The organism is Pantoea sp. S18 (genome assembly GCF_045689705.1).
Lineage (GTDB): Bacteria > Pseudomonadota > Gammaproteobacteria > Enterobacterales > Enterobacteriaceae > Pantoea > Pantoea symbiotica.
Genome location: NZ_CP142688.1, coordinates 460,676 through 518,346, shown reverse-complemented (window position 1 = coordinate 518,346; position 57,671 = coordinate 460,676). Strand labels below are relative to the sequence as shown.

51 protein-coding genes, 1 tRNA gene and 1 pseudogene (2 of these 53 running past the window's edge) are annotated in these 57,671 nt (G+C 55.3%); 30 read left to right on the top strand and 23 right to left on the bottom strand.

The genetic code is table 11. The annotated features are described in order from the left end of the window. Positions 1-2,030, bottom strand: partial view of an aerobic respiration two-component sensor histidine kinase ArcB gene (gene arcB, locus VIJ98_RS02255; protein ID WP_154154520.1) — the 5' portion only. Its footprint begins 325 nt before the window's first position; 2,030 of the gene's 2,355 nt are visible here — the first part of the coding sequence; its start codon is at positions 2,028-2,030; the stop codon falls past the left edge of the window. Between the two features lie 902 nt (positions 2,031-2,932). Between arcB and VIJ98_RS02250 the strand changes: the two genes are divergently transcribed. After that, a complete protein-coding gene (locus VIJ98_RS02250; RefSeq protein ID WP_323272059.1) occupies positions 2,933-8,464 on the top strand; it encodes a glutamate synthase-related protein in 5,532 nt (1,843 codons plus the stop codon). 69 nt (positions 8,465-8,533) lie between these two features. Further along, positions 8,534-10,282, top strand: a complete 1,749-nt coding sequence (locus VIJ98_RS02245; protein ID WP_154154526.1) for a sulfite reductase subunit alpha — start codon at positions 8,534-8,536, stop codon at positions 10,280-10,282. Positions 10,283-10,335: 53 nt separating this feature from the next. On the opposite strand, the gene sspB is transcribed toward VIJ98_RS02245, so the two are convergent. The 5 genes from sspB to zapE all read right to left on the bottom strand — a co-directional run bounded on the left by sspB (position 10,336) and on the right by zapE (position 14,001). After that, entirely contained in the window at positions 10,336-10,824 is a 489-nt protein-coding gene (sspB, locus tag VIJ98_RS02240; RefSeq protein ID WP_008104391.1) for a ClpXP protease specificity-enhancing factor, read from the bottom strand. A 3-nt stretch (positions 10,825-10,827) separates the two neighbouring features. Then, the gene (gene sspA, locus VIJ98_RS02235; RefSeq protein ID WP_154154529.1) at positions 10,828-11,469 is read right to left on the bottom strand and encodes a stringent starvation protein SspA; all 642 of its coding nucleotides are present in this window, start codon (positions 11,467-11,469) and stop codon (positions 10,828-10,830) included. A gap of 329 nt (positions 11,470-11,798) precedes the next feature. Next, positions 11,799-12,191, bottom strand: coding sequence for a 30S ribosomal protein S9 (gene rpsI / locus VIJ98_RS02230; protein WP_007886600.1), 393 nt, complete (start codon positions 12,189-12,191; stop codon positions 11,799-11,801). Positions 12,192-12,206: 15 nt separating this feature from the next. Further along, complete coding sequence (rplM, locus tag VIJ98_RS02225; RefSeq protein ID WP_007886599.1) at positions 12,207-12,635, bottom strand: 50S ribosomal protein L13; 429 nt, start codon at positions 12,633-12,635, stop codon at positions 12,207-12,209. 238 nt (positions 12,636-12,873) lie between these two features. Beyond that, positions 12,874-14,001: a cell division protein ZapE gene (zapE, locus tag VIJ98_RS02220; protein ID WP_154154532.1), complete on the bottom strand. Its 1,128-nt coding sequence runs from the start codon at positions 13,999-14,001 to the stop codon at positions 12,874-12,876. 190 nt (positions 14,002-14,191) lie between these two features. On the opposite strand from zapE, the gene zapG reads away from it, so the two are divergent. From zapG to degS, 3 genes are all read left to right on the top strand, one after another. After that, on the top strand, positions 14,192-14,596 hold the full coding sequence (gene zapG, locus VIJ98_RS02215) for a Z-ring associated protein ZapG (protein WP_008104398.1): 405 nt from the start codon (positions 14,192-14,194) through the stop codon (positions 14,594-14,596). 104 nt (positions 14,597-14,700) lie between these two features. Then, positions 14,701-16,071 carry a serine endoprotease DegQ gene (gene degQ, locus VIJ98_RS02210; RefSeq protein WP_008104400.1) on the top strand — a complete coding sequence of 457 codons (1,371 nt, stop codon included), beginning with the start codon at positions 14,701-14,703 and terminating at the stop codon, positions 16,069-16,071. A gap of 86 nt (positions 16,072-16,157) precedes the next feature. Then, positions 16,158-17,237: an outer membrane-stress sensor serine endopeptidase DegS gene (gene degS / locus VIJ98_RS02205; RefSeq protein WP_008104403.1), complete on the top strand. Its 1,080-nt coding sequence runs from the start codon at positions 16,158-16,160 to the stop codon at positions 17,235-17,237. A gap of 23 nt (positions 17,238-17,260) precedes the next feature. Here the strand turns inward: degS and epmA are convergent, their stop codons facing one another. Beyond that, positions 17,261-18,238: an elongation factor P--(R)-beta-lysine ligase gene (epmA, locus tag VIJ98_RS02200; protein ID WP_008104404.1), complete on the bottom strand. Its 978-nt coding sequence runs from the start codon at positions 18,236-18,238 to the stop codon at positions 17,261-17,263. Between the two features lie 136 nt (positions 18,239-18,374). Between epmA and VIJ98_RS02195 the strand changes: the two genes are divergently transcribed. Then, positions 18,375-18,899 (top strand): lipocalin family protein, encoded by a 525-nt coding sequence (locus VIJ98_RS02195; protein WP_154154535.1) that lies wholly within the window; start codon positions 18,375-18,377, stop codon positions 18,897-18,899. A 39-nt stretch (positions 18,900-18,938) separates the two neighbouring features. Here the strand turns inward: VIJ98_RS02195 and VIJ98_RS02190 are convergent, their stop codons facing one another. Together VIJ98_RS02190 and efp are read right to left on the bottom strand one after the other, a co-directional pair. Next, positions 18,939-19,073, bottom strand: coding sequence for an entericidin A/B family lipoprotein (locus VIJ98_RS02190; protein ID WP_008104408.1), 135 nt, complete (start codon positions 19,071-19,073; stop codon positions 18,939-18,941). A gap of 145 nt (positions 19,074-19,218) precedes the next feature. Next, entirely contained in the window at positions 19,219-19,785 is a 567-nt protein-coding gene (efp, locus tag VIJ98_RS02185) for an elongation factor P (RefSeq protein WP_008104410.1), read from the bottom strand. A gap of 42 nt (positions 19,786-19,827) precedes the next feature. Here efp and epmB point away from each other — a divergent pair, with 42 nt between their 5' ends. Then, positions 19,828-20,856, top strand: a complete 1,029-nt coding sequence (epmB, locus tag VIJ98_RS02180; protein WP_277966378.1) for an EF-P beta-lysylation protein EpmB — start codon at positions 19,828-19,830, stop codon at positions 20,854-20,856. A 96-nt stretch (positions 20,857-20,952) separates the two neighbouring features. Beyond that, positions 20,953-21,387: a DUF1090 family protein gene (locus VIJ98_RS02175; protein WP_008104414.1), complete on the top strand. Its 435-nt coding sequence runs from the start codon at positions 20,953-20,955 to the stop codon at positions 21,385-21,387. 63 nt (positions 21,388-21,450) lie between these two features. On the opposite strand, the gene VIJ98_RS02170 is transcribed toward VIJ98_RS02175, so the two are convergent. The 4 genes from VIJ98_RS02170 to VIJ98_RS02155 all read right to left on the bottom strand — a co-directional run bounded on the left by VIJ98_RS02170 (position 21,451) and on the right by VIJ98_RS02155 (position 24,634). Beyond that, positions 21,451-21,798, bottom strand: coding sequence for a DUF4156 domain-containing protein (locus tag VIJ98_RS02170; RefSeq protein WP_008104416.1), 348 nt, complete (start codon positions 21,796-21,798; stop codon positions 21,451-21,453). A 197-nt stretch (positions 21,799-21,995) separates the two neighbouring features. Continuing rightward, positions 21,996-23,648 (bottom strand): chaperonin GroEL, encoded by a 1,653-nt coding sequence (gene groL / locus VIJ98_RS02165; protein ID WP_008104418.1) that lies wholly within the window; start codon positions 23,646-23,648, stop codon positions 21,996-21,998. A 46-nt stretch (positions 23,649-23,694) separates the two neighbouring features. Then, the gene (locus tag VIJ98_RS02160; RefSeq protein ID WP_008104420.1) at positions 23,695-23,988 is read right to left on the bottom strand and encodes a co-chaperone GroES; all 294 of its coding nucleotides are present in this window, start codon (positions 23,986-23,988) and stop codon (positions 23,695-23,697) included. Between the two features lie 193 nt (positions 23,989-24,181). Further along, complete coding sequence (locus VIJ98_RS02155; RefSeq protein WP_036648355.1) at positions 24,182-24,634, bottom strand: FxsA family protein; 453 nt, start codon at positions 24,632-24,634, stop codon at positions 24,182-24,184. A gap of 375 nt (positions 24,635-25,009) precedes the next feature. Here VIJ98_RS02155 and aspA point away from each other — a divergent pair, with 375 nt between their 5' ends. From aspA to VIJ98_RS02125, 6 genes are all read left to right on the top strand, one after another. Further along, complete coding sequence (gene aspA, locus VIJ98_RS02150; protein ID WP_008104424.1) at positions 25,010-26,446, top strand: aspartate ammonia-lyase; 1,437 nt, start codon at positions 25,010-25,012, stop codon at positions 26,444-26,446. 117 nt (positions 26,447-26,563) lie between these two features. Beyond that, positions 26,564-27,865: an anaerobic C4-dicarboxylate transporter gene (locus VIJ98_RS02145; RefSeq protein ID WP_154154544.1), complete on the top strand. Its 1,302-nt coding sequence runs from the start codon at positions 26,564-26,566 to the stop codon at positions 27,863-27,865. 83 nt (positions 27,866-27,948) lie between these two features. Then, positions 27,949-29,649 carry a protein-disulfide reductase DsbD gene (locus VIJ98_RS02140; protein ID WP_323272054.1) on the top strand — a complete coding sequence of 567 codons (1,701 nt, stop codon included), beginning with the start codon at positions 27,949-27,951 and terminating at the stop codon, positions 29,647-29,649. Positions 29,650-29,715: 66 nt separating this feature from the next. Then, entirely contained in the window at positions 29,716-30,294 is a 579-nt protein-coding gene (locus tag VIJ98_RS02135) for a transcriptional regulator (protein ID WP_323272052.1), read from the top strand. Positions 30,295-30,402: 108 nt separating this feature from the next. Continuing rightward, positions 30,403-30,478: transfer RNA gene (locus VIJ98_RS02130), tRNA-Phe, on the top strand. A 441-nt stretch (positions 30,479-30,919) separates the two neighbouring features. Then, positions 30,920-31,615 carry an RraA family protein gene (locus VIJ98_RS02125; protein WP_154154552.1) on the top strand — a complete coding sequence of 232 codons (696 nt, stop codon included), beginning with the start codon at positions 30,920-30,922 and terminating at the stop codon, positions 31,613-31,615. 389 nt (positions 31,616-32,004) lie between these two features. On the opposite strand, the gene VIJ98_RS02120 is transcribed toward VIJ98_RS02125, so the two are convergent. Next, the gene (locus VIJ98_RS02120) at positions 32,005-32,925 is read right to left on the bottom strand and encodes a DMT family transporter (protein ID WP_154154555.1); all 921 of its coding nucleotides are present in this window, start codon (positions 32,923-32,925) and stop codon (positions 32,005-32,007) included. Positions 32,926-33,195: 270 nt separating this feature from the next. Here VIJ98_RS02120 and VIJ98_RS02115 point away from each other — a divergent pair, with 270 nt between their 5' ends. The 4 genes from VIJ98_RS02115 to VIJ98_RS02100 are packed head-to-tail and all read left to right on the top strand — an operon-like array spanning position 33,196 to position 36,522. Then, positions 33,196-34,035, top strand: a complete 840-nt coding sequence (locus tag VIJ98_RS02115) for a transporter substrate-binding domain-containing protein (RefSeq protein ID WP_154154558.1) — start codon at positions 33,196-33,198, stop codon at positions 34,033-34,035. 2 nt (positions 34,036-34,037) lie between these two features. After that, positions 34,038-34,748: a 5-oxoprolinase subunit PxpB gene (pxpB, locus tag VIJ98_RS02110; protein WP_323272049.1), complete on the top strand. Its 711-nt coding sequence runs from the start codon at positions 34,038-34,040 to the stop codon at positions 34,746-34,748. After that, on the top strand, positions 34,745-35,731 hold the full coding sequence (locus VIJ98_RS02105; protein ID WP_323272047.1) for a biotin-dependent carboxyltransferase family protein: 987 nt from the start codon (positions 34,745-34,747) through the stop codon (positions 35,729-35,731). Before pxpB ends, VIJ98_RS02105 begins: the two co-directional genes overlap by 4 nt. Before the next feature lie 20 nt (positions 35,732-35,751). Further along, complete coding sequence (locus VIJ98_RS02100) at positions 35,752-36,522, top strand: 5-oxoprolinase subunit PxpA (RefSeq protein ID WP_323272045.1); 771 nt, start codon at positions 35,752-35,754, stop codon at positions 36,520-36,522. Between the two features lie 36 nt (positions 36,523-36,558). Here the strand turns inward: VIJ98_RS02100 and VIJ98_RS02095 are convergent, their stop codons facing one another. Then, a complete protein-coding gene (locus tag VIJ98_RS02095; protein ID WP_008106959.1) occupies positions 36,559-37,761 on the bottom strand; it encodes a pyridoxal phosphate-dependent aminotransferase in 1,203 nt (400 codons plus the stop codon). 486 nt (positions 37,762-38,247) lie between these two features. On the opposite strand from VIJ98_RS02095, the gene nac reads away from it, so the two are divergent. From nac to VIJ98_RS02065, 6 genes are all read left to right on the top strand, one after another. Then, a complete protein-coding gene (nac, locus tag VIJ98_RS02090) occupies positions 38,248-39,171 on the top strand; it encodes a nitrogen assimilation transcriptional regulator NAC (protein WP_049851333.1) in 924 nt (307 codons plus the stop codon). 109 nt (positions 39,172-39,280) lie between these two features. After that, positions 39,281-39,697 (top strand): biotin/lipoyl-containing protein, encoded by a 417-nt coding sequence (locus VIJ98_RS02085; protein ID WP_323272043.1) that lies wholly within the window; start codon positions 39,281-39,283, stop codon positions 39,695-39,697. A gap of 112 nt (positions 39,698-39,809) precedes the next feature. Next, positions 39,810-40,562 carry an SDR family oxidoreductase gene (locus VIJ98_RS02080; protein WP_008106954.1) on the top strand — a complete coding sequence of 251 codons (753 nt, stop codon included), beginning with the start codon at positions 39,810-39,812 and terminating at the stop codon, positions 40,560-40,562. A 26-nt stretch (positions 40,563-40,588) separates the two neighbouring features. Beyond that, positions 40,589-41,284, top strand: a complete 696-nt coding sequence (locus tag VIJ98_RS02075; protein ID WP_154182578.1) for an amino acid ABC transporter permease — start codon at positions 40,589-40,591, stop codon at positions 41,282-41,284. A gap of 5 nt (positions 41,285-41,289) precedes the next feature. Next, a complete protein-coding gene (locus VIJ98_RS02070) occupies positions 41,290-42,045 on the top strand; it encodes an amino acid ABC transporter permease (RefSeq protein WP_154154573.1) in 756 nt (251 codons plus the stop codon). Positions 42,046-42,054: 9 nt separating this feature from the next. Then, positions 42,055-42,792 carry an amino acid ABC transporter ATP-binding protein gene (locus VIJ98_RS02065; protein WP_008106948.1) on the top strand — a complete coding sequence of 246 codons (738 nt, stop codon included), beginning with the start codon at positions 42,055-42,057 and terminating at the stop codon, positions 42,790-42,792. A 96-nt stretch (positions 42,793-42,888) separates the two neighbouring features. Here VIJ98_RS02065 and VIJ98_RS02060 read toward each other — a convergent pair whose 3' ends face one another. The 3 genes from VIJ98_RS02060 to VIJ98_RS02050 all read right to left on the bottom strand — a co-directional run bounded on the left by VIJ98_RS02060 (position 42,889) and on the right by VIJ98_RS02050 (position 46,249). Then, entirely contained in the window at positions 42,889-44,058 is a 1,170-nt protein-coding gene (locus VIJ98_RS02060) for a Gfo/Idh/MocA family oxidoreductase (protein WP_323272039.1), read from the bottom strand. A 10-nt stretch (positions 44,059-44,068) separates the two neighbouring features. After that, on the bottom strand, positions 44,069-44,992 hold the full coding sequence (locus VIJ98_RS02055) for a TIM barrel protein (RefSeq protein WP_323272037.1): 924 nt from the start codon (positions 44,990-44,992) through the stop codon (positions 44,069-44,071). A 228-nt stretch (positions 44,993-45,220) separates the two neighbouring features. Beyond that, positions 45,221-46,249, bottom strand: a complete 1,029-nt coding sequence (locus VIJ98_RS02050; protein ID WP_323272035.1) for a LacI family DNA-binding transcriptional regulator — start codon at positions 46,247-46,249, stop codon at positions 45,221-45,223. Positions 46,250-46,570: 321 nt separating this feature from the next. Between VIJ98_RS02050 and VIJ98_RS02045 the strand changes: the two genes are divergently transcribed. The 5 genes from VIJ98_RS02045 to VIJ98_RS02025 all read left to right on the top strand — a co-directional run bounded on the left by VIJ98_RS02045 (position 46,571) and on the right by VIJ98_RS02025 (position 50,878). Beyond that, positions 46,571-47,608: a Gfo/Idh/MocA family oxidoreductase gene (locus VIJ98_RS02045; protein WP_323272033.1), complete on the top strand. Its 1,038-nt coding sequence runs from the start codon at positions 46,571-46,573 to the stop codon at positions 47,606-47,608. A 16-nt stretch (positions 47,609-47,624) separates the two neighbouring features. Next, a complete protein-coding gene (locus tag VIJ98_RS02040) occupies positions 47,625-48,506 on the top strand; it encodes a sugar phosphate isomerase/epimerase family protein (RefSeq protein ID WP_007888450.1) in 882 nt (293 codons plus the stop codon). 79 nt (positions 48,507-48,585) lie between these two features. Beyond that, complete coding sequence (locus VIJ98_RS02035; protein WP_323272030.1) at positions 48,586-49,605, top strand: LacI family DNA-binding transcriptional regulator; 1,020 nt, start codon at positions 48,586-48,588, stop codon at positions 49,603-49,605. A 101-nt stretch (positions 49,606-49,706) separates the two neighbouring features. After that, positions 49,707-50,588: a glutathione-dependent disulfide-bond oxidoreductase gene (gene yghU, locus VIJ98_RS02030; RefSeq protein WP_323272028.1), complete on the top strand. Its 882-nt coding sequence runs from the start codon at positions 49,707-49,709 to the stop codon at positions 50,586-50,588. Next, on the top strand, positions 50,588-50,878 hold the full coding sequence (locus tag VIJ98_RS02025; protein ID WP_179451863.1) for a DUF1330 domain-containing protein: 291 nt from the start codon (positions 50,588-50,590) through the stop codon (positions 50,876-50,878). The genes yghU and VIJ98_RS02025 overlap by 1 nt, the downstream gene beginning before the upstream one ends. A gap of 98 nt (positions 50,879-50,976) precedes the next feature. Here VIJ98_RS02025 and VIJ98_RS02020 read toward each other — a convergent pair. After that, positions 50,977-52,428, bottom strand: a pseudogene (locus tag VIJ98_RS02020) (methyl-accepting chemotaxis protein). Positions 52,429-52,658: 230 nt separating this feature from the next. Between VIJ98_RS02020 and VIJ98_RS02015 the strand changes: the two are divergent. Further along, complete coding sequence (locus tag VIJ98_RS02015) at positions 52,659-53,588, top strand: glycosyltransferase family 2 protein (RefSeq protein ID WP_323272025.1); 930 nt, start codon at positions 52,659-52,661, stop codon at positions 53,586-53,588. Between the two features lie 44 nt (positions 53,589-53,632). On the opposite strand, the gene VIJ98_RS02010 is transcribed toward VIJ98_RS02015, so the two are convergent. The 4 genes from VIJ98_RS02010 to VIJ98_RS01995 all read right to left on the bottom strand — a co-directional run. Beyond that, complete coding sequence (locus VIJ98_RS02010) at positions 53,633-54,880, bottom strand: O-antigen ligase family protein (RefSeq protein ID WP_323272023.1); 1,248 nt, start codon at positions 54,878-54,880, stop codon at positions 53,633-53,635. Beyond that, on the bottom strand, positions 54,881-55,849 hold the full coding sequence (locus tag VIJ98_RS02005) for a glycosyltransferase (RefSeq protein WP_323272021.1): 969 nt from the start codon (positions 55,847-55,849) through the stop codon (positions 54,881-54,883). Between the two features lie 198 nt (positions 55,850-56,047). Continuing rightward, a complete protein-coding gene (locus VIJ98_RS02000; protein ID WP_008105550.1) occupies positions 56,048-56,962 on the bottom strand; it encodes a substrate-binding domain-containing protein in 915 nt (304 codons plus the stop codon). Between the two features lie 85 nt (positions 56,963-57,047). After that, positions 57,048-57,671, bottom strand: partial view of a TIM barrel protein gene (locus tag VIJ98_RS01995; RefSeq protein ID WP_154154599.1) — the 3' portion only. The gene runs 156 nt beyond the window's last position; only the last 624 of its 780 coding nucleotides appear in the window; its start codon lies beyond the right edge, outside the window; the stop codon is at positions 57,048-57,050.

Below are 57,671 nucleotides of genomic sequence, written 5' to 3'. Positions count from 1 at the left end.
ACCAGCTCAATGTATTGTTCCAGCATCGCCACATCTAACAGCGTGCGTGACTGCTCGTCTGATGATTCGACGGCTATCTCTTCCTGCTCAGGTTGATAATCCCAGAACTTCTTGATCACCGCCGTCAGCGCTGGCACGGCAAGCGGTTTGCTCAACACATCATCCATGCCAGCATCGAGATACTCTTTTTTGTCTTTCAGCACGTTGGCGGTCAATGCCACCAGCGGCGGCAGCGCCACATCGGCATAACGCTGGTGGATAGCACGCGACACGTCGAGGCCGGTCATATCCGGTAGCTGAATATCGAGCAGCACCAGATCGAACTCCTGCGGATCAAACATAGCCAGCGCGTCCGTTCCGGTCATCGCGACGTCAACGCTGCAGCCCAGCTTCTCCAGCACCGACCGCGCCACGATGACGTTGAGCTCGATATCTTCCACCAGCAACACGTGCAGCGCCGGCAACGGCATGCTGTCATCCAGATTATCGTCTTCAACTTCCTCAGCGACGCGTGGCGCGTTGATCTCGACGGTAAAGCAGGAACCCTGCCCCGCGACGCTACTGACACTGATATCGCCGCCCATCGCCTGTGCCAGACGACGCGAAACCGCTAAACCGATGCCGGTACCCGTCGCCGGTTTGCCGCCATGTTGATCTTTCACCTGGTAGTACATCGCGAAGATCTTATCCTGCTCTTCCTGCGGAATGCCCATGCCGGAATCCTGCACTTCAAAGTGCAGCGTTTCATCCTGACGATAGGCGACGCGCACCACAATCTCGCCCTGCTGGGTAAATTTCACGGCGTTGCCAATCAGGTTCCACAGAATCTGACGCAAGCGCGTACCATCCGCCGAGATTTTATGCGGTAGCGGCAACTCTGGCGCCATAACAAACTTCAGCCCTTTTGGCTGCGCCAGCAGGCCAGAGAGATTTTCCAGATCGGCGAGGAAACCGGTGAAATCAAGCGGTTGATTATCCAGCTGCACTTTACGGCGCTCGATTTTGTCCACTTCGATCACGTCATTGAAGATGTTGCCCAGCGTGATGGCTGAAACGTGGATGGTTTTGAGGTACTTGAGTTGCTCCTGATTGAGATCGGTATCCAACAGGATGCGGCTCAGCCCAACGATGCCATTCAGCGGCGTACGGAGCTCGTGGCTGATAGTAGAAATAAAGGTGGTCTTCTCACGGCTGGCGTTCTCCAGCGCGTCCTGATAGCGCTTACGCTCAGTAATATCGCGGCCAAAGCCCATCAGGCCACTGCGTTTACCCACGCGATCGTAATAGGGCACTTTACGGATTTCGAAACAGGCTTTGCGCCCGTCGGGATATTGCAGCCACTGTTCGTACGTCAGCGATACATTGTGGCGGAACACTTTCTCATCGGTTTCCAGCACTTTAGTGGCGGCTTCGTCATCGTAGATATCGCGCGGAGTCAGGCCAATCAACTGCTTTTCGCTCATGCCGGTTAGCAGTTCCATGGCGCGGTTACAACCGGAGAACTGCTTATCAATGTTGCGGTAGAACACCAAATCCGGTGATGCATCCAGGAAAGAGCGCAGGAAGGAGGATTGCTGTTCCAGCTCGATTTGCGCCTGCTCGCGTCGTGCCATCTCTTCGCGTAGCTTATCCATCACCTGCTCACGCGCCTGCTCAGCTTTAATACGATCATTAATTTCCTGATTAAGCTGGGTGATGGTCTCCTTCATCTGCTGATTAAGCTCGAGATCGCGCGTACGCATCTCTTCCAGCTTATCCACCAGTTTTGACAGGCGTTGGCGTGACTCTTCCAGCTGATCGACCACCACCGAGAGGAAATAGACTGCCCAGGGCGTAATTAACAGACCGAAGAAGATGGAGCGGACAACGTCGATGCTTTCCACATGTCCGCGCAACACCATGGTGACGGCCATCTGCACCACCATCGCCAGTACGACCAGCGCCGAGGCTAACAGTAGCGAAAAACGCACCAGGCCGAGTTTGACCATCAAATCAACGTAGTACTGCGCTAAAAGACGAATCTGTTTCATTACGAGCTCCCTGAACGAAATCTGGCTCATGATAGCGTAATTATCGCTGCGCTGCCCCGCTTCACCCTGCCATATCACGCGGGTTATGCCCTGTAATGGTGCATCGCAGCGCGATTTCGCCGACGTTCCCTTCTATATGCGCAAAGCGCTTGACTAATTCTGCCAACTGAATAATCTGGAGGGCCGCGCTTTTGCGGGCCTTATCTCAACATCCTGTGCTAATCAGCACCCTGGCAGCCATTTTTCCTGATGGTTGCACCTCTTTATTGCATACCCATTCAACTTAAGTGATTTTTTAAGCACGCCTCGCGTGATTAATTTTACTAATGGCAGCCCCATTTTGATTCAAATATGACGCCATAAGAAAAACAGATACATGCTGTGTATCAACTGCCCCCAACAGAATTAAATGCTGTTATAACCCTTTCTGCCAGCATTGTTTGGATATTAGAGGGCTGGGTCACAGTGAGACGGCTCACACTTCCTGGGGGAATGCTCAGCGGGAGATTGACATAAATTTACGCAATAAAACCTTAATAATCATTTAATTAAGTGACGAAAAAGCCAATTACCCGCAACAAAGCTGGCTATTTGACCTGAGTTCGCTTTCCCGATAAGTTGGAATTCCACTGGAAGCTTTCCTGGTGGGCCTGTGTCTCGGCATATCTATGCAGCAAGAAGCCTCCCTCTGGATGCAAGCTATCTCCCGAAAGAGACCGGAATAAAAAGAGCAGCTCATTAAGGACGTGACAACAGTGTCTTGAGAGCCCTTGCTCGGTGCTGCGACGCCCGCTCTTTACTGAGCGGCACAAGAATTGATACCGCCGCGTTGGTTCTAAATGCCACGCTGCGGTACGCGAAATAATGCAGGTAATGTCAAAAGAAGTTTAAGGAGACTCTCAATGTCCACGCAAAAACCGAATCCCTATGGTTTGTATGACCCATCAGCCGGAAGTGACAGCTGTGGTGTAGGTTTCATTACCCGTAAGGACGGCGAGCAGACTCATGAGATTCTGCGGATGGCCCATAGCGCGCTATGCACAGTCCCGCACCGTGGCGGCATGTCTGCCGAAGGCGTGGGCGATGGCGCGGGTGTAAACGTCGATCTCTCCCTGAACTTCTTCCGCAAGGTTACCGGTCTGGCGCTGGAAGCCGGCCGTTTCGGCGTCGGTAACTTTTTTGTGCCAAAAGATGCAGAGCTGCGTGCCAACGCTGAGCGTTTGGTTGAAGAAACGCTGGCGGCGCATAACTTCCCGGTATTAGTAAAACGCGATATGCCGCTGGACGGCAGCGTGACGCGCCCGGCCGCCTTGCAGTTCCAGCTGCCGATTGTGCAGTGGATTTTTGCTGCGCCGCAGGAAGTGACTGAACAACTCGAATTCGAGCGCCTGATTTATCGCGCGCTGCTGGATATCGAAGCACGTGCCTTTACCGAAAGCGAATTCGGCGGCCTCTATCCGCTCTCGCTCTCTTCGCGCACGCAGGTATTTAAAGCACGCCTGAACTCCAACGAAGTGATCCCGTACTTCAAAGATTTGACCGATGCGGACCATCAGGTGCGCGGGCTGTTCTTCCACACCCGCTTCTCGACTAACACCGATCCGCACACCACCATGGCGCAGCCGTTCCGCTTAATGGCGCACAACGGCGAGCTGAATACCGATCGTAAAAACCGCATCGCTGAAGCGGCACTGATGCTGGCGCGCGGTAAAAAAATCGTGCGTCCAAAAGGTCAGTCAGACAGCTCACGTCTCGACCAGAGCATCCACAGCCGCTTGATGGAAGATAATCTCGACCTGATCAACGCCGTGGTTTCGATGATGCCGCCGGCGTGGGAGAACGATACGTCACTCTCGAACGAAGTGCGCGCCATGCTCGAGTACTTCTCTTTATATGAAGAGAAGAACGATGGTCCAGCTGCGCTGATCTTCGGTAACGGTGAAGTGATCGGCGCGCGTCTTGATCGCCTCGGCCTCCGTCCACTGCGTTCCGTTGAAACTGCGGAATACATCGGTGCGATGTCTGAAGCAGGCCAGATCGCCTTCCCACCGGAAAGCGTACTGCGTCGTGGCCGTATCGAAGCGGGCGGCATGCTCTATTACGATCACAAAGAGAAACGCTCTTACACCACGGTTGAAGCGCTGGAAAAACTGGCGGCTGAAAAAGATTACCTGTCGCTGCTGGGCAAAGCGCGTATCGATCTCGCCGACTTGCCGGAAATTCAGGCAGAGCAGCTCGGCTCGCCGCTGCGTTATCGTGGAGACCTCAAAACCTATCAGCGTTTTGTCGCCTACTACTACAACCAGGAAAGCTTCAAATTCATGATGGACCCGATGCTGCAAACCGGCGCTGAGAAGATCTCAGCAATGGGTTACGGCAACGCCATCAACGGCCTGTCCGATCACGAAGGCGGCATGGCGCACTACTTCTCACAACGTTTTGCACAAGTCACCAACCCGCCGCTCGATTCGATTCGTGAAGCGGACGGCATGACGCTGCGTGTTGCTCTGGGTGCAAAACCGCATCTCGGCCGCAGCAAAGGTCAGCAAATCATTGTTCCAACGCCAATTCTGACGCACCTCGACATGCTGCGCCTGCGCGAGCAAACCGTCGCACCTTATGCGCGCTTCGAGATGCTGTACGAGCCGGTAGTTGGCAAAGATATCGTCAGCCGTGCGGCCAACGCCAACGCGCTGGAAAAAGCCATTGATGACTTAGCCCAGCAGGTGGTGGATTTCGCACGCCAGCAAGGCGGCATCGCGGTGATCACCGACCGTCATATCTCCTCAACGCATGCAGCGATTCCGATGCTGCTGATGGTGTCGGCGATCAACCAGCGCTTAGTGCAGGAAGGTCTGCGTCTGGATGTTTCGCTGGTGGTCGAAAGTGGTCAAAGCATCTCTTCACACCATATTGCGGCGACGCTGGGCTTTGGTGCTTCTGCCGTTTACCCACTCGGCGTGCAGATGCGTGCGGAAGAGAAATTCGGTGAAGGCGAAGAAGGCAACAAAGCCTTTAAACGCTATGCCAAAGCAGCCGAAAAAGCGCTGATGAAAACCATGGGTAAAGTCGGCCTGTGTACCGTTGAGAGCTACAGCTGCGGCGAATTCTTCGAGCCGAACTTCTTGAATACCGACGATCCGGTATTGAAGAAATATTTCCCGAATATCAAAACTCCTGTCGGCGGCGCGGGCTTCCCGGCGATCGCTCAGATGGCGGTAGATTGGCACCAGAGCTCATTGAAAATTCAGGGCGAAGCGGAAGTGCCATTGCTCGGCCTGTTCAAAGAGCGTGCTGAAGGCGCGGGACACTCGTACGGTACCATCGCGGTACGTACCTTTATCGACATGACGGAACAGCCGATTCGCTTTGCTAATAAAGAGCGCGAAGAGGACAACTTTATTCGTTTGATGACGTTGGCCAAACTGGATAACGCATTCAACATCAAAGCAGAAGCCTTTAAAGACAGCAGCTTTGAGCGCATCCCGAATGATGTGATCGACACCTTTGCCATCACGCCTGATTACCGTCAGTTCTCCGGCCTGATGCATGCCGAGCGTAAACGTCGTCCAGCGGCGCTGCGCGACATCCTTGCGCTGCCGTGCGATTTGACCCACGTTGATAGCGAAGCCGAATTCGGCCGCAAACTGGGCCGCTACTCGCTGGTGAACAACGGCTTCGCTACGCGAGGCCTGAAGTGTGAAGCGGTGAACGGCAGCCTGAACCAGTTTGAGCTGCGTCTGATCGATGCGATTGCTGGCCTGAAACCAGAGAACGAGCGCCTGGAAGCGCTGGCGCGTGCGCTGAAAACCCGTTTCACCGACGATATCGAAAGCAGCAGCGTGGCGGATGGCGTACTGCACATCACCGCTTACGGCAAAGCCGCTGATTATCTGTCGCTGATCTTCACCGCGCTGCCATCGCTGCCGCTGGAAGAGATTCAACCTGCACATGAAATTACGCGTACCTTTGCCTCCGGTGCGATGAGCCACGGTGCGCTGGTGGCGCCGGCGCACGAAGCTGTCGCGCACGGTACCAACATGGTTGGCGGCATGAGTAACTGCGGTGAAGGTGGCGAGCACTATTCACGTCACGGCACCATCCGCGCGTCACGTATCAAGCAGTTGGCATCTGGTCGTTTCGGCGTTTGGGCGGCTTATCTGGCCGACCCGATGCTGGAAGAGCTGGAGATCAAAATCGGCCAGGGCGCTAAGCCCGGTGAAGGCGGTCAGTTGCCGGCACCGAAAGTGACCGTTGAAATTGCCGCCGCGCGTGGCGGTACGCCGGGTGTTGAGCTGGTTTCACCGCCACCGCACCACGACACTTACTCCATCGAAGATTTGGCACAGCTGATCCACGACTGTAAAGCCGCGCGTGTGCGCGTCATCGTCAAGCTGGTTTCATCTGAAGGTATCGGCACCATCGCCGTCGGCGTGGCGAAAGCCGGCGCGGATGTGATTAACGTCGCGGGTAACACCGGCGGCACCGGCGCGGCTTCCGTTACCAGCCTGAAATATACCGGCCGCGTCGCGGAGATCGGTATCGCTGAAGTGCATCAGGCGCTGTGTGCTAACGGCCTGCGCGACAAAGTGCAGCTGCGCTGCTCCGGCGCGCAGCAGACCGGCAGCGATGTGATCAAATCTGCCCTGCTCGGTGGCGACAGCTTCGAGTTCGGCACCACCGCGCTGATGATGTTGAAATGCGTGATGGCGAAAAACTGTAACGTCAAATGCCCGGCCGGTTTAACCACCAACGCCGAAGCCTTTGATGGTGATCCGCGTCAGCTGGCGCAGTACTTCATCAACGTGGCGCAGGAAGTGCGTGAGTTCCTCGCCCGCCTCGGCTTGCGTTCATTACGTGAAGCGCGCGGCCGTTCGGATCTTCTGCACTTGATGGATCACCCGCTGGAAGTCGGCAAACTGGATCTGCGCGCGATGTTGACCGTGGTGCCAGAGCAGAAAATTGCTAAGCCGGTGTATCTGGAAAAAGACTTTGAACTGGATGATGGCTGGGTTAACGAGCTGAAAACGCAGCTGGTTGGTGAAGGAAGCCGTGAAATCGCGCTGGGCGCGGGCATCACCCTGAACAACCGTAACAAGAGCGTGGGCGGTCAACTGGCGATCGATATCGAGCGCATGCTGAACCATGAATTACCTAAAGATCAACTGGCAGCATTGCCAGCGGTAATGAAAGACGATCGCGGTCGTCATTATCTGGCACCGCGTAGCGTGCTGATTAATACCAGCGGTTCTGCAGGCCAGTCGTTCGGCGCATTCTGCAACGACGGCATGCAGATGAAGCATTACGGCACCTGCAACGACGGTGTCGGTAAAGGCCAATGCGGCGGCGAATTGGTGGTGATGTCACCAGGCGGCGGCGCACAGGACAGCGATGGCAACGTGTTGATCGGTAACTTCGCGCTGTTTGGCGCAACCGGTGGCCGTCTGTTCGTACAGGGCCAGGCGGGTGACCGCTTCGCCGTGCGTAACTCCGGCGCAACCGCAGTAGTTGAAGGCGTTGGTGACTTCTGCTGCGAATACATGACCAACGGCGCCATTCTTAACCTTGGCACCTTTGGTAAAGGCTTCGGCAACGGCATGAGCGGCGGTTTCGCTTACCAGTACGACCCGTATGGATCGCTGGCTGCGCACGCGGCAGGTGATTCGGTGCTGTTTGGCTCCATCGCCGATGAAGATGAAATGGCGCAGGTGCACAAACAAGCAGTGCTGACCATGCTGAACTGGCATCTGGAAGCGACCCAATCGCCGCGCGCGGCCTGGCTGCTGGATAACTGGGAAACCGAGTGCCATCACTTTGTATATGTGATGCCGCGTTCACTGCTGCTGTATCAGGATGGCACCGAAATCCTCAAAGCCAAATCACGTAAAGACTTGCTCGAAGAGCTCTCAACGTCGTTGGCTGCGCATCAGGTGACGAAGTTCAAATCGGCCTGGCGTGACGGTAAAACCATTGCTAACGGTGCTGTTCCGGCTTACGGCGCGACAGATACGCTGGAGATGTTTGTTCTGCTGAACAACTACACCGTACTCAGCCTCGCGCAGCAGCTGGCGCTGGGCAAACTGCCGAAAGGCACGGCGGTGGAAGATCCAGCGGTGGAAAAAGCGGTACGCAATCTGCTGATGACCGAAGATTTCACCTTAATAAGCCGACTGCAACGTCATGCACGCTCTGCGATTGAGAGCTACAGCGATGACGAGCTGGCAAGCCTGATCGCCGCTAAACGTATGGCAGATTACAAAGCGGCATTAACGCAGCGCAACATTCGCTCCATGGACAGCCTGGCGACATACGGCTGGATCATTTATCAGGATGCCTGCAACCGTGAAGTCCTGGGCCATCTGCCTGATTTTGAAGAGCTTTTTGCGCGTGCTGCACTGCCAGAAATCGCTGCTGCGGTCGGGAAACTTTCCTGATTACAGTGCTACTGAACATGTGTAATTTAGTTTTTATATTTTGATTGAACAGGATTGAGTGCCTTACCGATGAAAATTCCTTACATTCCTGAAGATGCACCGTTTAACGGTGAGCAGAAATACTGGCTGGCGGGTTTTCTCGCCGGTCTCCATTCGCGCCTGCTGGTATTAGAAGACAAGCAGAGCGCACCGGCTGCGGGTGCAAACACCCAGCTGCATATCCTGTTCGGTTCACAGACCGGTAACGCTGAAGCGTTGTCGCAAACGGCTGCTAAAGCCGCACGCGCCAAAGGTTTAGTGCCAGTGGTGCAGGCGCTGGGCGAAGTGGATCTGGATGTGTTCGCCACCATGCGTCACGTGCTGATCGTTACCTCGACTTACGGCGAAGGCGAAATGCCGGATAACGCTCAGCTGTTCTGGAACGCGATTTCAGCCAGCACTGCGCCGCGTCTGGAGCAGATGCACTTTGCGGTATTGGCAATTGGCGATACCGGCTACGACGGTTTCTGCCAGGCAGGTAAATTCATCGATATGCGTCTGGAGCAGCTCGGTGCGAAACGCGTCACCGATCGTATCGACTGCGATATCGACTTCGAAGAGCCATCCAGCGAATGGATTGGCACGGCAATGCCGCAATTCGCCGCCAGTGCGGGCAGCAGCGGTAATGCATTAGAAAGCGCGCCAGAAGCACCTGTCATTCCGGGCAGTAATAAGCAAAACCCTTATGCGGCAGCATTGGCGACCAATAAGCGCCTGTCGGCTGAAGAGTCGGCGAAAGATATTCGTCACTTTGAGTTTGATCTCACCGACAGCGGCCTGAAATATGAAGCGGGCGATGCACTGGGTGTGATCCCGGTGAACGACGCGTCACTGGTTTCACTGCTGCTGACTCAGTTGAAAGCCGATTACGAAACGCCGGTACCTGGCTTTGACCGTAACCTTGGCGATCTGCTGACTTATCAGTTCGAAATTTCCGAGCCGTCACGCAAACTGATTGAATGGGTTGGCCAGAACACCACCAACCAGGAACTGCGTCACGTGTTGCAGCACGACGACAAAGATACCCTTGCCGTTTGGCTGTGGGGCAAAGACACGCTGGATCTGCTGCAGCTTGAGCTGACGCGCAGCTTGTCGGTGCCGGAATTCGTTGCCATGTTGCGTCCACTGCAGCATCGCGCTTACTCCATCTCGTCGAGCTCGAAGGCCCATCCAAATCAGGTACATCTGACTATCGCTTCCGTGCGCTATCACAGCGGCGGCCGCGAGCGTAAAGGTGTGTGCTCAACTTATCTGGCTGAACGTGTACGTCGCGGCGAAAAGCCGGCGATCTTCATCTCGCCGAACAAAGCATTCCGCGTACCGTCAAACGGCAATGCACCGCTGATCATGGTTGGACCTGGCACCGGTATCGCACCGTTCCGCGCCTTCCTGCAGGAACGTCAGGCAACGGGCGCAGAAGGTAAAAACTGGCTGTTCTTCGGTGACCAGCATCAGGCACACGATTACATCTACGAAGAAGAGCTGCAGGCATGGCAGGAGAAAGGTCTGCTGACTAATCTGGATCTGGCCTTCTCGCGCGATCAGGAAGAGAAGATCTACGTGCAAAATCGCATGCTGGAGAAAGGCGCTGAGCTGTACGCCTGGCTGCAGGATGGCGCGTACTTCTACGTGTGTGGCGATGCATCACGCATGGCAAAAGATGTTGATGCCGCGCTGTATGAAGTGGTTCGTCAGTTCGGTGGCTTGTCCAGCGAGCGTGCGGCGGCTTACGTTGATCAGCTGAAGAAAGATAAACGCTACTTGCGCGACGTCTACTAAGACGCGCAGGCATAAAAAAAACGGGCCAATCGGCCCGTTTTTTTATGCACGTTTTACTTCACCACACGCAGTGAAGGTCGTCCGCCACGCGGCGGCGGCTCATCATCTGGCGAGTGATCGTCGTCAGTCGCATCATCCGGACGATCGCCATCAATCACAGACATCATCGTCTCTTCCTGACCGCTACCATCCTGATCGTCCGTTGCCAGCTCATAAGCCGGTTCCGGTTCAAACATGGTGCCAGCGCCGTTTTCACGGGCATAAATCGCCAGAACCGCAGCCATCGGCACAGAAACCTGACGTGGTACGCCACCGAAACGCGCGTTGAAACGCACTTCATCATTGGCGAGATCAAGATTGCCTACCGCACGTGGCGCGATGTTCAGAACGATCTGTCCATCACGCGCATATTCCAGCGGCACCTGCACACCAGGCAGATTGATGTCGACCACCAGATGCGGCGTCAACTGATTATCAAGCAACCAGTCGTAGAACGCCCGCAACAAGTAAGGACGACGCGCCGTTAGTTGCGACATTTCCATACATTAGCCCCGAGCTTGCAGGCGCATTTCACGTTCTGCTTCCGTCAGTGACGCAAGGAAAGAGTCACGTTCAAACACGCGCGTCATATAGCCTTTCAGCTCTTTAGAACCCGCGCCAGACAGATCAACACCCATCTGCGGCAAGCGCCACAGCAGCGGCGCCAGATAGCAATCCACCAGGCTGAACTCTTCGCTCATGAAGAACGGCGTGCGTGCGAACAGTGGCGCAATCGCCAGCAGCTCTTCACGCAGTTGCTTGCGCGCTACATCGGCTTCTGCACCGTTGGCGGTTTCGATGGTGCGCATCAGGCTGTACCAATCCTGCTCAATGCGGTGCATCATCAGACGGCTTTCACCGCGTGCGACCGGATAAACCGGCATCAGCGGTGGATGCGGGAAACGCTCATCGAGGTATTCCATGATGATGCGTGATTCATACAGCGTCAGTTCACGGTCGACCAGCGTCGGTACGGTGCGATACGGGTTGAGGTCAATCAGATCCTGCGGCAGGTTATCCGTTTCAACCTGCTCGATCTCCACGCTGACGCCCTTCTCAGCCAGTACGATACGTACTTGATGGCTGAAAATGTCAGTCGGACCAGAAAACAGCGTCATTACCGAACGTTTGTTGGCAGCGACAGCCATGAAAACCTCCAAGTTTGTTCACAAAAAGATACTGCGAATAGCCAACCACGCGGCGACTCACCGGCTCATCAGATTCGCCTACCGTCAGCGTTAGTCGCATCGTCCGGTCTTCCCGACAGGAACGACAAGCACAACGCTGCGTCTCGCAGGCGCAAAGTGACAGTGAGTTTACCAGATTTTAAGCAGCTTGTGGGGCGGGCGTGATGATTTGCGGGCAAAATGCGGGTAAAGCTCGCGTTTTTCGTGGGAAAAAATCATAAATGCAGATAATAAAAAACCCGCCGAAGCGGGTTTTTTGAGCCAACTGCCGCTGCCGAAGCAGCAAACAATTAACGCTTGGAGAACTGCGGACGACGACGTGCTTTACGCAGGCCGACTTTCTTACGTTCAACTTCACGCGCATCACGGGTAACGAAGCCCGCTTTACGCAGTTCAGAACGCAGAGACTCGTCGTACTCCATCAGAGCGCGTGTGATACCGTGACGGATCGCACCAGCCTGACCAGAAATACCACCACCTTTAACGGTGATGTACAGGTCAAATTTACCAACCATATCAACCAGCTCCAGCGGCTGACGCACGACCATGCGTGCAGTCTCGCGACCGAAGTATTGCTCCAAAGAGCGCTGGTTAATTACGATGTTACCGCTACCCGGCTTGATGAAGACGCGAGCGGCAGAGCTTTTGCGGCGACCAGTGCCGTAGTTTTGAGTTTCAGCCATTGCCTATAATCCCGATTAAATGTCAAGAACTTGCGGTTGCTGCGCCGCGTGGTTGTGCTCGTTGCCTGCGTAAACTTTCAGTTTACGGTACATAGCACGACCCAGTGGGCCTTTCGGCAGCATGCCTTTAACCGCGATTTCAATCACACGCTCAGGACGGCGCTCGATCATCTCTGCAAAGGTCGCTTGCTTGATACCACCGATGTGGCCAGTGTGGTGATAGTAAATCTTGTCAGTACGCTTGTTGCCGGTTACAGCAACTTTTTCTGCGTTCAGAACGATGATGTAATCACCGGTATCAACGTGCGGAGTGTATTCCGCTTTGTGCTTACCACGCAGACGGCGCGCCAGTTCAGTCGCCAGGCGACCCAAGGTTTTGCCCGTTGCGTCAACAACATACCAGTCACGCTGTACGGTTTCTGGTTTAGCTGTAAAAGTTTTCATTGAAAAGCTTACCCAAATAAAAAGTTACACGTTGGTGAAATCCCAAACGCTAAGTAAACGATTGAGGCTCACACGACCATTTTGCCCAGCAAGCCACCCCTTCAAGTGAGTTACCGGATCACATCGAGTTCTTGGGAAAGAAAACCGATGCTGTAACGTGGGGTCGCAAGATTATAGAGAAGTCGAACTCAAAGATCGAACCTTTTTGCATCTAAAACCTACGATTTATGCCACGTCATCAGGGCAGATGCGGCAGACGCAAATACTCTTCGCTCTGCATCTCCTGCAAACGCGACAAGCAGCGCTGATACTCAAACTTCAAGCGTGTGCCCTGATAAATTTCAAACAGTGATGTTTCAGCCGCGACAACCAGTTTCACGTGGCGTTCGTAGAACTCATCGATCAGCGCCAGGAAGCGGCGCGCCTGATCTTCGGTCTTATAAATCATCACCGGCACATCATACAGCAAGACGCTGTGAAAACGGCGCGAGAGCTCAATATAGTCGTGCTGACTGCGCCCTTCGCCGCACAGCGTCAGGAAATTGATCGCCAGCACGCCTTCATGCACGCCGAGCGTCGGCATCTGACGATGGTTGATCTCCAGCACCGGCGCGTCTTCACGCGCTTTGCCTGACAGCGCGCGGAACATGCGCTCTATTTCACTGTGCGTGGCATCGTTGAGCGGGAAGTTCCACAAATGCGCCGAGGTTAAGGTGCGCAAGCGGTAATCGATGCCGGCGTCCACGTTCATCACTTCACAATGACGCTTGATTTGTTCGATGGCTGGCAGGAAGCGCGGGCGCTGCAGGCCATTGCGATAGAGCTCATCCGGCGGAATGTTCGAGGTTGCCACCAGCGAAATGCCGCGCGCAAACAGTGCTTCCATCAGCGTGCCCAGCAGCATCGCATCGGTGATATCCGAGACAAAAAACTCATCGAAACAGAGAATATCGGTTTCCGCTTTAAAGCGATCGGCAACAATCAACAACGGATCGCTATGGCCTTGCAGCTGCGTCAGCTCCTGATGGACACGCAGCATAAAGCGGTGGAAATGCAGGCGCAGCTTACGATCACCAGGAATTGACTGAAAAAACAGATCCATCACCCAGGTTTTACCGCGTCCCACACCGCCCCACATATAAAGGCCGCGTACGGGCGCTTCGCGGGTGCTTTTCTCTTTGTTGATCATCTTAGACAAGCGGCCAAACAGACCTTTGGCAGCCGGTTCAACCTGTTGCTGGCGGGCAATCAATCCTTGCTGGATGGTATCTAAGCGGGTAATCGCTTCTCGTTGTACGTCATCCGGGCGAAATTCGCCCTGCGACAGCGCCTGCTCGTAGCGTGCAAGCGGAGATGAGGTTTGCATGGTTCTCTCAGAATCCCTGAAAAAGTCCGATTCACGGGTCGGTTGACGAAAATTAGGCCGCTCTACACTAAGCGATGCAGCCCGATAGTTCCACTTCCAATAGATTATTGGGTATAGTGGCTGCTATTGAAGTTGATGTTGCAACAGAAGCAATGCCCTACGAAACAACGGAAATTACACGGGAGTCATTATGACCTGGGAATACGGGCTGATTGGTTTAGTGATTGGCATTATTGTCGGCGCAGTCGTCATGCGTTTTGGCAACAAGAAGCTGCGCGAGCAGCGTAGCATGCAGTATGAACTGGAAAAAACGAAGTCGGAGCTGGCGGATTACCGCGAGGAGCTCACTAACCACTTCGCCCGCAGCGCCGAGCTGCTGGACAACATGGCGCATGATTATCGCCAGCTGTATCAGCACATGGCGAAAGGATCTAACGACCTGCTGCCAAACCTGCCAGGCGAGAAAAACCCGTTTGCCTACCAGCTAACGGAAGCCGAAGCGGATAACGATCAGGCGCCGGTACAGATGCCGCGCGATTACTCTGAAGGCGCATCCGGCCTGTTACGTGGCAGCGACCGCGCACCGCGTAATTAATCCTTTTGGGGCACAGCTTGGCTGTGCCCTTTTTGTTTTCGAACACAAACCACAAACTACTGTCACACTTCTTTTATCCCTTTCGCAGCGAGAGCGTTGTAGCAATGAAAAAACAAGCACGTCTGTTAAGCGCATTAGCCTTGGGTATCGGGATGAGTTTGGCTGCGGCGCCGAGTGCGCTGGCGACTCTTCCCGCCCAGATTCAGGGACAAGCATTGCCAAGCCTGGCACCGATGCTGGAAAAAGTTCTGCCCGCAGTAGTGAGCGTGCGTGTTGAAGGTACCGACAGCGGCCAGCAGGCGCAGGAGATTCCTGAACCGCTGAAGCGCTTTTTTGGTCAGGCACCGGGCCAATCTCAGCCGCAGCCCTTTGAAGGTCTGGGTTCTGGCGTGATCATCGATGCCGCTAAAGGCTACATCCTCACCAACAACCATGTGGTCAGCAACGCCGATAAAATTAGCGTGCAGTTGGGTGACGGCAACGAATATGACGCTAAGTTAATTGGTCACGATGAACAAACCGACATCGCCTTGATTCAGGTTGAAGGCGCGAAAAATCTCACGCAGATAAAAATCGCCGATTCCGATTCGCTCAAAGTGGGTGATTTTGCTGTGGCCATCGGAAATCCGTTTGGTCTGGGTCAAACGGCCACATCGGGCATTATCTCCGCGCTGGGTCGTAGCGGCCTGAATCTGGAAGGTCTGGAAAACTTTATTCAGACCGATGCCGCGATTAACCGCGGTAACTCCGGCGGTGCGCTGGTGAACCTTAATGGCGAGTTGATTGGTATCAACACCGCGATTCTGGCCTCAAGCGGCGGCAACATCGGCATTGGCTTCGCCATTCCCGCCAACATGGCGATGAATCTGGCGCAGCAGCTGATTCAGTTCGGCGAAGTGAAGCGCGGTCAGCTCGGCATCAAAGGCACGGAAATGACCGCCGATATCGCCAAAGCGTTTAACGTTGATGCGCAGCGCGGTGCCTTTGTTTCAGAAGTACTGCCGAAGTCAGCCGCCGAGAAAGCGGGCATCAAAGCCGGCGATATCATTACCTCGATCAATGATAAGCCGATCACCAGCTTTGCCGAGCTGCGCGTGAAAGTCGGAACCACGCCGCCGGGCCAGGACGTGAAAATCGGCCTGCTGCGTGAAGGCAAACCGGTCAACGTTACCGTTACGCTGGAACAGAGTGCGCAAACCACCGCCAGCGCACAGTTGATGTCTCCGGCACTGCAAGGCGCAACGCTGAGCGACGGCGCGACCAAAACCGGTGATAAAGGCGTGAAAGTCGATGCCATCGAAAAAGGCACACCAGCGGAGCAAGTCGGTTTGCAGAAAGATGATGTGATCATCGGCGTGAACCGCAATCGCGTCGCTTCTATTGCCGAAATGCGCAAAGTGCTGGAAGGCAAACCGCCGGTGCTGGCACTGAACGTGGTGCGCGGCGAAGAGAGTATTTACCTGCTTCTGCGATAATCCTCGCATCAGGCGGACAAGCAGGTGTTTGTCCGCCTTTCTCATGCTATTCTGCCCTGCGATCTCACCTGGCTTGAAATAACACCATGTTTCTTAAACTTTTGCGTTCTGTGGTGATGGGCCTGATCGTGGCTGGCTTACTGCTTGTCGCGATCCCTGCGCTGCGTATGGGCAGCAACATCACCTTTGAACATGACAATAGCGACGATGAAGCACCCGTTAGTTTTAATCAGGGTGTGCGACGCGCCGTGCCCGCAGTCGTCAACGTCTATAACCGCAGCGCCCACGGCAACAATAATCGCGGCATCACCACGCTCGGCTCCGGCGTGATCATGAACGGCAAAGGCTACATCCTCACGAATAAACATGTGATTAATAACGCCGATCAGATCATCGTCGCGCTGCAGGATGGACGCTTCTTCGAAGCCACCTTAGTGGGTTCCGATGCCATGACCGATTTAGCGGTGTTGAAAATCAGCGCCTCCAACTTGCCGGTTATCCCCATCAACGCCAAACGTATCGCGCACATCGGCGACGTCGTCATGGCGATCGGTAACCCTTACAACCTCGGCCAAACCGTGACGCAAGGCATTATCAGCGCCACCGGACGCGTGGGCCTGAGCTCATCCGGACGACAAAATTTCCTGCAGACCGATGCCTCAATCAATCAGGGCAACTCGGGCGGCGCATTGATTAACTCGCTGGGCGAACTGATGGGCATTAATACCCTGACGTTTGATAAAAGCAGCGATGGCGAAACGCCGGAAGGGATTGGTTTCGCCATTCCTACCGCGCTGGCGAGCAAAATCATGGATAAGCTGATTCGTGATGGCCGGGTGATTCGCGGCTATATCGGCATTACCGGACGCGAACTGCCGCCGCTGCATGGCCAGGGCAATAATCTCGATCGCGTACAGGGCATTATCGTTAGCGACGTCACGCCGGGCGGGCCCGCCGATAGCGCCGGCATTCAGGCTAATGACGTGCTGCTGGAAGTGAATGGCAAACCGGCGCTCTCAGCGCAGGAAACCATGGATCAGGTGGCAGAAATTCGTCCGGGTTCGGTGATTGACGTGCAGATTTTGCGCAATGAAAAGAAAATGACCTTGCCGGTGACGATTCAGGAATTCCCGGAAGTGACCGCGCCCGCCACCACCACGCCATAAGGGCGCTTGCGCGCCCTGATGATTTAGCTGCGATCGACCGGAAAGGCGATCACTTCGCTCAGCGAGCTGGCTTTCAGCGCCAGCATAATCAAACGATCTACGCCCAACGCCACGCCAGAACAAGCAGGCATACCATGCGCCAGCGCATCCAGCAGATTGGTATCGATAGGATGTTGCGGCAGGCCACGCGCAGCACGACGACGATTGTCCTGCTCAAAACGCTGACGCTGCTCACGGCTATCGGTTAACTCACGGAAACCGTTCGCCAGCTCAATCCCTTTGTAATAGACCTCGAAACGCTCGGCGACGCGGTGATCTTCGGTACTGATCTCTGCCAGCGCGGCCTGTGTTGCCGGGAAGTGGTAGACGAAGCACGGCTTATCGTTACCAATCTTCGGTTCAACGCCCAGCATAAACAGCAGTTGCAACAGCGTATCGCGGTCTTCTTCACGATTCGCCAGCTCGCCCTCGCCCAGCTTCTCCGCCACTTCGCGCAGCTGTGCTTTATCGGCCGACAGCGGATCCACTTCCAGATGGCGGATAAACGCCTGCTGATACGACAGCGATTCCGCGCTATCGCACTCCAGCACCTGCTGCATCAAATCGTCCACTTCGTTCATCAGGCGGTACATGTCGTAGTGCGGACGATACCACTCCAGCATGGTGAACTCGGGATTGTGGTGACGTCCTGCTTCCTCGTTACGGAAGCTGCGGCCCATCTGGTAAATCGGGCCACTTCCGGCCGCCAGCAGGCGCTTCATGTGATATTCCGGACTGGTCATCAGCCACAAATCGCGCCCTTCGGCTGCGCCTGGCCCAACAAAACGCGTCTGGAACGGTACCAGATGGATGTCAGTGATGGTCGCCTGGCTCATCGCCGGGGTATCGACCTCCAGCACGCCGCGATCGGCAAAGAAACGACGTATTTCCGCGATGATAGCGGCGCGTTTCAACAAATTGGCAATGGATGCGCTCGGCTGCCAGCTTGCCGTTTCGCTCATGTTGATGACTCCTCATACAGATAAGGGGTGGAAGTCTACCCGCATTGCCGATAGCAAACAACGACAGCGGGCGCAGGCAGCAATTTGGTATCGGGCAGCTATACTTAACCCATTAAAATCGTAAAGGAATCCCACAATGTCCCCATGGAAAACCCTGCTCGCCAGCCTGAGCGCCTTTCTGTCGGTTGCCTGCTCAACCGCGCCGCCCAAAGGCGTCACGGTGGTAGAAGGTTTCGACAGTCAGCGCTATCTCGGCCAATGGTATGAGATCGCCCGCCTCGATCACCGCTTTGAGCGCGGATTACAACAGGTTACTGCCAATTATAGTCCGCGCGACGATGGCGGCTTAAAGGTGATCAATCGTGGCTACAATCAGCAGAAACAGCGCTGGCAGGAGAGCGTGGGCAAAGCCTACTTCACCGGCGATAAACAGCGCGCCTCGCTTAAAGTGTCATTCTTTGGCCCGTTCTATGGCGGTTACAATGTGATTGCCTTGGATCCTGACTATCGCTATGCGCTGGTGTGCGGGCCGAATCGTAGCTACTTGTGGATTCTGTCGCGTACGCCGCAACTGGATGAAAGCGTTAAACAACGTTTGGTTGAACAGGCCAGAAGTGCCGGATTCCCGGTGGATGAACTGATTTGGGTGGAGCAGAAATAGAGAGAACCGGTGCGAAAGTCGCTTTCACACCGGAATATCTTACTGTGCGCTGCGCTGAATCGCTTTGCCGCCCGCCTGAACATCTTCGCCAACACCACGCGTGGTGTTACAAGCGGTCAGAACGGATGAGAGCACCAGCACGGAAAAAATCGCGACAATACTTTTCTTTAACATAGCCATATCCTTTTTGGTTGCAGTAAAAGTACAGCTCTTAAAGCATAGTCTTGATCTGTAAAACTGCGGATTGGGCGGATGAAAAAAGAGAAGGGAAACACACAGAGAGAAAAAAGGCGCATCGATGATGCGCCTGATTTGACGATTATTTTACGCGAGAAACGTATTCGCCAGAGCGGGTATCCACTTTTACCACTTCGCCAATCTGTACGAACAGTGGCACTTTGATTACCGCGCCAGTCGACAGCGTAGCTGGCTTACCGCCAGTACCTGCGGTATCACCCTTCAGGCCTGGATCGGTTTCGATAACTTCAGCTTCGATGAAGTTTGGTGGCTGAACAGCGATCGCTTTATCGTTCCACAGGGTAACGATACAATCCGCATTGTCCTGCAGCCACTTGGTCACGTCATCCAGCACTTTAGATTCGATCTGATACTGCTCGAAAGATTCCGGGTGCATGAAGTAGAAGAAGTCGCCGTCGTTGTAAGAGTATTGCAGCGTCATATCACGAACGTCTGCGCCTTCGGCAGAGTCAGTAGATTTGAAGGTCTTCTCAACGCGAGAACCGGTCAGCAGACGACGCATTTTTACGCGCGCAAATGCCTGGCCTTTACCCGGCTTAACGAACTCACTGGCTTCGATGGCATATGGCTCGCCTTCGAACATGATTTTAAGACCGGGACGGAAATCGTTGCTAAGATAAGTCGCCATAAAGGCCCTCTGTAAATATTGAACTGGTAAATAGCCAAAAAAATGGCACACATTGTAACCCTAAATCCCCCCGTCAGAGAAGATTGGTTGCAGCAACTAGCTGATGTTGTCACCGAACCTGCTGAATTACTGCAACTTTTATCTCTTGATCAGCACGCTGATCTGGCTGCAGGCGCTGATGCACGCAAGCTTTTCGCCCTGCGCGTACCGCGCGCCTTCATCGCACGCATGAAAAAAGGCGATGCAACGGACCCGCTGCTGCTGCAAGTGCTCACCAGCCGTCAGGAATTTATTGATGCGCCAGGTTATAGCACCGATCCGCTGGATGAACAAAGCAGCGTGGTGCCGGGTTTACTGCATAAGTATAGAAACCGTGCGCTGCTGCTGGTAAAAGGCGGCTGTGCGGTCAACTGCCGCTACTGTTTCCGCCGTCATTTTCCCTATCAGGATAACCAGGGCAACAAGCGCAACTGGCAAGCGGCGATTGATTACATCGCCACGCATCCGGAACTGGATGAGATTATCTTCTCCGGCGGCGATCCGCTGATGGCGAAAGATCATGAGCTGGCATGGCTGGTGGACGCGCTGGAAAAAATCCCGCACCTCAAACGCCTGCGTATTCACACCCGTTTGCCGGTGGTGATCCCGGCGCGCATCACTGAAGGCTTGTGTCAGATTCTGGCCGACACGCGTCTGCAGGTGTTGATGGTGAGCCATATCAACCACGCGCAGGAAATTGATGACGAGCTGCGTTACGGCATGCAGATGCTGAAGCGTGCAGGCGTTACGCTGCTTAATCAGAGCGTGTTGCTGCGTGATGTGAATGATGATGCGCAGACGCTGGCGGATCTCAGTAATGCGCTGTTTGATGTCGGCATTCTGCCCTACTACCTGCACGTGCTGGATAAGGTGCAAGGCGCGGCGCACTTCTTTGTTTCCGATGAAGAAGCGCGCGTGCTGGTGCGCCAGCTGCTGGCGATGGTGTCCGGTTATATGGTGCCAAAACTGGCGCGAGAGATTGGCGGAGAGCCAAGCAAGACGCCGCTGGATTTACAGCTGCGTCAGGAATAAGCCAGACACGACTGGGTGTTTCCCCAGTTCAGTTCCTCTATAAAAGCACCTGGAACGATCGAGCACATAGTGTGCTTTTGGAAGCCAGGAGCTTTTATGAAAAAGTTAGCATTGATATTGCTGGCATTATTGTCATTGAGTTTATTTTTAAGCATGAAGGCTAAAGCGGCTCAGGATTGCGGCTCACGTCACGCGGCCATCAGCGAAGAGTTACGTTACGCCGAAGCCAATAATAACCCTGCCCGCATCGCTGGCCTGCGCAGTGCACTCACCGAGTTGGATGCCCACTGCAGCAGAAGTAGTGTTATTTCAGACACGCAGCGTCAGCTGGATAAACTCAGCGATAAAGTCGCGAGTAAGCAGAAATCTATTCGAGAAATCGAGTTTGATCTACAGCGCGCCCGCATGGATGGCGATGCGAAAAGAATTCGCAAATATCAACGTCGATTAGAGGACAAGCGCGAAGAACTCTCTGAGGCGAAGGACGAACTAACACGCGTACGTAATGAGATGGCAGCGTTGCGCAAATAACAAAATGGCCGAGAATTTTCGGCCATTTTGCTTTTCATCTTTCAGGCCATTAGGCCGGAAAAATCACGGGCACTTATACACCTGGCCGGTCATTTTGCTATCGAGCGGCGCGAAAGCTGACAGCAAATTCTGCGTCGGGCTGGTGGCGCCATAAATCACGTTGCCGCCCATTTCAGCCGCGCGGTTACGCAGGTCGTTAGCTGCGCCACGCAGTGAACTGCCTTCACCGCCTGAACCGCTCAGCCAGTTGCTCTGGGAGCCGGTAAGCGTTCCCAGCAGCTGACATTGACTCGCGGGTTGTTGGTCGACGAAGGTCACACGTTCGCCGCCAGCACTCAGTTGATTGGAGCTGCTACAGCCCGCCAGCAGTAAAGTTCCGACTGCCAGACCGAGCAAGAGGTTAATCCGCATTGTAATCCCCATTTATTATCATCAGTGTCGGGCGGCAGCGTAGCAGAAAAGCGCACTTTTTTTCTGAACATTCATTGCCCTAAACCCGTAAAGCCGAAGTATTGCGCCCTTACTTATACCTTGTTCCCCAGCAAAAGAAAAACCCCCGACCGTTTCCGATCGGGGGTTTTCCAGATGACTTAAGCAGTCAGGGGCAATTACATCATGCCGCCCATCCCGCCCATGCCACCCATACCGCCAGCGCCACCTAAATCAGGTGCATCGTTTTTAGGCAGATCGGTCACCATCGCTTCGGTGGTGATCATCAGGCCTGCAACAGATGAAGCGTACTGCAGCGCAGAACGGGTCACTTTGGTTGGGTCCAGGATACCGAAGTCGATCATGTTGCCGTACTCTTCGGTCTGCGCGTTGTAACCGTAGTTACCGTCGCCCGCTTTCACGTTGTTAGCAACAACTGAAGGCTCTTCGCCGGCGTTAGAAACGATCTGACGCAGTGGCGCTTCCATTGCGCGCAGCGCAACTTTGATACCCACGTTCTGATCTTCGTTATCGCCTTTCAGGCCAGATGCGGCGATTTTCGCTGCAACGCGAACCAGCGCCACACCACCACCAGCAACCACGCCTTCTTCTACTGCAGCACGGGTCGCGTGCAGAGCATCTTCAACGCGTGCTTTTTTCTCTTTCATTTCAACTTCAGTTGCTGCGCCCACTTTCAGAACGGCTACGCCGCCTGCCAGTTTCGCTACGCGCTCCTGCAGTTTCTCTTTGTCGTAATCAGAGGTCGCTTCTTCAATCTGCTGACGAATCTGAGTAACGCGGCCAGAGATAGCGCCTTGATCGCCCACGCCATCAATGATGGTGGTGGTGTCTTTGTTGATGACAACGCGCTTAGCCTGACCCAGATCTTCCAGAGTTGCTTTTTCCAGCTCCATACCGATCTCTTCAGAGATCACGGTACCGCCGGTCAGGATAGCGATATCCTGCAGCATGGCTTTACGACGGTCGCCGAAGCCAGGTGCTTTAACCGCAGCCACTTTCACGATACCGCGCATGGTGTTCACCACCAGCGTTGCCAGTGCTTCACCTTCCACGTCTTCTGCAATGATCAGCAGTGGCTTACCGGCTTTAGCAACGGCTTCCAGCACTGGCAGCATTTCGCGGATGTTAGAGATTTTCTTGTCAGCCAGCAGGATGAACGGGGTTTCCAGCTCAACTGCGCCTGTTTCTGGCTTGTTGATGAAGTACGGAGACAGGTAGCCGCGATCAAACTGCATACCTTCAACCACGTCCAGCTCGTCTTGCAGGCCAGTGCCTTCTTCAACGGTGATAACGCCTTCTTTGCCCACTTTGTCCATCGCGTCAGCGATCAAAGTACCCACGGTTTCGTCGGAGTTAGCAGAGATGGTACCAACCTGTGCGATAGCGCGTGAATCCTGGCAAGGTACAGACAGCGCTTTCAGTTCTTCAACGGCAGCGATAACTGCTTTGTCGATACCGCGCTTCAGATCCATCGGGTTCATGCCCGCAGCCACAGCTTTCAGGCCTTCGGTGATGATGGCCTGAGCCAGAACGGTTGCGGTGGTGGTGCCGTCGCCTGCTGCGTCGTTCGCTTTAGAGGCAACTTCTTTCACCATCTGTGCACCCATGTTTTCGAACTTGTCTTCCAGCTCGATTTCACGCGCAACAGAAACGCCATCTTTAGTGATGGTCGGTGCACCAAAAGATTTATCCAGAACCACGTTACGGCCTTTCGGGCCCAGGGTAACTTTTACTGCATCTGCCAGTACGTTTACGCCACGCAGCATTTTCACGCGTGCGTCATTACCGAATTTTACGTCTTTAGCTGCCATTTCAAATATCCCTTAAATTCGTTTCGTTCAGTGAATTACGCGTAAATTACGCTTCAACTACTGCAAGGATGTCGCTTTCGGAGATGATCAGAACTTCTTCGTTGTCGATTTTCTCGGTTTTAGCACCGTAGCCTTCGCTGAAAATCACCAGATCACCCACTTTTACGTCCAGTGGCTTAACTTCACCGTTTTCCAGGATGCGGCCTTTGCCAACAGCCAGGACTTCACCGCGGGTAGATTTACCGGCAGCTGAACCGGTCAGCACGATGCCGCCCGCTGATTTAGCTTCAACTTCTTTACGCTTGACGATGACGCGATCGTGCAATGGACGAATTTTCATTTGATAGCTCTCCTTTGAGAAGTCCAATCATTCATTTTTTGGGGTTGAACCGGACTGCATGGCTTCCGGCCTCGTGCTGGAAGAGATAGGGGCAATAAGTGGGCTTTCAAGGGCAAAAAATATAAATATTTTCGTTTCTGCAACAGATGGTGAAAAATGCAGCAAAAAGGCGGCTTGCGCCGCCTTGATGAATTTATTGGTCCTTATCGTGACCAATTCGGTCCTGATCTTTACGCTCGTATTCACCGTCCACGGTGAAACCGGCATCCGGACCGGCGCCCGGTCCGCGCCACACGCGCAGATGAGGCATCAGTTTCAAGGTCAGATGCTTCTGCACCGGCGGCAACAGCAGCAGTAAACCGAGGAAGTCGGTGAAGAAACCGGGCAACAGCAGCAGGAAGCCGGAGATGATCAGCGAAACGCTTTTGGTCATCTCAGCCGCCGGGCTTTCGTTACGCGCCAGCTTCTCCTGCATCAGCCGGAAGTTCTTCATGCCCTGATTTTTCACCAGCGACACACCAATACACGAGGTGAAGATCACCAGCAGCATGGTGAGCAGCACGCCCAGCGCATGCGCGACCTGAATGAAGATTGAGATTTCAATCCAGGCCAAAACAAAAAAAATCACTAACGGTAACCAGCGCACCGAATTCTCCTGTGAGTTGGAGCTGCCCCGCAAATTGCCAGGCAGCAGAAAGGGATGGTCTGTAGGACCGTATTGATAGAGATGGGCATTTGCACCGGCATTTTCAACCGATCCTGCCATTTTTTTCCCACTGACTTAAAATTGCGAAGTACATCACATATCGTTATTACCGCTGGGCCTGTAAAAGCCCGTAAAGTGATCTGTGCACAAACAATTCTGTAACATCAGAATATGATCGTGCCCGTCAGCGCGAAGATGGATAATATGTCGGCGCTGACATTCCACGACAATATAATCGCTTCACCTGCACGTTAATTGCCGCCCGTCCATCCGGACGCCCGGCAGTAACCAGGCAGCAATAATAAGAAGGTAATCATGGCGAACAACATTCGTATCGAAGAAGACCTGTTAGGCATGCGCGAAGTTCCGGCAGACGCTTACTACGGTGTTCATACTCTGCGTGCGATTGAAAACTTCTATATTAGTAATAGTAAAATCAGCGACATACCGGAGTTTGTCCGCGGTATGGTGATGGTGAAGAAAGCAGCCGCGCTCGCCAACAAAGAGTTGCAGACCATTCCCCGCAATATCGCCAACACCATTATTCAGGCCTGTGATGAAGTGCTGAATAACGGTAAATGCATGGATCAGTTCCCGGTTGACGTCTATCAGGGCGGCGCGGGCACCTCGGTCAACATGAACACCAATGAAGTGCTGGCCAACATCGGTCTGGAGCTGATGGGCCATCAGAAAGGTGAATATCAGTACCTCAATCCCAACGATCACGTGAACAAGTGTCAGTCCACCAACGACGCTTATCCAACCGGTTTTCGTATCGCGGTGTACGCCTCGATCCTGAAACTGCTCGACGGCATCAACCAGCTAAGCGAAGGCTTCCAGCGCAAAGCGGTTGAGTTCGAAAACATCCTGAAAATGGGCCGTACCCAGCTGCAGGATGCGGTGCCGATGACGCTCGGCCAGGAGTTCCACGCGTTTAACGTGCTGCTGAATGAAGAGACCCGCAGCATTCTGCGCACCGCCGAACTGCTGCTGGAAGTGAACCTTGGCGCGACCGCCATCGGTACGCGTCTCAACACACCAGATGGCTACCAGCAGCTGGCGGTACAGCGTCTGGCAGAAGTGAGTAATCTGCCGGTGGTACCTGCAGAAGATCTGATTGAAGCCACGTCCGATTGCGGCGCATACGTGATGGTGCATTCGGCGCTGAAACGTCTGGCGGTGAAACTGTCGAAAATCTGTAACGACCTGCGCCTGCTCTCTTCCGGTCCGCGCGCCGGCCTGAATGAGATCAACCTGCCAGAACTGCAGGCCGGTTCATCAATCATGCCCGCCAAAGTGAATCCGGTGGTGCCAGAAGTGGTGAATCAGGTGTGCTTCAAAGTGATCGGCAATGACATCACCGTCACCATGGCGTCAGAAGCCGGTCAGCTGCAGCTCAACGTGATGGAGCCGGTAATTGGCCAGGCGCTGTTCGAATCGATCAGCATCCTGACGAACGCCTGCTTCAACCTGCTGGAAAAATGCGTTAACGGCATCACCGCCAACAAAGCGGTGTGTGAAGCTTACGTGTTCAACTCGATTGGTATCGTCACTTACCTCAACCCGTACATCGGCCATCACAACGGCGACATCGTCGGTAAGATTTGTGCCGAAACCGGCAAGAGCGTACGTGAAGTAGTGCTGGAGCGCGGCCTGCTGACGGAAACCGAACTGGACGATATTTTCTCCATTCAGAACCTGATGCATCCGGTATATAAAGCCAAACGCTACACCGACGAAAACGAACAGTAATCCGTTCCGGATCAAGTTGCCAAAAGCACGCCCGTATACAATGCGGCGTGCTTTTTTCATTTTGGCGGCTACAACTTTAAGAGTCGAAATTGATCCACGGCTCAGGGAGCGGAACGAATGGTAGTAGTGGAGTTAGTTATTGTCCTGCTGGCGATCTGGCTCGGTGCGCGTCTTGGCGGCATCGGCATCGGTTTCGCGGGCGGTTTAGGTGTGCTGGCGTTGACGCTGATTTGCGGCTTAAAGCCCGGTGCGATTCCCTTCGATGTGATCGAAATTATCATGGCGGTGATTGCCGCGATTGCCGCGATGCAGATTGCTGGCGGTCTCGACTATCTGGTGGGATTGGCCGAGCGCCTGCTGCGCCGTCATCCGCGCTATGTCACCTTCCTCGCGCCGCTGGTCACCTACGTCATGACGCTGCTCGCCGGCACCGGTCACACCGCATTCTCCACCTTGCCGGTGATTGCTGAAGTGGCGAAAGAGCAAGGCGTGCGCCCTTCTCGTCCGCTGTCGATTGCGGTTGTCGCCTCGCAGATTGCCATCACCGCGTCGCCGCTTTCTGCGGCAGTGGTGTTTTTCGCCTCCATTCTTGAACCGCGCGGCGTAAGTTATCTGGCGCTGTTAGGTGTCGCGATTCCCTCTACCATGGCAGCAATCTTCTGCGCCGCCATCATCACCAGCTTCCTCGGCAAAGAACTTAAGGATGATGAGGTTTACCAGGCGCGTTTAGCAAAAGGAGAAGTGAAACTGCGCGGCGAGCAGGTTTATGACATCAAACCAGGCGCAAAGCGTGCTGTCTTCCTCTTCCTGATCGGCATCGCCGCCGTGGTGCTCTACGCCACGGCGATTAGCGACAGCGTCGGCCTGATCACCAATCCGGTGCTGCCACGCAACGAAGCTATCGTGGTGTTTATGCTGACCGTTGCCACGCTAATTTGCCTGACCTGCAAAGTCGATACCGGTGAAATCCTCAGCGCCAGCACTTTTAAATCGGGCATGAGCGCCTGTATCTGCGTGATGGGCGTGGCATGGCTGGGCGATACCTTTGTCAAAGCGCACCTTAACGATATTCAGGCGTTAGCCGGAGATATGCTGCAAGGTTATCCGTGGATGCTGGCGCTGGTGCTGTTCTTCGCCGCTACGCTGCTCTATTCGCAGGCCGCCACCACCAAAGCGTTAATGCCTGCCGCGTTGATGCTGGGCGTCTCGCCGCTGGCCGCCGTCGCCTCTTTTGCGGCGGTTTCCGCGCTGTTCGTGCTGCCGACCTATCCTACCCTGCTGGCCGCCGTCGAAATGGATGACACCGGTTCAACCCGTATCGGCAAGTTTGTGTTTAACCACTCCTTTATTATTCCCGGCGTATTGGCGATTGCCTTCTCGGTGGCGTTCGGCTTCCTGTTTGGCAGCCTGATTCTGTAGCGCCGTTACATCCTGAAAACCTCGTGGCGAAGCGGTCGTGCTATTATCGCGGCCTATTCGCCACCGGAGCTCATTCATTCGCTATGGCTGCACGACTTTTTCGCCTTGCCGGCTTTTGCCTGGCGCTGGTTTTCTGCCTTTCGGCACAAGCCTCACTCTTCTCCCCGAACAACAACAGCCGCTTTGTACCGGTTGATCAGGCGTTTGGCTTCGATTTCTCGCAGCAGGGCAATCAGCTGACGCTCAGCTGGAAAGTGAAGGATGGCTACTATCTCTATCGCCAGCAAATCCACGTCACGCCGCAAAAAGCGCAAATTGATCCACTCACGCTGCCGCCAGGCCAGCCGCACGAAGATGAGTTCTACGGCAAAAGTGAAATCTACCCGCAGGATCTGCAACTGCCGATCACGCTGCGCCAGGCCGATGCCGGCGCGACCGTCACCGTCACCTATCAAGGCTGCGCCGCCGCCGGTTTCTGCTATCCGCCTGAAACCCGCGCCGTACCGCTGAGCGCGGTTGCCGCCAATCAGGCTGCGCCCGCAGTCAGCGCGCAGCCCGCCAAAAACAGCACGCCGCTGCCGTTTTCACCGCTGTGGGCGCTGCTGATTGGTATTGGCGTCGCTTTCACGCCGTGCGTATTGCCGATGTATCCGCTGATCTCCAGCATCATTTTAGGTGGCCCGCGCCGCTATTCGATGGGGCGACTGTTCGCGCTGGCGATGGTCTATGTGCAAGGTATGGCGCTGACCTACACCGTGCTCGGCATGGTGGTCGCCGCGGCGGGATTACGCTTCCAGGCGGCGCTACAGCATCCTTACGTGTTAATAGGCTTGTCGGCGCTGTTTATCGTGCTGGCGCTGTCGATGTTTGGCCTGTTCTCGCTGCAATTGCCTGCCAGCCTGCAAACGCGCCTCACGCTGTGGAGCAATCGCCAGCAAGGTGGATCGCTGCCCGGCGTATTTATGATGGGCGCGCTGGCGGGTTTGATCTGCTCGCCCTGCACCACCGCGCCGCTCAGCGCCATTCTGCTGTATATCGCGCAGAGCGGTAATCTGTGGGCCGGTGCTGGCACGCTGTGGCTGTATGCTTTCGGCATGGGCCTGCCGCTGATTGCCGTGACCATGTTTGGCAACAAACTGCTGCCGAAAAGCGGGCCGTGGATGCAAACCGTCAAAGAAGGTTTTGGCTTTGTGATTCTGGCGCTGCCGGTATTCCTGCTGGAACGCGTGATTGGCGATCTGTGGGGCATCCGTTTGTGGAGTCTGCTCGGCGTGGCGTTTTTTGCCTGGGCATTCAGCCTTAGCCTGCGCGCCAGCGGTAAATGGCGTGTGCTGCAGATCATCATGCTCGCCGCCGCGCTGGTCAGTGCGCGCCCGCTACAGGATTGGGCGTTTGGCAGCAGCACCAGCGCGCAAGCCGTGGCGCATCTGCCGTTCCAAACCATCAACAGCAGCGAGCAGCTCGACAGCGCGCTGCAGCAGGCGCAAGGCCGCATCACCATGGTCGATTTGTATGCCGACTGGTGTGTGGCATGCAAAGAGTTCGAGAAATACACCTTCAGCGATGAAGGTGTGCGTAACGCATTAAGTCAGGTGCAACTGCTGCAAGCCAATGTCACCGCCAATAACGCGCAGGACAACGCGCTGTTGCAGCATCTGCAGGTTTTAGGTTTGCCGACCATTCTGTTCTTCGACGCGCAAGGCAAAGAGATCCCCGATTCGCGCGTCACCGGCTTCCTCAACGCCGCCGATTTCCGTGCGCATTTGCAGAATTTGTCACGTTAAACGACACTGTCAACAGAACACTGCCCGCTCGTCCGCGAGTGGGCCCGCATTCCAGAGGAGAGTCACTTGCAACGTGAACAAATACTCGAGCATGCGTTGAATGTGCTCGAACAGAGCGGCCTGGCCGCCACCACTTCCCTGACCCAGCTAGCTGGCGAAACCGGTCTTGAATCGGAACAGCTGACGCGTTTCTGGCCCGATCGTGATGCCTTGCTGTACGACGCGCTGCGCTATCACGGCCAGCAGATTGATAGCTGGCGTCGTCAGGTGCAGCTCAATGAACATCTCAGCGCCGAACAAAAGCTGTTAGCCCGCTATGAAGTGCTGAGTGAACACGTCAGCAAAGGCCGCTTTCCCGGCTGCCTGTTTATCGCCGCCTGCAGCTTCTATCCGCAACCCGATCAGCCGGTGCATCAGCTAGCCGAACAGCAAAAGCGTAGTTCCTGGCAATTTACCCATGAAATTCTGGTCGATTTAGCGCTGGATAATCCCACCATGGTGGCCGATCAGATGGAGCTGATTCTGGAAGGTTGCCTGAGCAAACTGCTGGTGAAACGTAACGTGCAGGATGTGGCGACGGCGCGCCGTCTGGCGGAAGATGTACTCGGCATCGCGCTGTGCCGCAAAAATGGTGCGCTGGCGTAGCCTTTTTATCCATCTTGTCTGAAAAGCAAGCAATCAATCACGATTGCTACGCTTTTTTGACGAAAGCCGTTGACGACGATAAGCCATTAGGGTTTAATGCGCCCCGTTGCCCGGATAGCTCAGTCGGTAGAGCAGGGGATTGAAAATCCCCGTGTCCGTGGTTCGATTCCGCGTCCGGGCACCAACATTCTGAAAACCCAGCTTATGGCTGGGTTTTTGCTTTTCTGCATTTGCTAATCTCAGCCACCGTCTCCTTTCCTTCCCTACACTATTATTATCCAGCATTAATCGATGCCAATCTATTTATCCCCAGCTAATACTTTTAATCTATCCCCTCATAATAAAATCCAATAAAATTAATTATCAGTGATTTAAACCCACCCTAAATATTAATTCGTGATCCTGCCTCGGTTAGCCGTAACATCCCATACGTAACACCTGCGCAATCGCGTAAGCTTAATCTCATACCAGTAATCACCTGCTGATTCAGCTTGTTAGCTTAACGCTCTAATCATTTAAGTAATGACTAATCAAAACGAAAAATAAAATTACTTACTTTCATATTTAATTATTTATTCAGAAACACGATTCGATTAATTAAATCACTCCCTACAGGAAAATAACCATGAGCGCAGGAAACCGAATCTATTTACGCCGTCCCGCCGATGCCGAACCGCTGCTGGAAGCCTTTCGCCGTTTACCGGCGGCGGTGGTAGCGGATTGCATGAGCCGCTTGCCCGCCTTGTCTGCGGAGATCAGTCTGAAAACCGCGCCGCGCCAGACGATCATGTGTGGCCTGGCGGTGACGGTTAAAGCGCGTTCCGGCGACAACCTGATGCTGCATAAAGCGCTGGATATGGCGGGCCGAAACGATGTGATTATTCTGTCGAACGAAGGCGATCGCAGTCAGTCGCTGATGGGTGAAGTGATGGCGACCTATGCCAAACAGCGCGGTATGGAAGGCATTGTGTTGGACGGCCCGGTCCGCGATATCGAAGGGTTGTCACGCATGGACTTCCCCATCTACGCCGCCGGTCACACGCCGGGCGGCCCGTTCAAGGATGGTCCGGGCGAGATCAACGTGCCGATTGCCTGCGGTAAAATTCACGTCTCGCCGGGTGATATCGTACTGGGCGATGCGGATGGTGTGATTGTGATTCCTCGCCAGGATGCCGCACGCATTCTCGAAGCGGCGCAGGCGTATCTCATTGTTGATGAACACAACTTCGAGCTGGCGAAAACCGGCGCGCTGGAACGCAGCTGGCTGGACGAGACGCTGCGCACCAAGCAGGTTGAAATCATTGATGATGTATTCCGCTAATCTTTCGCCGTCGTAGGGTGCGCATTTATGCGCACCAGGTCGCCATAAATGGCAACCCTACAACGATTGTGAGTTAAGAATACGCACTGCTGCTGCAGCGCGGGTGTTGAGGCGACATCCTAACCCGCTGAACGAGTGAGGGATTCCAGGGCGAGCCGCATGGATGCGGCGAGAGGTGGCGCTGAGCAGGAGCGAATCGACACCGGTCCGTCAGGAATCGTGAATGAGTGAAGGTACCGCGCAGCGGCGGGTTGGGCTGGCGCAAGGCCCGGGAGTGCAGAGGGCGCGGCCAGGCGCTCTCTGCTCGGTCGCCGCACCGAGGTGCTGCAACTGCATAAGCACATGGCGAACGAAAGTCGCTCTGCGCTTAACTGAGCGGCACCACGCCATTAAGGCGTGTTACTCACCATCGCCAGCTTACGCTGCCGATTTTCACGCCACACCGCAAAAATCCCGGCCAGCGCCACAATCGATGCGCCCAGCAAGGTGGTGCTGCCCGGCAGGCTGTTCAGGAACAGATAGCCAATCAGCATCGACCACACCAGCGTGGTGTAATCGAACGGTGCCAGCAGTGAGGCATCGGCGTAACGCAGGCTAAGCGTAACCAGAATCTGTGCCAGCCCGCCAAACAGGCCACAGCCCACCAGCAATAACAGCTGTATGGAGCTGGGTTTGCTCCAGCCAAACAGCGCCGTCGCCAGGCCAATAAGGGTCGTCATTACAGAGAAATAGAACACAATCGCGCCCGGCTTTTCGATGCCGTTGAGGAAGCGGATTTGCACGTTAGAGGTCGCGGAACACAGCGCCGCAATCAGCGCAAATGCCACGCCAAGGCTCGCCGTCGCGTTGCTGGCACCTTGAGAAAACAGCGCGCCGCTGGCGCTCAGGCTTGATGAGAGCATAATCAGAATGCCGGACAATCCCACTACCACCGCGATCCAGCGCGAAACCCGCACCCGCTCTTTCAGCAACATTGCCGCCATGATCACGGTAAACAGCGGCGCGGCATAGCTCAGCGCGGTGGCATCAGCGAGTGAGATATACACCAGCGCCAGATAGTTAAAATACATGCCGCCGGTGCCGGAGAAGCCACGAATAAAGTGACCAAACAGATTACGCGTCTTGAGATTTTCCAGCACGTTACCTTGCATTTTAAGCCAAATCAGCAGCGGAAACAGCGCGATAAAACTGCGGAAAAAAATCACTTCGCCGGTGGGAATGGCACCGTTTAGCCCCTTCACACACGCCAGCATCAAGGTGGCGCACAGCGCGGCCACTATCTTCAATAACACGCCTAATCGGGCATTCATGCTTTTTCACTTCTCTCTACCACATGCAATCGGCGGGACTGCCGAGAGGACATGCGACCAGCCTGGCGAGAAAAGTGTGCGCTGGATAACACTTTTTTGCTCTGCCCGAATAGAAAGAACTTATGCGCCACTTAGCCATATTTTTTTGCTATTGCACGACAGGGTTTCCCTCTTTTTCGTCTGAAAACAAAGCCGTTATAGTCCAGAAAAGCGAGAAATCAGGCGCTCCGTCCCGGTGACGCCGTGGTATTCATCATTGAGGAAGTTCACATGACCATGAAAAGACGTACCACCATCGGGCTGGCAATGCTGCCGCTGCTGGCTATTTCGGCTGCTCATGCAGACATGATGGCGAACATCAAATCCAGCGGCGAGCTAAAGTGCGCGGTCTATTCGGACGTGCCGCCCTTCTCTTCCCCGGATCCGAAAACGCGCCAGCTGGCGGGCATGGATATCGATCTGTGCAACGCACTGGCGAAGCAGATGAACGTCAAACTGACGCTGGTGCCCACCTCGGTGGAAGCGCGTATTGCGGTGATTGCCACCGGTCGCGCCGACGTGCTGATCGCTAACCTTGCCTACACCAAAACTCGCGGCAACCAGATTCAGTTCAGCGATCCGTATTACGTCGCCAAAGAGATGCTGCTGGTGAAAGCGCCGCTGGCCGACAAGCCGCTGAGCTATTTCCAGGGCAAACGCATCAGCGCCACCAAAGGCACCACTTCTGAGCAGTCGATCCACATCAAAGGCGGCAAAGCGGTGACCTTCCAGGATTCGGCCTCCGCCTTCCTCGCGCTGGAGCAGAACAAATCAGTCGGCTTCGTCACCAACACCATGACCGGCATCAAAACCATTTCGCAGGCGAAAAAAGACGGCATCAATCTGGCGATGATCAAAGAGCCGATGGCGCTGGAGCCGATTGGTGTCGGCATGAAGCGTGATGAACCGGCGCTGCTGGCCAGCGTCAACAGCAGCCTGAAGGCGATGGACGATGACGGCACCATCGACAAAATCTGGGATACGTGGATTGGGCCCAACACCGAATACAAAATGGTGCGCGAAGAGCGCGTACAGCCGCTCTCCAGTCTGAAATTTGAACCGCTGGAATAACCATGCCCGTGAAGTCGCACTCTGCTCTTCAGCCCGCCAGCGCCCCCGCGCTGGCTTGCTCCTCTGATATCAAGCTCTCCACCATCGGCGCACGCGCGTGGCTGGTGGAAGCGCCTGGCGGTTTCGATCTCCCGGCGCAGCGGCGCATCTGGTCGCTGGCGCGCCTGCTGCATGCCGATGAAGCAATTGAAGCGCTGATCCCCGGCGTCACCAACCTGCTGGTGCTATTTCGCCATATTCCAGCCGATGAAACCGCCGTGCGCATGCAGCTGCATGCTGCCTGGGATCAGGCGCAGGCGATCAGTCCGCAGGGCAAACTGATTGAAATCCCAGTGCATTACGGCGGTGAACATGCCACCGATCTCGAGGCGGTATGTCGCCATACCGGCTTAAGCCCGCGCGAAGTGGTGCGCCTGCATCATCAAAGCGAATACACGGTATTTGCGCTGGGCAGCGCGCCGGGTTTCGGTTATCTGCACGGTTTGGATCCGCTTCTCGCAACACCGCGCAAGAAAGTGCCGTCGCTCAGCATGCTGAAAGGCACCGTCACCATCGGCGGCGCACAGGCGGGCGTCTCGGCGCTGACCGGCCCGAACGGCTGGAACGCGATTGGTTTTGCCGAGCTAGCAGTGTTTGACCCGCTGGCCGCATCGCCCGCGCTGATGGCACCGGGCGATCGCATCCGTTTTCTGCCGCAGAGGATAGAGCTGTGATTGAGATTGAACAGAGCGGTGCGCTGAACACGGTGCAGGACTTAGGTCGCTTCAACTATCGCCACATGGGCGTGTCGGTGAGCGGCGCAATGGATCCGCTGGCGCTGCGTGCCGGTAATCTCCTGCTCGGCAACGACGAAAATGCAGCGGCGATTGAAGTGCAGCTGTTTCCGTTCCGCCTGCGTTTTCTGCAAAACAGCAGCATCGCGGTGACCGGTGCCGATTGCCGCGCCACGCTGGATGGTACTCCGCTGCCGCCGTGGTGGGGCTGCAGCGTGCGTACCGGGCAAGTGCTGGAGCTGCGTTATCCACGCAGCGGCGCGCGTGGCTATGTGTGTATTGCTGGCGGCATCGATGTGCCGCTGGTGCTCGGTTCGCGCAGTACCGCGCTGCGCGGCGGCTTTGGCGGCGTTGAAGGACGCCCGCTACAGCGCGGCGATCGGCTGGCGCTCGGCGAAAGTCGCAGCCCGGCACTTCCCCACAGCGGCATCGGCATTGAACCGCCAGACAGCGCATTACGCGCCTGTTTTCCCCGCAACAGCGCCGGAGACATTCAGCTGCGCGCCATTCCCTCCGGCGAATACCCGCTGTTTGCCGCCGATGCCGCGCGTTTCTGGCAGCAGTCGTGGCAGGTATCGAATCAAAGCAATCGCACCGGCTATCGGCTTTCAGGCGATCCGATCTTCCCGTCAGAAGCTGTTGAGATGCGATCTTACGGGCTGATCCCCGGCATTGTGCAGGTGCCGCCGGGCGGCGAACCGATCATCCAGCTGAGCGATGCCAACACCGCTGGCGGCTATCCGAAGATCGCGGGCGTGATCGAGCAGGATCTGTGGCGGCTGGGGCAAGTGCTGCCGGGCCAGTCGATCCAGCTGATCCAGAGCGATGTGCGTGAAGCGATCGCCATCGAACAGGAAGTCACGCGCTGGCTGAGCCGCCTGCGTCTCAGCTGCCAGCCACTGCGTAAAGCGCTTACCGTTTAATCCGCACAAGGAAACCAGGCATGAAGATAGATGTGAATTCCGATATGGGCGAAGGCTTCGGCGTTTACCAGCTGTGCGATGACGCCGCGCTGATGAAAGTGGTGTCATCCGCCAATATCGCCTGCGGCTTTCACGCGGGCGATCCGGCGATCATGAGCAACATGGTGCGGCTGGCGAAGGCACACGGCGTAGGGATTGGCGCGCATCCAGGCTTGCCGGATCGTCAGGGTTTTGGCCGTCGCGAACTGCCGTTTAGCGCCGAAGAGATTTGCCAGCAAGTGGCCTATCAGCTCGGTGCGCTCACGGCGATTGCCCGCGCGGAAGGCACCTATGTTTCCCACTTCAGTTTCCACGCCGCGATGGGCAACATCGTCAACCGCGATGCCGCGCTGGCGCAACAGGTGATGGAATTAGTGGCGCGCATCAATAGCGATCTGATCATCTTCGCCCAGCCCGATACCATCATCGAAACCGCCGCGCAGGCGGCTGGCCTGAAAACGCTGACGCTGTTTTTGGCGGACCGCGCCTATGACGCGCAAGGCCGTTTGGTGCCGCGCGGCATTAACGGTGCGGTGATCAAAGAGGAAACCACGTTGCGCGCCCGCGTGCGCCAGTTTTTGCAGCATGGCACGGTAACAACGATTGAAGGTGAAGAGATTGCAGTGCGAGCGCGCTCGATTCTGGTTCACAGCGACACGCCAGGTTCGCTGGTGCTCGCCACCATTGTGCGCAGCGAAATCGAAGCCTGCGGCCATCAGGTCGCCCCAGCCTCAGAAGTTATCGCGCAATGATGTTTTGTAGGGTCGCCATTTATGGCGACCTGGACATCAAACGCAGCCACCACAAAACGCCGCAATGCGATCGCATCCCGTCTCTAACCGCTCCATGCTCGTGGCATACGACAAGCGGATAAACGGGCTCATGCCATACGCCGCGCCCTGCACCGTCACCACGTGCTGCTCCTCAATCAGCGCCAGCACAAAATCGGCATCATTAGTGATCAACCGGCCACCGGCGCTGGTTTTGCCAATGTAACCCGCGATATTCACAAACAGATAAAACGCGCCCTGCGGTTTATGGCAGCGCAAGCCGTCAATCGACGTCAGGCGTTCCAGCACGTAATCGCGGCGCTGACGATAGATGTGCGCGCGCTCCTGCAGCAGATCCTGCGGGCCTTCCAGCACCGCCACCGCCGCTGCCTGGGTTAAGGTGCAAACGCCACCGCTGTTCTGGGTATTCACGTTGCTCATCGCTTTGATCAACGGCGCCGGGCCGCCGCAAAAGCCCAAACGCCAGCCGGTCATGGAATAGGCTTTCGATACGCCATTCACCGTCAGCACGCGGTCAACCAGGCGCGGCTCAACCTGCGCCAGCGTATAAAAGCGCACATCGTCATAAATCAGGTGCTCGTAGATATCGTCGGTCATGATCCACACCTGCGGATGGCGCAACAGCACCTCGCCCAGCGCGTGCAACTCCGCTTTGGTCGCCACCGAACCGGTGGGATTGCTCGGATAGTTGAGCAGCAACCATTTGGTTTTGTCGGTGATGGCAGCATCTAAATCGGCAGGCAGCGGCTTGAAGCCGTTCTCCTGCGCACACGGCAGCGCCACTGGAACGCCACCGGCGAATTTGACGATATCGGCATAGCTGATCCACGACGGCGTCGGGATCACCACTTCATCGCCCGGATTAATGGTCGCGAGGATCGCGTTAAAGATGATCTGCTTAGCGCCGCCGGCGGTGAGGATCTGGCTGACGTCGTAATCGAGCTGATTATCGCGTTTGAACTTCAGCTGGATCGCCTTGCGCAGTGCTGGCGTGCCGTCGGTAGGTGGATAGCGCGTATCTCCGGCGCGCGCGGCGGCGTAAGCGGCTTCAATCGCGTGAGGTGGCGTGGGGAAATCGGGTTCACCGGTTGAAAGCGCTACCACATCAATGCCCTGCGCAGCGAGATCGCGGGCCTTTTGGGTCATAGCAACAGAGGCAGAAACGGTGACATTCTTTAATCGATCGGCTATCTCGGGCATGGGTTAATCCTGGCTCAGTGTCAGCATGAACGGCTTGCAGCAAGCTGCAAACACGACGTGTACCAGAGGATAGGTTTTTGCCCGAAGCGGCAGTTAATAGTGCTTTGTTGTGGTGATATAACACAAAGCGATGACTGAACCGACCGCACACTTTCGCCATAAAGGTGGCGAGCCTGATGTGGAAATGCGCGGCAGGTCACGCGCCAGCGCCTGACGCAATGTTAATAGAGTGTTACTTTGAGTGCCGGTTAACAGCGCGCAATGCCCGTTTACTCACTCCCATCATCGCCAAATCTAATGAGTGAATCGCACCATACCAGTGCAAAGGTCGCTGTTTTACCCTCGCCGTCTCGGCAACTGTCCAACTCAGCATCGGCCTTAGGAGGCACTGTGGCTCTACCCTCCTGTCTGAGTTCACTCGCGAAAGCTTATTTTGGCATCAAGTTTGCTTGATACCCGCTATGCGTTCTGTTGGAGGAAGCGTTCATGAATCTTCGTCGCCTGAAGTACTTTGTTAAAATTGTTGATGTAGGCAGCCTGACCCAGGCCGCCGATATTTTGCATATTGCCCAGCCCGCGCTGAGCCAGCAGCTGGCTACGCTGGAAGGGGAAGTGAATCAGCAACTGCTCATTCGTACCAAGCGCGGCGTGACGCCGACCGAAGCCGGTAAAACGCTCTATTCCCACGCGCAGGCGATTTTGCGCCAGTGCGAGCAGGCACAAAGCGCCATTGAGCTGGTTGGCGCTTCGCTGAGCGGCAGCGTCTCAGTGGGCTTAGCGCCGGGCACTGCCGCACAAAACCTCGCGTTACCGCTGATGATGGAAGTGCAGCAACAGCATCCCGGCATCGTGCTCTACTTCAATGAGAACTTCGGCACCACGCTAAGCGAACTGATCATGAATGGCCGCATGGATATGGCGGTAATTTACGATCACCGCACCATTCACGGCCTGCGCTTTATGCCGCTGATGAAAGAGGATCTCTACTTCGTCTGCCCGTTCAGCCTCGCGCAACCGGTGAAAGAGATCCCGTTGGCGCAGGTGGCGCAATACGATCTGTTCCTGCCGCGCGTTTATAACATCATGCGCAAAGTGCTCGACGATGCCTTCGTACACAACAATCTGCAGTACCGCGTGAAATGCGAGATCGAGTCACAAACCACGCTGAATGCCGCCCTGAGCGCCGGACTTGGCACCACCATCATGCCGGAATCTGCTGCGCGCGCGATGCTGAAAAGCGGCGATGCGTGGATGGCGAAGATCGTCGATCCGGATGTGCAGGTGTCGCTGTCGTTCTGCATGTCGGATCATCTGCCGCTGTCACAGCCGGCCGAAGCGGTGAAATCGATCCTACTGTCGCTGATGTCGCGCCGCAACGTTGAGAATCATCCACTGACCTTAGTGGGATAAGTCCCGCTTATTGCCGCAAAGCGAAACCCTCTTACTGCCCGTATTGCGAACGCGCTAGATTACGATTTTGCCCGCTGTGGCGGGCGTGTTTCGCTTTGACGGGAATTCCATGGATAAAACCGCAATACCGCTGCCGACGCTGCGCGCGCTGGCACGCAAGATGCAATCCTCCGGGCTAAACAGCCTGGCGCTCGATGGCAAGCACTGGTCGGTACGGTTGACCTTCGCCGCCACGCCCGCCGCGCCCGAGCCTGCCACGGTTCCCGCCGCTGAAATCCTCCCCATCACGCAACGCATCGGCGCCCCGATGCCCGGCACGCTGCTGCGCCGCCATCCGCATAGCCAGCAGGATTTTGTCGCGCCCGGCCAGCAGATCATAGCCGGTGAGGTGGTGGCGCTGGTGCAGGTTGGCCCGCTGTATGTGCCGGTGATCAGTCCGGATAATGGCACGGTGCAGTCGTTCGCCGCAGAGCATTCGTCTGCGGTGGAGTATGACGAGGACGTGTTGACGTTTCGGTCGCCATAAATGGCGGGCGAACAGGGTTATAAGGGGCGCTTATTGCCTCAAAATTTTTATGTCTTATGCCCTTGCGGCATAACTGCATACAGTCAAAAGACGCCATAACGAGGAGAGGCAGATGCCATTTTCAGATTACAAAACCGCGCTGGTAACCGGCGCATCCGCGGGAATGGGCGAAGCGATCGTTGAGCGCTTGTGCAAAGAGGGCATCACCGTGCACGCGGTGGCGCGCCGTAAAGAGCAGCTGGCGGCGCTGGCCGATCGTACCGGCTGTATTCCGCACGCGGTGGATGTCAGCGACGTCAACGCGCTGACCGCGCTGTGCAAAGATCTCGAAATCGACATTCTGGTCAACAACGCGGGCCTGTCACATCCGGGATCGATCCTTGATGCCGACGAGAACGTGATTGAAACCCAGGTCGACGTCAATCTGCGCGCGGTGCTGCATCTGTGCCGTTTGCTGGTGCCGGGCATGGTGAAACGCGATCGCGGCCACGTCTTCAACATCACCTCGATTGCTGCCATCTACAACTTCAACGGCAACTCGGTATATCACGCCACTAAAGCCGGTGTGCATGCCCTTTCGCGCCAGCTGCGCGTCGATTGCTACGGCGCACGCGTGCGCATCACCGAAATCTGTCCGGGCCGCGTCGCCACCGATATTTTCGGCAACGTGTCAGGCGATCACGAAGAGGCGCGCCGCCGCTTCATTGATGGCTTCGAACTGCCGCAGGCCAAAGATATCGCCGACTGCGTCGCCTTCGCGCTCGCGGCACCGCTGGCGGTGAATATCGGCAACATCGAAATCACCCCAACGCTGCAGGTGCCGGGCGGTCTTTCCACCATGCGACCGGGCGACCACAGCGCGTAAGTAATTTGCGACCATGAGGTAACAGAATGGCTCTCGATTTCAGCAGTGTGATAACCGGCCAATACGGCCAGATGATCGTTGACGGAACGGTGATCACCCTTGAACTGGCGTTGGGTGCCTGGCTGCTGGCAATGGTGCTGGCGCTGCTTTTGGTGGTGATCCGTCTGACTGAAAACCGCATCGCGGTCGGGCTGGTCAAAGCCTATGTCTCTTATCACCGCAATGTGCCGACGCTGATCCAGTTGATGATGTGGTACTTCGCCATTCCCACGCTGCTGCCGGAAGCGCTGCAGATGTGGATCAACAACTACAACGCCGAGTTCCTGTTCTCCCTCACCGCGCTGGGCCTGTGCCAGGCGGCGTACTTCTCCGAAGATATCCGCAGCGGCCTGCGCGCCATTCCCGACGGCCAGAACGAAGCCGCGCGCGCACTCGGCATGAGCTACGTGCGCGCCATGCGCGGCGTGATTCTGCCGCAGGGCATTCGCAACGCGCTGCCCGCAGTGATCAACCACACGGTGCTGCTGTTTAAAAACACCAGCCTGGCGATGGTGATTGGCGTGGCGGATCTGACCTATGTGACGCGCGATATTGAGAACCAAACGTTCCGTACTTTCGAATCCTACATCGTGGCGACCGTGGGCTATCTGTTCTTCTCCCTGCTGCTGATGGGCCTTGGCGCGCTGCTGGCCCGCCGCTTCCAGCGCGTCTATGCGAGGTAATGGCGATGTTTGAGATTTTCACCATTTTGCATGACAACGGCATGCTGCTGTTGATGGGCCAATACCCGAACGGTCCGATTGGCGGCGTGCTCTGTACGCTGCTGATCTCGGTGCTGGCGGTGCTGCTGGCGTTTCCGATTGGTGTGCTGCTAGGCCTGGCGCGGCTGTCGCCGTGGCGCTGGCTGAGCTGGCCCGCCACCGGCTGGGTTTACCTGCTGCGCGGCATCCCGCTGATGATGGTGGTGTTCTGGACTTACTTCTGTGTGCCGCTGCTGATTGGCCACAACATCAGCGGCTTCGCCACCATGCTGTGTACGCTGGTGATCTATGAAAGTGCCTATATTGCGGAGATCGTGCGCGGCGGCATTCAGGCGTTGCCGCACGGCCAATACGAAGCCTCGCGCGCGTTGGGCATGAGCCACCTGAAAACCCTGCGTCTGGTGATTCTGCCTCAAGCGCTGTTCAACACCTTACCCAGCCTGGTTAGCCAACTGGTGTCGATCATCAAAGACAGTACGCTCGGCTACGTGATCAACGTGCCGGAGCTGACCTTTGCCGCCAATCAGGTGAGCAATCAGCTGTTGACCAAACCGTTCCAGGTGTTCGCTATTGTGGCGCTGAGCTATTACCTCATCTGCTTCAGCCTCACCTGGCTGGCCAATAAACTCGAAGCGCACATTGCGCAGAAACGTCGTCAACCGCCGCAGCCAACGCCCAGCGTGGCACCCGCGGTGATGCTGACTAAAACCTCTTCGCAATAAGGAAACCGCATGGGACCGATGATCATGTTTAATCAGGTCAACAAATGGTACGGCGCGTATCAGGCGCTGACCAACCTGAGCGCCGAGATTAATCCCGGTGAAGTGGTGGTAGTGTGCGGCCCGTCCGGCTCGGGAAAATCGACGCTGATCCGCACCGTTAACCGCCTGGAACCCATCGATGACGGCCAGATCGTGTTTGATGGCACCGATATTCACGGCAGCAGCACGCGCCTCAATCAACTGCGCACGCGCATCGGCTTTGTGTTTCAGAGCTTCAACCTGTTCCCGCATGTGTCGGTGGCCGAGAACATCATGATGTCGCCGATGAAAGTGCTGGGCGTGAAGCGCAGCGAGGCGCGTCGTCAGGCCGGTGAATTGCTGGAACGCGTCGGCTTAGCGCATAAAGCCGATGCCTATCCGGCGCAGCTGTCTGGCGGCCAGCAGCAGCGCGTGGCGATTGCCCGTGCGCTGGCGATGAAGCCGCCGGTGATGCTGTTCGATGAACCGACCTCGGCACTCGATCCAGAGATGGTCGGCGAAGTGTTGTCGGTGATGCGCGGTCTGGCGCAGGAAGGAATGACGATGATGTGCGTCACCCACGAGATGAACTTTGCCCGTGAAGTGGCGGATACCATCTGGTTTATGGATCAGGGACAGATTCTGGAAAAATCACAGCCGGAACAGTTCTTCACCCAACCGCAGCACCCGCGCGCACAGCGCTTCCTCAGCGATTTGCGTTCACATTAATTGTAGGGTCGCCATTTATGGCGACCTGGCCAATAACCGCACCTACCCTCTGTAGGGCCGCCATTCATGGCGACCTTGCCAACCACCGCACCAATCTCAACAATCCACCCACACCGCACCCGCATCGGCGGATTTCACGCACTGCTCTACCCAACGCACGCCCATCAAACCGGCATGCGCGCCTGGATACCAGAAATCCTTGAGGAACGCCTGATCGCCACGATCGGTAGCATCCATTGCCAGCGCAAAACGGCGATAAAGATTGGACCAGGCTTCAAACAATCCTTCCGGATGCCCGCCGCCAATACGGTCGTCCGCCAGCGCGCTTTGATGCAGATAACCCATGCCGCGCTCGAGAATCTGCACCGGCTCGCCCTGCACTTCATAGCGCAGCTGATTCGGCTGTTCGTCCCACCACTCAAGGCTGGCTTTCTCGCCGATCACCCGCACTTTCTGGCCGTGCATCGAACCGCAGTTCACCGCCGACGCCCACATGGTGCCGACCGCGCCGTTGTCGTACTCCATCATCACGAAGGCGTTATCCTCCAGCGGCGCACGGGTTTTGACAAAACTCTGGCGGCTGCACAGCAGGCGTTTCACCTGCAGATGCGGCACCATGGTTTCAGCGATAAACAGCGGATGCGTCGCCAAATCGCCCAGCACATAGCTCGGCCCGACGAAGCGCGGATCGACGCGCCACTTGGTGCTTTCGTTCTGCAATTCAACCGCTTGGTTATGGAAGCCATGCGCGAACTGCATGTTGATGATGCGGATCTCGCCCAGCAAACCTTCAGCAATCATCTCGCGCGCCTGATGTATCAGCTGATGTCCGGCGTAACCGTAGGTCACACCGATGATTTTCTTCTTCTCCGCGCACAGCTGTTCCAGCTCATCGGCTTCGGCGGCGGTGAAGCACAGCGGCTTCTCGCACACCACATGCAAACCCGCATTGAGCGCGGCGCGGCAGATGGTGAAGTGCGTGTTATTTGGCGTGGCGATTGACACCGCTTCAATGCCGTCCGGACGCGCCGCTTCTGCCGCAAACATCGTTTCGTAATCCGCATAGCAGCGATCGGCGTCAATACCTAGCGAGGTGCCAAAGGCGCGGCCGCGCTCGGCGTTGATATCGAACGCGCCCGCCAGCAGCGTGAAGTTGTTGTCACGCGTGGCCGCCGAACGGTGAATGTAACCAATCTGGCTGGTACCGCCGCCGCCAACCATGCCCCAGCGCAGCGAGCGATCCAAAGCTTTAATGCCGTTAATCATGCTGTTCTCCTCAGAATCCGACCGATTGCAAATAGTGCAGGCTGGCGGTGACGTCACGCAGGCTGGTGTCGGCATCACGCGGATCGCGCTCCTGCTCGACGGTGATCCAGCCCTGATAATTGCGCTCTGCCAGGAAGGCGCGCACCGCCGGATAATCAATCGCCCCTTTGCCAATCGGGCACATCACGCCTTCTGCGCAGGCAGCAAAGAAATCGACGCCGCGTGCAATCACGTCGCGCCACACCGCATCGTTAACGTCTTTGAAGTGCAGGTAATCGATGCGATCCCAGTAGCGGCTGAGGTAAGGAATCGGATCCATGCCGGAGTAGTACAAATGCCCAGTATCGAGGCACAAACCGGCGACTTCGTGCGGGATGTCTTCCACCAGCTGTTGCAGCTCGTCGGCGAACTCAATGCAGCCGCCGGCATGCGGATGGATCACCGCGCGCACGCCATATTCGTTCCAGGCAATCTGGCTCAGCGTGGTGATGTGCTGCATCATGCGCTGCCACTCTTCTTCTGACAGGCGCGGCGCCTTGTCGGATTGACCGGCGTATTTGGCGCGTTCTGGATTACCGAAGTCGATAATTACCAGATAAGGCGCAGGTTTGTTGTCCGCATGGGTTTTGGTGGCGGTTGGCACCAGAGACAAGTTGCGGCAAATGTTGTGCGTCAACTCAACCATCGCCGGGAAATTGGCTTCACTCACCAAATCATCAAAAATGGTGCCCGCCACCAGCGACAGTTCATGCGCTTCCAGCTGCTGACGCAGTTCGGCAGGTTCAACCGGCAGATAGGTCCACGGGCCCAGCTCAATGCTTTTGTAACCGGCCTGTGACGCTTCACTCAGGACTTTCTGCCACAGTGGCAGGAAAGGATTTTTCGGGTCATCAACGCCCCAGCTACAGGGCGCGTTAGCAATATGAATAGTCATGATCGTTCCTTGCGATAGTGGATAGCGCAAGTATCAAATAAATATTTCATCATCAACAACCATGAAATATTCATTTTTTGATAACGATCAAGTTATTTATTATCACAATAATGATAGATTATCTATCAATTCCAGCATTGACACCGTTTGGTCGCCATAAATGGCGCCCCTACAAAACCGCTCCAAACCTTGTAGGGTCGCCATTTATGGCGACCTTTTTGTAATGTATTACAGGTTTTCACGCGTGACGATATCGAACGGCAGGATGATCTGGGTGAAATGATCGCCTGGCTCCGCATGATGCTGCTGCACCATCTGCGCCAAACGCATGGCCATTTCGTCGATGCGGTTGCGGATCATCACCGTGATGGTGCCATCAATCAGCGCCAGCTCGCCCTCTTTCACCGGACCATGACAAATCAACGCCACCTTGCGCTGCGGCTGCTGGCGCAACGCGTGAATCACGCCCTCAATGCCGCCGCACGGCGCGAAGATCAGCGCCAAATCGGCATGTTCTTCCAGTAACTGACGCGTGGAACGGTAGCCGCCATCTATCGATTCATTGGTCTTCAGCGGCTCCAGCACACGCCGCGCGCTATCCTGTTCGCGCAGATAGGAGCGGAAACTGATCTCATTGCTCTCCTGACAGATAAAGCGATGGTCGCCCACCAGCACGCCGACCGAGCCCGGCTGATGCAGCAGATGCGTGGCAATCCAAGCAGCAGTGCGCCCGGCTTTCTGATTATCCAGGCCGACATAACCGGCGTGGCCGCACGGCGAAAAGTTGGAAAACAGCGCATAAACGCGCACGCCCTGACGCGATATGTTTTCTATCGCATGGCGAATCAGCGGGTGGTCCAGCGCGACTAAACCAATGGCATCTACCTGATCGGCCAGCGCATACAGCGAGGCCACCACCGCTTCCACATCATCGATGTCGTGCCAGGTAAACAGCGGTTCGCTGCCTGCCGGATGAAACGGCTGCGTATGCTGACGCAGCGCATCAGTGAGGGAATGATAGAACGAGTAGGATTTTGACAGCAGGATAAAGCCCATGCGCAGCGTTACGCTTGAGGCGGGCGCGATGCCGCTCAGCAGCGGCACATTGCCGATGCGATAGCCGAGGCGATTGGCCGCTTCCAGCACCTTCTGCTCCGTCGCGGCGCGCACCGGCGCACGACGGTTTAATACGCGATCGACGGTCGCCACGCCAACACCGGCAGCGGCGGCAATCGCGGTCATAGTGATTTTACTCATGCGCTATTTCCAGATTAAAAATGATAATAAATTATCAAAAATAATGCCCTAACCCGCGATAAATCACCAATCCTCAAACGCAGAAATCATCATTGAACGACATCGAGTGATAGAGAATCTCTCAGTATTTTGATCGCCCTCGCAAAAACGAAACAACCCATTTCATTTCCATACCATTCAGAATAAATGTTTGATATTTATTGGCGCATTAAAGGCGGTTTAGGCTGATGGTTTCGCATCAGAAAAAGAGTAGAGACTGCGGTTGGCTCTTACTACATTTAACGCGATCTGCCTTAAAAAGGTCGAATAAACGGAGATACCATGTTCCCTACCACTTTACCTGTCCCGCGTCGTCATCCTGCCCATCAAATTCCTGCGCTGCGCTGGGGCATTGTCGGGCCCGGCTGGATTGCCGATCACTTTGCCAACGCGCTGCGCCACCATACGCAGCAGCAGCTGGTGGCGGTCTCTTCGCGCAGCCTCGATAAAGCGCAAGCCTTTGCCACTAAATGGGAAATCCCGCATGCGGTGGAAGGCATTGATGCATTGCTCAGCCGCAACGATGTCGATGTGGTGTATATCGCCACGCCGCATAATCATCACTTCAGCGACGGTCTGCGTACCTTGCAGGCTGGCAAACATGTGCTGATTGAAAAACCGCTGGCGCTCAACGCGCAGCAAGCCTTGCAGCTGCAACAGGCGGCACAACAGCAGCAGCGCTTGTGCGTTGAAGCGATGTGGTGCGACTTTGCGCCAAAATACGATGTGATTCGCCAGCTGTTAGCCGATGGCGCATTAGGTGACGTTCATACGCTGCTGGCCGATCATGGCGAGTACTTCACCGAAGATCACCGCATTTTCAATGCGGACTTGGCAGGCGGCACCATGCTGGATCTCGGCAGCTATCTGCTGGGATTGAGTGTTTTAGTCGGCGGTGCACCCGCTAGCATTATCGCCGTGGGCCAGCCCGCGCCGGGTGGCGTCAACGGCCAGGCGTCGATGCTGCTGACCCACGCCAACGGCATGCATTCGGTGCTGAATACCACGCTGTTCAGCAACACGCCCGGCACCGCCGTAATCGCCGGTCGTGATGCCACGCTTTATCTCGACGGCCAGTTTTACGCGCCGGGTAACTTCCGTCTGACCTCCAGCGATGGCCGCCACACGCTGCGCTGGGAAGAACCGGCTAATCGCTATATTCAGCTCAGTCATGAAATCGAACATACCGCCTGGTGTATTCATCAGGGCCTGACCGACTCGCCTGTGCGTCCGCTTGCCACCTCACTGGCGACCTTGAGCGCGATGGATGCAGTGCGGCAGCAGATCGGTGTGGTCTTTAATGAAGAGCGCACCGCTTAACGCTCAGGAGAAAACAATGAAAATCGCTTTTGATGTGGATGTAATCAGGGATCTCGGCATCACGCGCATGGTGCATCAGGTGGCAGAATGGGGCTACAAGTACATCGAGCAGTCGCCGCATCCGCAGATCAACCCGTTCTATAAACATCCGAAAGCCAGCCGTGAAATCATGCGCGAATACAAGAATGCGCTGAATGCCACCGGGCTGGAAATCTCCTCGTTTATCACCGTTTATCGCTGGTCTGGCCCGGATGAACTGCGTCGTCAGGCGGCGGTGAAGAACTGGAAACGCATGATCGAGATCGCCGTCGAAATGGGCGTGCAGGTGATCAATACCGAGCTGTCGGGTAATCCCAACGAGCCGGAAATTTGTGAAGAGATGTTCTATCGCTCAATGGAAGAGCTGCTGCCGATCATCGAACGTGAAGGCATCCGCGTTGAAATTCAGGCGCATCCGTGGGATTTCTGCGAGCAGAGCAACGAAACCGCTGACATTGTTAAGTCGTTCCGCAGCGAAAACGTGAAGTACATCTACAGCGCACCGCACACCTTCTATTACGACAAAGGCGTGGGCGATGTGAAGAACATGCTGCATTACGCGGGCGACGATCTGTCGCATATGCTGATCGCCGATACCATGAACCACACCAAACACTGCCGCTATATCGTCAACCCGCCAGGCGTGGATGCCACCATCCACCAGCACGTGGCGGTCGGTGAAGGCGAAGTGAATTTCGATGCGCTGTTTGAAGCGCTGCGCGAAATGAATTTCGCCAACCGTACCTTTAAGGTCGGCGGCGAGTCGATTATCTCGGCGGCGCTGTTTGGCTATCCGGAAAAGATGAAGTATCAGGCGGTGGAAACCCGTGAGCTGATTGAGCGTGAGCTGTTGGGTTAGTTAAGTGCTCGATCGGTCCCTTCTCCCGCTGGCGGGAGAAGGTTAGGATGAGGGCCCGCTCTGATGGAATGCATGCAACATGAAAGCAGTGACGCTGGCCGAGCTGGCAAAACAACTGGGCGTTGGTGTCGCCACGGTTGACCGGGTACTCAACGATCGCGGCGGCGTATCACCCGCCATGAGCAAAAAAATCCTGCAGGCAGCGCGTGACGCCGGTTTGAAACGCATTCTGCCCGAAGAGCATCGCCATCCGTGGCAGATCGAAGTGCTGCTCAGCGGTAACGCCTCCTTCTTCTTCCAGCAACTAGCGCAAGATTTTGCCAAACTCGCCGACGAACTCGGTTATCGTCGCCTGCGTCTGCATCGCACGCTGATTCCGGAAAACGCGCCAGAGAAACTCGCCGCGCACATCACCGCCAGCAGTAAAAAGATGGACGCGCTGATCGTCTTCGCCCATGAAAACCCGCTGATCTACGATGCGCTCGCCGCCTGTAAAGCGCGTGGCGTGCCGGTGATCACCCTGGTCGCCGATCTGCCCGATGCCGAGCGGCTGTGTCACGTCGGCATCGATCAATACAAAGCCGGACGCACCGCCGGTTTGATGCTCGGCAGCATGCTGTCGCAGCCGGGTGAAGTGGTGTTGATGAGCGGACGCGCCGATTACGCAGCGCATCGCCTGCGCATTGAGGGTTTTCAGGCGGTGCTGGCCGAACGCTTTCCGCAGCTGCGCCTGCGCGAGATTCTTGCCGGTCAGGATGAACGCGAACGCATCAGCCGCCTGTTAGAAAAAACGCTGGCCGCACCCACACCGATCGTCGGGTTGTATAACACCGGCATTGGCAACACCCAGGTGCACGAAGCGCTGGCGCGGCATCGGCTCGACGGCAAAGTGCTGTACGTCACGCACGAGTTGTACAGCACCACACGTCGGCTGTTGCAGGATCGCGTGCTGACCTTAACCCTCGATCAAAACACCCTGCGCCATGCCCAGCTCGCCTTAACGCTGATGCTGCGGCATCTGGAAGAGGGCGAGATTCCCGATACCTATCAGCCTGGTAAAGTGGACTTTATGCTGTTTACGCAAGAGAACTTTACATAATCGGACTTTGCGTCGCACCGCCAGCGCGGTTAAATCGCCTGTATCACGCGCTGCTACACTCAGTAGCAGCAAAAATACAAACACAACAAGGCGAAACCACTATGTCGGAACATCAGTATCAGCCCGCGAAAGTCTGGACCTGGGACCCGGAAGCCAAAGGTAACGGCGCGAAAACCAACCGTCCAACCGCCGGGCCGACGCACGAGAAAGTCCTGCCGGTCGGCAAACATCCGCTGCAGCTTTATTCGCTCGGCACGCCAAACGGCCAGAAAATTACTATCCTGCTGGAAGAGTTGCTGGCGGTCGGTGCCAAAGACGCTGAGTACGATGCCTGGCTGATCCGTATCGGCGATGGCGATCAGTTCTCCAGCGGATTTGTCGATGTAAACCCTAACTCGAAAATCCCGGCGCTGAGCGACCATTCCGTCACGCCACCGCAGCGCGTGTTTGAATCCGGCAACATCCTGCTCTATCTGGCTGAGAAGTTTGGCCACTTCCTGCCAACCTCACTGGCGGGTCGCACCGAAACCCTGAACTGGCTGTTCTGGCTGCAAGGTTCTGCGCCGTACCTCGGCGGCGGCTTTGGTCACTTCTATCACTACGCGCCAGAAAAAATCGAGTACGCCATCAACCGCTTCACGCTGGAAGCCAAACGTCAGCTGGATGTGCTGGATCGCCAGCTGGCCGATAATCGCTTCCTCGCCGGTGATGAATACACCATCGCCGATATCGCTACCTGGCCGTGGTACGGCAATCTGGTGCTGAACAACCAATATGGCGGCAGCGAATTCCTTGATGCGCAGTCGTACAAAAATGTGGTGCGCTGGGCGAAAGAGATTGCCGAGCGTCCGGCGGTGATTCGTGGTCGTAAAGTGAATCGCGCCTTTGGTGCCGAGCCGCAGGATCAGCTGCTGGAGCGCCATGATGCCGCCGATTTCGATAACAACACTGAAGACAAACGCCAGGCGCGAGGAGAGAAGTAATGGCTGCATATGTGGTGTTTATTAAGGACGAAACCTTAGACAAAGACGAGCTGGCGAAGTACTCCGAGAAAGCCGGCCAGGCGCGCGGCGATCACCCGATCACCCCGCTGGCGTTTTATGGCGCGCTGGAAACGCTGGAAGGCCCGGAAGCGGAAGGCGTGGTGGTGCTGGAGTTCCCGGATGCTGAGGCGGCGAAAGGCTGGTATTTCAGCCCGGCATATCAGGAAGCCAAAGCGCATCGCCTGAAAGGCGCGAAGTACCGCGTGCTGCTGGTGAATGGCGTAGCATAAGCGAGTCCGCGCGGTGATTAACCAGGTCGCCATAAATGGCGACCCTACAAATTCCGACGTAGGGTCGCCATTCATGGCGACCTTCTTAATGGTCGCACTTACCCCAACTTAAACAACGAAATCGCCTGCTTCAACGCATTGGCCTGCTGCTGCTGTTGCTGCGCCACCTGCAGCGTTTCCGCCACGTGCTGCACGTTATGATGCACGCTGTGATCGATGCTATTGATGCTCTGCTGAATCTGCTCAATGCTCAAATTCTGCTGCTCACTCATCTCCGACAGTTCCGTCACCAGCTGCGATAACCCACTAATACTGCTATGAATCTCGCGCATGGTTTGTGCCGCATGCTCCACCTGCACGGTGCCGTGCTCGGTGCTGGTTGAACTGGCATCCATCAGCTGACGGATTTCGCGCGCCGCACTTTCGCTGCGCATCGCCAGATTACGCACTTCGCTGGCGACCACGGCGAAACCGCGTCCCTGATTACCGGCGCGCGCCGCTTCTACCGAGGCGTTCAGCGACAGAATGTTGGTCTGAAACGCAATGCCGTCGATCAGCTCCAGAATGATCTTCACCCTTCGCGACTCTTCGCTGATTTTCTCCATCGAACGAATCGCCGACTGAATATTCTCTTCGCCGCGCGTCGCCACCGCGCGGGTTTCACTCGCCAGCTCGCGTGCGCTCTGCGCTTTATCGCGGGTTAAGCTGGCGGCGATGCTGATTTCTGTCATCGCGCTGGCCGCCACTTCCAGGGCCTGCGCCTGTTCATCGGTACGCGTTGAGAGCGCGGCGTTGCGTTCAAGAATGCTATCAGACTCCGCCAGCAACAGGCCTACGCCGTCGCTAACCTAATGCAAGGTGCCGTGCATGGTGCCAAGCGTAGTACTGAAGGTGCGCGCAAACGGCGTTTCACTCTGCTGGGTATCGGCACTCAGCGTGAGATAACCGGCTTGCTGATTGATGTGGGCCGCCAGTTGCGCCACTTCGCTGGCGGAGCGCGCATCCGCAGCCATCTGGCGCGCAATCACCAGCAGCATCGCGGTTTGCACCACCACAAACAGCGCGTGGAACAACACCATGTCCCAGCCCGGATGATGGAACACCACCACGCCGAAGAGATCATTTTCCTGCAGATAATTGAATAACACATGATGCGTGGCCGCAGCAGCAGCGCCCATCAATAACGGGCGCACATCGCGCCATGCCAGCAGCGCCGACATCAGCACAAACACCGAGAAGTGGTATTCGGTTTCGCCGCCGCCTACCTGAATCAGCAAGCCCGCCCAGCCGATTAACAACGTGGATAACACCAGCCGTGAAGTGAGCGTACCGCGCAGTGCGGTGCCGAAAAACGTCGCCAGCAGCGCCAGCACCAGGCCAGCAATCAACGCCACCAGCACGCTGTCATTGAGCCAGCCAACGCCAAGTGCAATCGGCAACAGCGCCCAACTGAGGATCACCGCCAGGCTATCCGCGCGCTGGGCGATACGTTTGAGCGAAACCATCTCCACCGGCGAAGCCGCCGGGCCTGACAAGGGCGTTGCGATCATGACATTTTTCCACACCAGAAGTTGATCGTAGAGCCCCAAAATCGTGGGGCAAAGCGCACGGACTCAGTGGTAAAAACATCGGCGGAGCGGCGCGAAAGTTTAGTTACGGTAATTAATGATGTGTGGAATTGTGAAAAGGATCACCGAAGTCGTGCAACACAATTTCATTCCCTTCAGCACAGAAAACGATAGACTTGTTCGCCACACAGGCTGTTAACGGATAGAGGCTAATGATGGATTCACCCTGCACGCTCAGCGTCCTGGTCACGGCTCATAATTGCGAAAAGTATATTGCCGAGACATTAAACAGCCTTAAAGAGGCCTGCACGGGCGTTGAGGATGCTGTCGAGATTATTTTGGTGAACGACTCATCCACGGACAATACCGGTGAGTTGCTGCATACCTTTGCCGCTTCATTCAGCCAGGTGAAAATCTTTGACGTGATGTTCCGCAACATCGGCAAAGTGAGAAATTTTGGCGTCAGCAAATGCAGCGGCCACTATGTCACTATGTTGGATGGTGACGATCAGCTTCTGCCGCACGCCTTTGCTGGCATCGTGCCTTTTTTACAGGCCCAGCAACCCGATATTCTGCTGGCGCCGCTGAATGAAGTTTATGAAAGTAAGCCGCAGCCGCTAAAGTGGAACGATTTGCAGGTTACTGCCTTGTCGCAGCATCAGGTGATTGAAAAATTCCTTATCCATCGCGATATTCAGGCGCATTTTATCGGCCAGTTTATTAGACGATCGCTGTTTGCCAATAATCACTTTCCCGATTTCACCTGCTATGAAGATGCGTATTTATTTCCTTCTATCCTGAAAGCCAGTGAAAAGATCTCTTTAGCAAAATATGGGCCTTATCTTTATTTTAAACGGGGTCAAAGCCTCTCCAGCGCGCTGGATGCCAATAAAATATCGATGCTGATCAAAGCCACGCAACAGATGGATAATGTGCTCGGTGAAAAATACCGCAACCTGCTCGCTTGCCATTGGATCAATCTGGCACATAAGTTTTATCCGTTAATCAGTGATGAGCATGAAAAAGGTGTCGTGAAGCAGGCGATAGAAAACGTGCCTTTCGCTTCATTTATGATGGACAGTAAAGTCAGATTTAGCCTGAAGAAAAAGTTTCTGAAGATGAAGTTGCGGGGAATGGCTTGAGGCGTTGAGGAAAGCGGTCGCCATAAATGGCGACCCTACAAAGTCTATTTATTAGTTATGGGTTTACGCTGCATCAGCGCATAACTCATAATAATCGATGCCATCAGAATAAACACCGAACTACTTTGTATCCATACGGTATCAGTTAAACCGAAAATAAAAATGGAAACAGGCAGCAGCGCGACATCCAATGCCCGACGCCGTATAGCCACCATAATCAACCCAACATAAAAAATAACCAGGGTGACGGCACCGGCGATCCCTTGCAGCGAAAGCGTTTCTAATAAATCATCATGCAAGTGATACATGACATTTTTATAGGCTTCAGGATTAGCACGTTCATTGGCTTTAATATAAGCGCGTGCTTTATCCGTTCTGTCATCCGGACTTTGCCCCAGCAGCGACCAGGAGACGCTGTGATAGCCACTTTTCCAGATCGAGAAACGTGCACCAATCGAGGTATCATTATTTTTCTGATAACTGTCGATCTCGTTCTGGATGTTGTCCAGGCGATGCATAATAGAGCTTGGCATCAAGAACAGGCCACCAGCAATGAGTAGCACAAGAATCACCAGTGAATATTTTCCCGCCCAGCGATGAACCAGATAGAAACATAGCAGGTATAAAACAGGCAACACCAATACCGCCGCACGAGATTCAGTGAGGAACATCAGCAGCATATTCACCACAAAGATAGCCGTGAACAGCAGAATTTGATTGAGACGGCGAACGATCACCTTATTGACAATAAACAGTTCAGTTAAAGCCAATGCCGTGATCAGGTACGAAACGGTTCCTGCTGAATCTGTGAGTAATCTAATACGTTGCTGTGTCTGAGCGTGCTCATAAAAAGCGGCGCCAAGCGTCAGCAGTAAACCAAAAATCAACAGGCACACGCTAATGCGCAACACTTTCTCCGACAGACAATGACGCCATGCGATGAAAAAATAGCTGACAAAAGCGGAGATAATGAAGAGCTTCCCGCCCTGAAAATAGTTATCCACCACATCACTGAAATACGCATCGGCATAAATACGCGACCAAATCACCCTGACTAAGCCCAACAGCAAAATGGGAATCGCGACGATTAAAGCACTCTTATCCAGTACGAATTTTCTTTTTATTCCCTGAGCAAGCAGAAAAAACAGCGTTAAATAACCGACCAGATAGAATGTTTTCTTAGGGTATGCCGGAATAACTAACGAGGTCGCAAACGCCATAGTCAACAACAGAAAGCAAAGCTGATAAACATTGTTTTCGGTTAGCAGCGGCTTTAAACGTAAAGTCTGCACTCAAAAATACCTCATTTTAAAATACTTAATGCGCCAATAGAGTGCCGACGACCGTTGATGGCTACGGAACAAATATTTATACATTCTCTTCGCTTGCTGCGCGTTTTTAGGTGCTTCGAAAGGAACATCGGCTAACGGTGAAATCTGATAAAGATCGCGATAGTAATGGCCAACGTGCTGTTGATTCCACTGTTGCCAGGGTTTATCAGCACCAGCGTAATGCAATAAGCAGGTATTATGCGGCACATCCTGCGTATAACCGTTATCATCGTGTGAGAGCATGTTAATGGTATTAAAGCGAGCTTCCGTAAATATCACACGATCTTCAAGCAGCGTATTTAACGCATCCTGATCAAGATACTGGAACTGTTTTCCCTTTTCGCTGAGCAAATTAAAAGCGCGTTCACTCACCTGCTCTCGGTTCCACTTTTGAACATCAATCAGCATCATGCCAGCATTAAAGTAGCGTTTTCCACGCAGGCCAACATTTTCAGCCAACTGCGCTTGCAGTGCTGCAATCTCACCAACAACCAGAGCAATCACTTCGGATGGCATGGCAACTTGCCATAATTCGTCGAGAGGATTCAGACAAACCATATCCGCATCGAGATAAAGCAGTTTATCGGCATGAGGCAATATAAGCGGAGCGAGAAAACGATAATAGGTCGCGCGAGTGAACAGCTCTGTAGTGGGGAAAGCACTAAACAGACTGTCCTGAATATGATGCAGCGTTAATCCATGTGACTGTCCGACGAATATTTTTTCCAGACGCGCCGTATCAATTGCGGAGATTTCCGAAGAGATAAGATGAAAGTGATAACGCGCATCATCGGCATGCTTGATTATCGACATGATGGTAATCAGCGAGTGGGCGATGAATTTACCATCAACACCAAAAAAGATATGCCGGTCGCTTTGCGCGGGGAAAAGGTGCTGAGAATTAATGGTCTTGAGAATGTCTTTATCCATCCTGCACTTTTCTCCGGGTGAACGCGTGCGTTCTGTCAATGCATCGTGCCTGAGCAATTATTAACCAGAAGCGATTCTGGTTGCAGCCGGAGTTTATCAGTCAGGGTTTGGCAAATAAAGCGAAGTGGAGGGGGAATAAATCTGGTTTCCAACGTAAAACTCTCCTGCAAGCAGGAGAGTTTTCGTCAGCTAAAAAGGTTATTTCGCGGCGAACTGCGCGTAGTTCTCAGGCGTAATGGTTTGATACGGAATCCAGTTAAACTCCTGCACTTTCTGCTTCTCCAGCAGCGCTTTAGTCACCTGCACCGCGCCGGTCGCCTGCCCTTTTGCATCCTGGAAAATGGTCAGCGTCATTTTGCCGTTCTTCACGAACTGCTGACCATCCGGCGTGCCGTCGATACCGGCGACCAAAATCTTCTCATTCTTCGCCTGGTTGAGCGCCATGATGGCACCAATCGCCATCTCATCATTATTCGCCGCGATAGCGTCAATCGGACGCTGATTCAGCAGCCAGCTCGACACCACATCCACCGCTTCGTTGCGCTGCCATTTGGCGCTCTGCTTCTCAATCACCTTCATATCTTTGTATTTGGCGATCACTGCTTCCACCGCACGGGTGCGTTCGCGCGCTTCTTCGTTCGACAGCGCGCCCATCAGAATCGCCACGTTACCTTTGTAGTTCATCTTCTTCGCCAGCGCTTCCATCTGCATTTCGCCGCCCAACGCCGAGTCTGAACCGACATACGCCATGTCGGTGGGCAGCTTCACTTCCGGTTTACGGTTGACGAAGATCAGCGGAATGCCGGCGTTTTTCGCTGCGGTAATCATCGGCAATACGCCTTGGGTATCCACCGGATTGAGGATGATGGCATCGACGCCCTGATTCACAAAATCATCCACCTGTTGCACCTGCAGCGCCACATCGCCTTTGGCATCGACAAACTGGCTGTTGAGCTGATTAGCTTTCAGTTCCTCCTGCATCTGGGTGCGCAGAATCGAAACGAAGTTGAGATCGAAGTTCGCCAGCGCTACGCCGACTGTAAAGGTTTTAGCGCTCGCGCTCAGGCTGAGCAGCAATGCGCAGAGGCACAGCATCACATTTCTGATGTTCATGGGTTAGTCCTGTAGGGTTGAGATATTATTATTTATTTCATCGAGTTAACGCCGTGCAACAGGCAAATACCCGGCGGTGGAACCATTAAAGCGTGAAGTGATCGCGGAACTGCTGCAGCGCGGCGCCACTTTCGCCGCTGGCCCAGCCTTCCAGCGCCACGGTGCCCTGATAGCCGACATCGTGCAGCGCGCGGGCGATGGCGCGATAGTTAATCTCGCCGGTACCCGGCTGCTGACGCCCCGGCACATCGGCCACCTGAATCTCACCAATCGCCGAACCACAGCGGCGAATCAGTTCGATCAAATTGCCTTCGCCGATCTGCGCGTGATACAGGTCAAGATTCATCTTCAGCGCTGGGCTGTTTACCGCTTCCACCAGCGCTAGCGTGTCGGCGGCCAGCGCAAACGGCGTGCCGGGATGATCAACCGGCAAGTTAAGGTTCTCCAGCGTGAAGACGCGTCCGGCGCGCTCGCCCAGCTGCGCCACTTTGCGCAACGTATCGGCGGCTTTCAGCCACATCGCACCGGTCACCACTTCAACCGGTTTGACCGGCAACCCTTTGTCATCCAGCCCGGTGCCGTGCAGGTTTAACGCCGGACAGTTGAGCCGCTCGGCCACCGCCAGCGATGCTTCGGCACTTTGCAGCAGCTGCTGAATCTCGTCATCGTCGGTCAGATTGCCGCTGAGGTAGCCGGTCATCGAGGTGAA

Bases quoted from the DNA above. Each gene is read 5' to 3' on its own strand.
- VIJ98_RS02250 (WP_323272059.1), top strand. From the start codon at position 2,933: ATGTCCACGCAAAAACCGAATCCCTATGGTTTGTATGACCCATCAGCC.
- VIJ98_RS02245 (WP_154154526.1), top strand. From the start codon at position 8,534: ATGAAAATTCCTTACATTCCTGAAGATGCACCGTTTAACGGTGAGCAG.
- sspB (WP_008104391.1), bottom strand. From the start codon at position 10,824: ATGGAAATGTCGCAACTAACGGCGCGTCGTCCTTACTTGTTGCGGGCG.
- sspA (WP_154154529.1), bottom strand. From the start codon at position 11,469: ATGGCTGTCGCTGCCAACAAACGTTCGGTAATGACGCTGTTTTCTGGT.
- rpsI (WP_007886600.1), bottom strand. From the start codon at position 12,191: ATGGCTGAAACTCAAAACTACGGCACTGGTCGCCGCAAAAGCTCTGCC.
- rplM (WP_007886599.1), bottom strand. From the start codon at position 12,635: ATGAAAACTTTTACAGCTAAACCAGAAACCGTACAGCGTGACTGGTAT.
- zapE (WP_154154532.1), bottom strand. From the start codon at position 14,001: ATGCAAACCTCATCTCCGCTTGCACGCTACGAGCAGGCGCTGTCGCAG.
- zapG (WP_008104398.1), top strand. From the start codon at position 14,192: ATGACCTGGGAATACGGGCTGATTGGTTTAGTGATTGGCATTATTGTC.
- degQ (WP_008104400.1), top strand. From the start codon at position 14,701: ATGAAAAAACAAGCACGTCTGTTAAGCGCATTAGCCTTGGGTATCGGG.
- degS (WP_008104403.1), top strand. From the start codon at position 16,158: ATGTTTCTTAAACTTTTGCGTTCTGTGGTGATGGGCCTGATCGTGGCT.
- epmA (WP_008104404.1), bottom strand. From the start codon at position 18,238: ATGAGCGAAACGGCAAGCTGGCAGCCGAGCGCATCCATTGCCAATTTG.
- VIJ98_RS02195 (WP_154154535.1), top strand. From the start codon at position 18,375: ATGTCCCCATGGAAAACCCTGCTCGCCAGCCTGAGCGCCTTTCTGTCG.
- VIJ98_RS02190 (WP_008104408.1), bottom strand. From the start codon at position 19,073: ATGTTAAAGAAAAGTATTGTCGCGATTTTTTCCGTGCTGGTGCTCTCA.
- efp (WP_008104410.1), bottom strand. From the start codon at position 19,785: ATGGCGACTTATCTTAGCAACGATTTCCGTCCCGGTCTTAAAATCATG.
- epmB (WP_277966378.1), top strand. From the start codon at position 19,828: ATGGCACACATTGTAACCCTAAATCCCCCCGTCAGAGAAGATTGGTTG.
- VIJ98_RS02175 (WP_008104414.1), top strand. From the start codon at position 20,953: ATGAAAAAGTTAGCATTGATATTGCTGGCATTATTGTCATTGAGTTTA.
- VIJ98_RS02170 (WP_008104416.1), bottom strand. From the start codon at position 21,798: ATGCGGATTAACCTCTTGCTCGGTCTGGCAGTCGGAACTTTACTGCTG.
- groL (WP_008104418.1), bottom strand. From the start codon at position 23,648: ATGGCAGCTAAAGACGTAAAATTCGGTAATGACGCACGCGTGAAAATG.
- VIJ98_RS02160 (WP_008104420.1), bottom strand. From the start codon at position 23,988: ATGAAAATTCGTCCATTGCACGATCGCGTCATCGTCAAGCGTAAAGAA.
- aspA (WP_008104424.1), top strand. From the start codon at position 25,010: ATGGCGAACAACATTCGTATCGAAGAAGACCTGTTAGGCATGCGCGAA.
- VIJ98_RS02145 (WP_154154544.1), top strand. From the start codon at position 26,564: ATGGTAGTAGTGGAGTTAGTTATTGTCCTGCTGGCGATCTGGCTCGGT.
- VIJ98_RS02140 (WP_323272054.1), top strand. From the start codon at position 27,949: ATGGCTGCACGACTTTTTCGCCTTGCCGGCTTTTGCCTGGCGCTGGTT.
- VIJ98_RS02125 (WP_154154552.1), top strand. From the start codon at position 30,920: ATGAGCGCAGGAAACCGAATCTATTTACGCCGTCCCGCCGATGCCGAA.
- VIJ98_RS02120 (WP_154154555.1), bottom strand. From the start codon at position 32,925: ATGAATGCCCGATTAGGCGTGTTATTGAAGATAGTGGCCGCGCTGTGC.
- VIJ98_RS02115 (WP_154154558.1), top strand. From the start codon at position 33,196: ATGACCATGAAAAGACGTACCACCATCGGGCTGGCAATGCTGCCGCTG.
- pxpB (WP_323272049.1), top strand. From the start codon at position 34,038: ATGCCCGTGAAGTCGCACTCTGCTCTTCAGCCCGCCAGCGCCCCCGCG.
- VIJ98_RS02100 (WP_323272045.1), top strand. From the start codon at position 35,752: ATGAAGATAGATGTGAATTCCGATATGGGCGAAGGCTTCGGCGTTTAC.
- VIJ98_RS02095 (WP_008106959.1), bottom strand. From the start codon at position 37,761: ATGCCCGAGATAGCCGATCGATTAAAGAATGTCACCGTTTCTGCCTCT.
- nac (WP_049851333.1), top strand. From the start codon at position 38,248: ATGAATCTTCGTCGCCTGAAGTACTTTGTTAAAATTGTTGATGTAGGC.
- VIJ98_RS02085 (WP_323272043.1), top strand. From the start codon at position 39,281: ATGGATAAAACCGCAATACCGCTGCCGACGCTGCGCGCGCTGGCACGC.
- VIJ98_RS02080 (WP_008106954.1), top strand. From the start codon at position 39,810: ATGCCATTTTCAGATTACAAAACCGCGCTGGTAACCGGCGCATCCGCG.
- VIJ98_RS02075 (WP_154182578.1), top strand. From the start codon at position 40,589: ATGGCTCTCGATTTCAGCAGTGTGATAACCGGCCAATACGGCCAGATG.
- VIJ98_RS02070 (WP_154154573.1), top strand. From the start codon at position 41,290: ATGTTTGAGATTTTCACCATTTTGCATGACAACGGCATGCTGCTGTTG.
- VIJ98_RS02065 (WP_008106948.1), top strand. From the start codon at position 42,055: ATGGGACCGATGATCATGTTTAATCAGGTCAACAAATGGTACGGCGCG.
- VIJ98_RS02060 (WP_323272039.1), bottom strand. From the start codon at position 44,058: ATGATTAACGGCATTAAAGCTTTGGATCGCTCGCTGCGCTGGGGCATG.
- VIJ98_RS02055 (WP_323272037.1), bottom strand. From the start codon at position 44,992: ATGACTATTCATATTGCTAACGCGCCCTGTAGCTGGGGCGTTGATGAC.
- VIJ98_RS02050 (WP_323272035.1), bottom strand. From the start codon at position 46,249: ATGAGTAAAATCACTATGACCGCGATTGCCGCCGCTGCCGGTGTTGGC.
- VIJ98_RS02045 (WP_323272033.1), top strand. From the start codon at position 46,571: ATGTTCCCTACCACTTTACCTGTCCCGCGTCGTCATCCTGCCCATCAA.
- VIJ98_RS02040 (WP_007888450.1), top strand. From the start codon at position 47,625: ATGAAAATCGCTTTTGATGTGGATGTAATCAGGGATCTCGGCATCACG.
- VIJ98_RS02035 (WP_323272030.1), top strand. From the start codon at position 48,586: ATGAAAGCAGTGACGCTGGCCGAGCTGGCAAAACAACTGGGCGTTGGT.
- yghU (WP_323272028.1), top strand. From the start codon at position 49,707: ATGTCGGAACATCAGTATCAGCCCGCGAAAGTCTGGACCTGGGACCCG.
- VIJ98_RS02025 (WP_179451863.1), top strand. From the start codon at position 50,588: ATGGCTGCATATGTGGTGTTTATTAAGGACGAAACCTTAGACAAAGAC.
- VIJ98_RS02015 (WP_323272025.1), top strand. From the start codon at position 52,659: ATGATGGATTCACCCTGCACGCTCAGCGTCCTGGTCACGGCTCATAAT.
- VIJ98_RS02005 (WP_323272021.1), bottom strand. From the start codon at position 55,849: ATGGATAAAGACATTCTCAAGACCATTAATTCTCAGCACCTTTTCCCC.
- VIJ98_RS02000 (WP_008105550.1), bottom strand. From the start codon at position 56,962: ATGAACATCAGAAATGTGATGCTGTGCCTCTGCGCATTGCTGCTCAGC.